Origin of the sequence: Microbacterium galbum (assembly GCF_032464915.1) — a bacterium.
GTDB classification, from domain to species: Bacteria; Actinomycetota; Actinomycetes; order Actinomycetales; family Microbacteriaceae; genus Microbacterium; species Microbacterium galbum.
Map to the genome: position 1 here is coordinate 451,205 of NZ_JAWDIS010000003.1, position 56,741 is coordinate 507,945.

Consider the following 56,741-nt stretch of genomic DNA (forward strand, 5'->3'; position numbering starts at 1 on the left):
TTCGGGCCCGTCCAGGTCGGCACGCACGAGGGTGTCGGCGGCCGCCCGGATGCCGGCGACGGGCGTGCGCAGCTCGTGAGCGGCATCCGAGAGGAACGCCCGCAGCCGCTGCTCGGCCTCGCGGGCCGTCTTCTCCGCGCCCACGACATCGTCGAGCATGTCGTCGAGCGCCGTCGCCACTCGACCGATCTCGGTGTCGGTGCGCGTCGGGTGCAGTCTCCGCTCCCGTTCGCCCGCGCCGATCGCTCGGGCGACCTCCGAGACCCGGTCGAGGGGGCGCAGGCTCCGCCGGACGACGAGTGTCACGGCGCCCGCCGCGAGGACGAGCACCCCGATCGACGACACGGCCATGATCCATCGCACTTGCCCCAGGGTCTCGCCGACACCGACGGCCGAAGCGGTGAGGGTTAAAGTCGATCCGTCGCTGAGCGTCGAGCGCAGGGTGATCAGTTGATCGTCGCCCGACACCTCGGATGCCACGACATCCACGCCGCTGGAGGGCGTGGGCTGCGGTACCGAACGCTCTCCGGGCGCCCCGCCCCCCGGTCCTGCCGGCCCGCCCGGCGCCTCGCGCAGCTGCTCGGGGCTCGGGCCCGCCACCACCGACCCGCCCCCGGCGGAGTCGATGCGGACGGCGAGGCCCTGGTCCGACAGACGCTCCGCCAGGTCGGAGTCGTCGACGATGCCGACCAGCGACGCTGTGGCGGCGGCGCGATCACGTAGGCGCTCTTCGATCTGTCCGCGCAGTCGCGCGCCGAGCGCCAGGTCCACCACGACCGCCAGCACCACGAGCAGCAGCGCAACGAGAGCCACGACGGCGACGATCGTGCGACGTCGCAGCGACCCCGAGCGCAGGACCGCGGAGCTCACGCGGCCGCGCTCAAGCGGTAGCCCAACCCGCGCACGGTGTGGATCAGCCGGGGCCCGTGCTGCTCCATCTTGCGACGCAGGGCGCTGAGGTGCACCTCGACGAGGTTGGGGTCGTAATCGTCGTAGCCCCACACCTGGGTGAGGATCTGCGCCTTCGACAGCGTGCGTCCGCGACTCTCCGCGAACAGCTGCAGCAGGCGGAACTCCGTCGCCGTCAGTTCGAGCGGCGCTCCCGCGCGGTGGGCGGTCGCGGCATCGGGATCCACCAGCAGGTCGCCGACCGCGATGGTCTGCGGAAGGCGCCCGCGCCGACGGAGCACGACACCGGCGCGCGCGACGAGCTCGGCCATCGTGAACGGCTTGACGACGTAGTCGTCGGCGCCCTCCGCGAAGCCGCGCAGACGGTCGTCGACCTCATCGCGCGCGGTCAGCATGATCACCGGGATGTCGCCCGTCGCGCGGACGAGGGGCAGCAACCGGATGCCGCTCGGTCCCGGCATCATCCAGTCCAGGATGACGAGGTCGGGACGGAATCGATCGAGGCGGGCGCTCAGGTCGCTCCCGTCGGGGGCGGCCTCGGTGACGAAGCCCTCCGCCCGCAGCGCGGTCTGCACGGACACGCGGATCGTCTCGTCGTCGTCGAGGACGAGCACACGGGCGGTAGCGGACATCCGAGTGACGATAGGGCCGCCCCCTGAACGCGAGATATGGCTTGCGTATGCGCTCGCCTCTCGGGCACCGGCTTCAGGTTCGCTTCAGTCCCGGCTCGAAGTCTGGTCTCAGAGCCGGTGACAGCCACCGGCGCAGGAGGACATCATGAACGACGACGAATACCCCACCCAGCCGCTCCCGCGTCTGGAGGAGACCACCGAGCAGCGCCGCCGCTCCTGGCGGCGACCCGCCCTCATCGCGGGGGCCGTGATCGTGGCGGCGGGGCTCACCGGCGGCAGCGCCGCCCTGGCCGCGCAGACCGGGGGAGCGACGCTCACCGCGGCGACCTCGGCTCCGAGCGCCGACGGGGGCGCGACCGGCCCCGGCACCGCTCCCACGCCGGGCTCCACGCCGAGCGGAGCCCCCGCCGAGGGCACCGCGCCCACGCCCGCACCGGCTCCGACCGACGGTACCGCGCCCGCCGGCCCCGCCGCTCCCGACGGCACCGGCCCCGGTGAATGCGGCCCCGGCGACGGCTCGGGCGCGAACGTTCCCGGAGCCCACGGCCCCGAGGCCGGCGGAGAGAAGCCCGCCCCGCCGACCGACGGCTCCGCCCTGACGCCGCCCGCTCCTCCCGCCGAGGGATCCGCTCCCACCCCTCCCACCGACGGCAGCGCGCCCACCCCGCCCGCACCGCCCGCAGAGGGCTCGGCTCCCACGCCGTCGGCTCCGTCCGGCAGCTGAGTCGGGATCGCTCAGCACCCCTCACCGCGCTGACCGCCTCGCCACGCCATCCCCGTGCGTGCAGCGAGCGGTCAGCGCGGTGCGGCACGATCGAGGGGTGGCGAAGAGACGCAGGCGACGGCCTTCCGCGGCCCGCGCGCGCGTGCTCCGCCGTCGCCGGATCACCGTCGGCGTCACGGCCGTCGTGCTCGTCGCTCTGATCGTGGTCGCCCTCGTGCCGCTGGTGTCGCTCACGCGGGCGTGGAACGCCGCGTGGAACGCCGAGACCCGACGCGACGCGGTCGACCTGGCGTCCTTCGACCCCGGCACCCTGATCGGCGACGACGACTTCTACGACGGTGACGCACTGACCGCCGATCAGATCCAGGCGTTCCTCGACGACCAGGTGGGCGCGTGCACGGGCGACACGTGCCTCGCCGATCTGCGCGTGGACTTCCCCGCGCGTGAACCGATCGTCTCGGATGCCACGGGCGAGACGGTCTGCGACGGGTGGGAAGGGGGAGAGCTATCCGCCGCGCAGGTGATCGACCGCGTGCAGCGCGCGTGCGGTATCTCGGCGAAGGTCATCCTGGTGACCCTGCAGAAGGAGCAGAGCCTCGTCGCCGGTCGCTCGGCCCGCGCCCCCCGCGCCGAGCAGCTGGGGGCCGCGATGGGGGCGCGCTGCCCCGACGACGCCGCGTGCGACCCGGGCGCGGCCGGCTTCGCCGAGCAGGTCGCCCAGGGAACGACCGATCTGAAGTCGTACAGCGCCTCGGGCTTCATGCGCCAGCCCGGAACGCACTACATCGCCTACTCGCCCGACCCGGCCTGCGGCGGCACCGACGTGACGATCACGAACCGCGCCACCGCGGCGCTGTACAACTACACGCCCTACCAGCCGAACCCGGCGGCCCTCGCCGCGCGGTGGGGCACGGGCGACGCCTGCTCGGCCTACGGCAACCGCAACTTCGCGTTGTACTGGGCACTCTGGTTCGCCTGACAGCGCCTCCGTGACGGGCGGCTGAATCACAGTGTTGTGATTTCGTTATGCACGGGCGATAATTGCCGGGACAAACGAACAGCCGCCGTGCTCCATCACAGGTCGTAGGGGAAGACGTACCTGACGAAGGAGAGACCATGGCGATCACGTCTTCGCGCGGAGTGATCCTGATCCACTCCGCGCCCCGCGCGTTGTGCCCCCATCTCGAGTGGGCGGTAGGACGCGCTCTCGGCCGTGCCGTCAACTTCGACTGGGCCGACCAGCCCGTGCTGATGGGCAGCCGCCGCGCGGAGTTCTACTGGGAGGGCCCGGTCGGCTCCGGCGCGGCGCTCGCGAGCGCGATCCGCGGATGGGAGCACCTGCGCTTCGAGGTGAGTGAAGACCCCACGCCGCGCAGCGACGGCGGTCGCTGGATGCACACGCCGGGGCTCGGCATCCACTACGCGCAGACCGACGCCTCGGGCAACGTCGTCATCGGCGAGGACCGCGTGCGCTACGCCATGGAGGTCGCCGCGGGCGATCCCTTCGAGTTGCAGCGCGAACTCGACGTCGCCCTCGGCTCCGCGTGGGACGAAGAGCTCGAGCCGTTCCGCCACGCGGGCGACGATCAGCAGATCGTCTGGCTGCACAAGGTCGGCTGAGACCCCCGGGCGGGGAGGCGCCACTACCGGAGGCCGGTGTCCATACCCGGCACCGGGACCGCGTATCCCCACCCGGATGAAAAAGAACGCCCCCTGGCATCCCCGATCGCAGTCGGGGGGATGCCAGGGGGCGTTCTTCTGCGGTCAGACCGAGGCGATCGCGACGACGGCGTTGTGCCCGCCGAAGCCGAACGAGTTGCTGATGGCGAGCTGGTCGCCCGCCCCCAGCTCGACGGGAGAGCCGGAGAGGGCGAACGGGACCTCGGGGTCCTGCTCGGTGAGGTTGATCGTCGGCGGCGCGACGCGGTTCTGCAGAGCCAGCACGGTGAAGATCGCCTCGAGGGCACCCGTGCCACCGAGCAGGTGGCCGGTGGAGGCCTTGGTCGCCGAGACGGGGATCTCGTCGACGCGGTCGCCGAAGACGGAGCGCAGTGCCTTGTACTCGTTCGGGTCGCCGACGGGCGTCGAGGTGGCGTGCGCGTTGATGTGGGTCACGTCGTCGACCGACGCTCCGGCCATCTCCAGCGCCATGTGCACCGCGCGGGCGGCTCCGTGGCCCTCGGGGTCGTTGGCGGTGATGTGGTACGAGTCCGCGGTCACGCCGCCGCCCACGATCGAGGCGTAGATCTTGGCGCCGCGGGCCTTGGCGTGCTCCTCTGTCTCGAGGATGAGGACGCCGGCGCCCTCGCCCATGACGAAGCCGTCGCGGTCGATGCTCGCCGGGCGCGAGGCGGTCTCGGGGGAGTCGTTGCGCTTGGACAGCGCCTGCATCGACGCGAACGAGGCGATCGTGATCGGGTGGATGGCCGATTCGGTCCCGCCCGCGATCACCACATCGGCGAGGCCGTCGCGGATGTGCTGCACGGCGTTGACGATCGACTCCGTGCTCGAGGCGCAGGCGGACGCGACCGTGCGTGCGAAGGCGCGCGCGTTGAAGTGCAGCGAAAGGTTGCCCGCCGCGGCGTTGGGCATGAGCATGGGTACCGTCATCGGCATGACGCGACGCGGGCCCTTCTCGCGCAGGGTGTCCCAGGCGTCGAGCAGCGTCCAGACACCGCCGATGCCGGTGGCGAAGTCGACGCCGAGACGGTCGGGGTCGATGTCGGGGCTGCCGGCGTCTTCCCATGCTTCCTTGGCCGCGACCATGGCGAGCTGCGACGAGGGGTCGAGCCGCTTGGCGACGGGTCGCTCGAGCACGGTCTCGGGACGCACGAGCGCCTCGGCGGCGAAGGTGACGGGCAGGTTGTACTGCTCGACCCATTCGTGCTCGAGGGATCGGGCGCCGGAGGTTCCGGCGAGCAGGGCGGACCAGCTCTCGGGTGCCGTTCCGCCGATGGGCGAGGTGGCTCCGATGCCGGTGACGACGATGCGGGGTGTGCTCATGAGCGAGAGATCCTTGGTGCGGCCGACAGGTCGTGACCGGTGGGGGCCGAAGCCCCCACCGGGAGGTGTCAGGACTGGTTCGACGTGATGAACGTCACGGCGTCGCCGACGGTCTTGAGGTTCTTGACCTCGTCGTCGGGGATGGTGACGCCGAACTTCTCCTCGGCGTTGACGACGATCGTCATCATCGAGATGGAGTCGATGTCGAGGTCGTCGGTGAACGACTTCTCGAGGGCGACCTCGTCGGCCGAGATACCGGTCTCGTCGGTGATGAGCTCGGCAAGGCCGGCGAGAACCTCGTCGTTGGTGAATGCCATGATGTCTCCTGTTTCTTGGGGGCGGGCCTGACAGGCCCCGATCAGTCTAGGGTTCGACGCTCTCGCGTCAGGGAAGCACGACGACCTGCGCGCCGAACACGAGCCCGGCGCCGAAGCCGATCTGCAGCGCGAGACCGCCGCTGAGCTCGGGGTGCTCCTCGAGCAGACGGTGGGTGGCGAGCGGGATGGATGCCGCGGAGGTGTTGCCCGTAGTCTCGATGTCGCGGCCGATGACGACGGTCTCGGGCAGGCCCAGCTGCTTGGCGAACTCGTCGATGATGCGCATGTTGGCCTGGTGCGGCACGAACGCCGCGAGGTCGCCGGGCTCGATGCCCGCGGCCTCGATCGCCTGACGCGCGACCTTCACCATCTCCCACACGGCCCAGCGGAAGACCGTGGGGCCCTCCTGGCGGAGGGTGGGCCACGGCGCCGTGCCGTCGCGGAACTCGTTGAGCGTGGCGTTCATGCCCACGGCATCCGCCTTCGAGCCGTCGGACCCCCAGACGGTCGGGCCGATGCCGGGGGTGTCGCTCGGTCCGACGACCACGGCGCCCGCGCCGTCGCCGAGGAGGAACGAGATGCTGCGGTCGGTGGGGTCGACGATGTCGCTGAGCTTCTCGGCTCCCACGACGACGACGTGCGTCGCGAGACCCGCGCGCACGAGAGCGTCGGCCTGGCCGACGCCGTAGGCGAAGCCCGCGCACGCGGCGTTGACGTCGTAGGCGGCGGCGGGGTTCGCGCCGATCCGGTCGGCGACGATCGCGGAGGCCGAGGGCGTCTGCTTCGGGTTGCTGATGGTGGCGACGATCACGGCGTCGATGTCGGCGGGGGAGACGCCGGACTTCTCCACGGCTTCGCGTGCGGCCTCGGCGGCCAGGTCGATGGCATCCGTCTCTTTGTTGGCGCGGACGCGCGTGACGATGCCGGTGCGCTGGCGGATCCACTCGTCGCTCGAGTCGATGGGACCCACGAGGTCGTCGTTGGGGACGAAGTTCTCGCCGCGGGCCGCGCCGTACGAGTAGATGCGGGTGTGGGCCGCGCCCTGGGTCTGGCGGAGGGTGGGGGTGCTCATGCCTGGTCTTCCTTCAGCAGTGAGACGGCCGCGTCGAGGTCGTCGGGGGTCTTGACCGCCACGGTCGGGGTGCCGCGCAGGGCGCGCTTCGCGAGCCCGGTGAGCGCCCCCGCGGGCGAGAGTTCGATGATGCCGGTGACGCCGCGCTCCGCGAACGAGGCCATGCAACGATCCCAGCGGACGGGCGAGGCCACCTGCGCGACGACGAGGTCGAGCGCGCGGCGGCCGTCGGAGACGACGGAGCCATCGGAGTTGGTCCACAGCGTCAAGTTCGGGTCGGCGACCTCGACGTCGGCCGCGGCGGATCGCAGCGTCTCGACCGCGGGCTCCATGAAGCGGGTGTGGAAGGCACCGGCGACCTGCAGCGGGATGACCCGCGCACCGCGGGGAGCCTCCGCGGTGAGCTCGGCCAGGGCCGGCAGCTCCCCGGCGGCGACGATCTGCCCGCCGCCGTTGTAGTTGGCGGGGGTGAGGTCCAGCGCCGCGAGGCGTTCGAGAACGGCCTGTTCGTCTCCGCCGACGACGGCGCTCATTCCGGTGTCGACCGCGGAGGCCGCCTCGGCCATCGCGCGGCCGCGCAGACCGACCAGGCGCAGCGCGTCCGCGTCGCTCAGGACCCCGGATGCCGCCAGAGCGGCGATCTCACCGACGGAGTGCCCCGCGACACCGGCGACGGGTGTGCCCGTGCGCTCGTTCAGTGCCGCCCACGACAGCAGGGACGCGGCGACGATGAGCGGCTGGGCGACCGCGGTGTCGCGGATCCGGTCGGCATCCCATTCGGTACCGGCGGCGATGAGGTCGACTCCGGCCTGATCGGAGAAGGCGGCGAGGCGCTCACGCGCCTCGTCGATCTCGAGCCACGGCGAGAGGAACCCAGGGGTCTGCGAGCCCTGTCCGGGGAAGACGGCGATGATCACCGTCCCATCCTGCCAAGGATCGGGCCGGTGCTTATGGAGATATCGGCACAGATATGCGGCGTGTCTTTGTGCGCGCCGTGCATCAGCACGGCCGCCACCCCTCCGTCGAGTGTCCACGACACGCCGCCCGCCGGTGCTCGGAACGGCGTGTCGGGGACACTCGACGAGAGGAAGCCGAGGGGCGCGTCAACGGGACGCGAGCGGTCGCCGACTGGCGAGACCGCGCCGGCGGGTGGCATCCGTGCCGATCGAGCCCAGGATGAGCGCCGTCTGCAGGATCAGCGCCTCGCGGGGGCCCGTGGCATCCCAGCCGATCACCTCGGAGACGCGCTTCAGGCGATAGCGCACCGTGTTGGGGTGCACGTAGAGCTCGCGGGCTGTCGCCTCGAGCGACCGGCCGTTGTCGAGGTAGCTCCACAGGGTCGCGACGAGATCGGCGCTGTGCGCCTGCAGGGGGCGGTAGACGCGGTCGACGAGGGTCTGCTTGGCCACCGCGTCTCCCGCGAGGGCTCGCTCCGGGAGCAGGTCGTCGGCCTCGACCGGACGCGGGGCGTGGCGCCATGCCCGGGCGACGGCGAAACCCGCCAGAGCGGCGCGGGCGCTCTGTCCTGCGTCGACCAGAGCCGGAACGGCCGGGCCCAGCACGAGGTGCCCCGACCCGAAGCCGGGCTCGAGGCGCTTCGCGATCTCGGGGAAGGGCAGTTCAGCGGTGTCCTCTCCGCTCGAGCGTGCGGGCAGATCCGCACGGCCGACCACCAGCACGAGCCTCGACCCCTGCACGCCGATGAGCACATCCACGCCGAGCTTGCGCGCCGTGCGCCGCACCTGATCGACGTCGAGCTGCGGGGGAGTGGTGCCCACGAGCACCGCGACCTCGCCATGACCGTGCCACCCGAGGGCGGCGATGCGGCTGGGGAGTTCGTCGTCGGCCTCGCCCGTGAGGATCGAGTCCACCACGAGCGCCTCGAGACGCGCGTCCCACAGGCCCCGGGCCTCGGCCGCCCGGGCATAGACGTCGGCGGCGGCGAAAGCGACCTCGCGCGAATACGACAGCATCGCCTCGCGCACCTTCTCGCTCCGCCCGGCGACGCGTTCCTCCATGACCTCGACGGTCACGCGTACCAGCTGCAGCGTCTGCGTCAGGCTCACACTGCGCAGCAGTTCGCGCGGGGCCGCGGCGAAGATGTCGGCCGCGATCGCGGGGGTGGATGCCGGTTCCTCGAACCACTGCAGGAACGAGGTGATGCCGGCCTGCGCGACCAGCCCCACCGCCGATCGCCGCGCGGGGGGCATCTCGGCGTACCACGGGAGCGTCTCTTCGAGGCGCTGGATCGTCGCGGTGGCGAGATCGCCGGAGATGCGCCGCAGCCACGCGAGGGTCTCGGCCTTCTCGACCGCGGCGTCGCCCGCCGAAGACCGGTCGGACCCGGCCCCGCCCGCGGTGCGGGGGGAACCGGGTCCGACGGTGGAGTCCGTCACCGGACTCAGGCCTCGCCGCCCGCGTTGCCGCTGGTGCCGGCGTTGACGTCGTGCAGGCGGTACTTCTCGATCGCCTGACCGACGACGGCGCGGTCGACCTTGCCCTCTTCGGCCAGGGCCTGCAGGGCGCGCACGGCGAGCGAGGGGCCGTCGATCTTGAAGAAGCGACGGGCCGCGGCACGCGTGTCGGAGAAGCCGAAACCGTCGGCGCCGAGCGTCCAGTAGTTCTGCGGAACCCACTGGCGGATCTGGTCCTGCACCGCGTGCATCCAGTCGCTGACGGCCACGACGGGACCCTCGGCCTCCTTCAGCTTGTCGGTGAGGTAGGCCACGCGGGGCTCCTCATCGGGGTGCAGGAAGTTGTGCTCGTCCGCGGCGAGACCGTCGCGACGCAGCTCCGACCACGAGGTCACCGACCACACATCGGCCTTCACACCCCAGTCGTCCTTCAGCAGACGCTGCGCCTCGAGGGCCCACGGCACACCGACGCCCGACGCGAGCAGCTGGGTGCGGGGACCGTCGCCCTCACCGGTGGAGATGTGGTGGATGCCGCGGACGATGCCGTCCACGTCGACGCCCTCGGGCTCGGCGGGCTGCACGTACGGCTCGTTGTAGACCGTCATGTAGTACATGACGTTCGGGTCGGAGTGCTCGCCGCCGTACATGCGCTCGATACCGCTGCGCACGATGTGGGCGATCTCGTAGCCGTAGGCCGGGTCGTACGACACGGTGGCGGGGTTGGTCGAGGCCAGCAGCTGCGAGTGACCGTCGGCGTGCTGCAGACCCTCACCCGTCAGCGTGGTGCGGCCGGCGGTGGCGCCGATGATGAAGCCGCGCGCCATCTGGTCGCCCGCGGCCCACTGGGCGTCGCCCGTGCGCTGGAAGCCGAACATCGAGTAGAAGACGTAGACCGGGATGAGCGGCTCGCCGTGGGTCGCGTACGCCGTGCCGGCCGCGGTGAACGCCGCGAGGGCGCCCGCCTCGTTGATGCCGACGTGGATGATCTGGCCCTCGGGGCTCTCCTTGTACGCCAGCAGCAGCTCGCGGTCGACGGAGGTGTAGTGCTGGCCCTTGGGGTTGTAGATCTTCGCCGTCGGGAAGTACGCGTCCATACCGAACGTGCGCGCCTCGTCGGGGATGATCGGCACGATGCGGTGGCCGAAGCCCTTGACGCGCAGCAGGTCCTTCAGCAGACGCACGAACGCCATCGTGGTCGCCACGTCCTGGGTGCCGGAGCCCTTCTTGGGCAGCGCGTACGCGGCATCCCCGGGCAGTTCCAGACCCACGTGGGTCGTGCGACGCTCGGGCAGGAAGCCGCCGAGCGAGCGACGACGCTCCAGCATGTACTGGATGGTCTCGTCCTTCTCACCGGGGTTGTAGTACGGCGGCTGGTAGGGGTTCTCTTCGAGCTGCGCGTCGGTGACGGGGATGTCCATGGCGTCGCGGAACGACTTGAGGTCGTCCAGCGTCAGCTTCTTCATCTGGTGCGTGGCGTTGCGGCCCTCGAAGTGGGGACCGAGGCCGTAGCCCTTGATGGTCTTGGCGAGGATGACGGTGGGCTGTCCCTTGTGCTCGGCCGCCGCCTTGAACGCCGCGTAGACCTTGCGGTAGTCGTGGCCGCCGCGCTTGAGGCCCCAGACCTGCTCGTCGGTGTAGTCCTTGACGAGTTCGAGCGCACGAGGGTCGCGACCGAAGAAGTTCTCGCGGACGTACGCGCCGTTCTCGGCCTTGTAGGTCTGGTAGTCGCCGTCGGGCGTGGTGTTCATGAGGTTGAGCAGGGCGCCCTCGGTGTCGCGGGCGAGCAGGTCGTCCCACTCGCGACCCCAGACGACCTTGATGACGTTCCAGCCGGCGCCGCGGAAGAAGCTCTCGAGCTCCTGGATGATCTTGCCGTTGCCGCGGACGGGGCCGTCGAGGCGCTGCAGGTTGCAGTTGATGATGAAGTTGAGGTTGTCGAGGCCCTCGTTCGCCGCGACCTGCAGCTGGCCGCGGCTCTCGACCTCGTCCATCTCGCCGTCGCCGAGGTAGGCCCACACCTGCGAGCCGCCGACGTCCTTGATGCCGCGGTTGGCGAGGTACTTGTTCGACATCGCCTGGTAGATGGCGTTGATCGGACCGAGACCCATCGACACCGTCGGGAACTGCCAGAACTCCGGCATGAGACGGGGGTGGGGGTAGGAGGGGATGCCGTTCGGCGCCGCCGACTTCTCCTGACGGAAGCCGTCGAGCTGCGCCTCCGTCAGGCGACCCTCGAGGAAGGCGCGCGCGTACGCGCCGGGCGAGGCGTGGCCCTGGATGAAGATCTGGTCGCCACCGGACGGGTCGTCGAGGCCGCGGAAGAAGTGGTTGAAGCCCACTTCGTACAGGGCCGCCGACGACGCGTAGGTCGAGATGTGGCCGCCGACGCCGATGCCGGGACGCTGCGCGCGGTGCACGGTGACCGCCGCGTTCCAGCGGATCCACTTGCGGTAACGACGCTCGAGCTCTTCATCGCCCGGGAACTCGGGCTCGTTCTTCTGAGCGATCGTGTTGATGTAATCGGTGGTCGGAACCATCGGCACGTTGAGGTGCAGTTCCTTCGAGCCCTTGAGCAGGCTCAGCATGATCTCGCGAGCGCGAGCCGGACCCTTCGCCTGGACCAGCTGTCGCAGGGATTCCTGCCACTCCCCGGTCTCTTCCGGGTCGCTGTCCTGCGGCCCCTGCGAATACGGATCCTGGTCGTGAACAGTCACGGAAGACCTTTCGTCGTCTGGCAGGTCATGCCAGAGAATCGCCATACGAGTGCGGCAACCCTTGTTCGCTCCGCACAATCAACCAGCGTCCAGCCTAGCGAGTCGGCGCGCCATCGGGTGCGCGGGGAGCCCGCGGTCCTGCTCCGACCGTCACGACCCTTCGACGTCGAGGAGTCCCGTCCCGGCTGTGGAGAAGCGATGAAGGACGTCCGAGCCCGGGACCGAGGGCGGGACGGGTCTAGCCTGAGCGCGTGAGCCCGCAGGATCCCTCCGCGTTCCGCACGCGGCCCGAGCACCGCTGGCCGGTGCTGATCGCCCTCGCCGTGGGGGCGGGACTGTACGCCTTCCTGCCCACGGAGGCCGCCGGCATCCTGAGGTACGTCGTCGTGGGCGCCGGCGTGCTGTGCGCCGTCCCCATGGTGGTGACGAATCCATCGCGACTCACGCGCGAGTCGCGATGGGGGCGCGGCTTCGCGCTGGCGTTCACCGCCGTGCTGCTGCTCGCGAACCAGGTGGCGCTGGTGCTGCTCGTCCACCAGCTGTTGCAAGGACAGGGCGACGGGGCCGGAACGCTGCTCGGCGCCGCACAGGTGTGGGCGATCAACGTGATCGGCTACGCCGTCGTCTACTGGGAGATGGACCGGGGCGGGCCGATCGCCCGCCGTCGGGACCCCCGAGACGAGCTCCCGGCCGCCGATTTCCAGTTCCCGCAGGACAGCGACCGCGACGCCGTCAGCGAAGTGCGGCGACGCTCGTCCGACGTCGAGGACTGGGCGCCCGGGTACGTCGACTACCTGTACTTCTCGGCATCCAACGCCATGGCCTTCAGCCCCACCGACGTCATGCCGCTGTCGAGTCGGGCGAAGCTGTTCATGATGGTGCAGGCGGTGTCGGGGTTCATCCTGCTGGCGCTGGTGATCGCGCGGAGCGTGAACATCCTGAATTAGCGCTCGGCGGCCGCGGGGGCCGTCACCCACGAACCGTCGGCCAGAAGCTCGCGCAGTTCGTTCACGAAGCGGGCGGCGTGGAAGCCGTCGGCCGCGGCGTGGTGGATCTGCAGGGCGACGGGCAGCAGCACGCGGCCGTCGCGGTCGACGTACCGGCCGAGCGTGACGATCGGCGCGAGATGCGCCCAGCCCTTCTGGATGTTCAGCGTGAAGCCGGTGAAGTCCGTCCACGGCAGGCTCGAGACGTCGAAGGTGTTGCGCGGCGGTTCGCCCTGCGGGAAGAACTCCTCGGATGCCGCGTGCTCGGCGATCGTGCGCACGGCGGCATCGTGGAACGCGGGGAAGTCCGGGTCGAAGGGAACCCAGAGGCACGAGAAGGTCTCGCTCACGGCGTGGAAGACCGTGAAGGCCGGGTGCACGCGATCCCACACGGCCGGCGCGCCCGTCTCGTCGAGGCTGAGGCGGAACTCGGGATGCCGATCGACGATCGCCGAGAGGGCCCAGATCTGCGCGACGTACGTGCGACGCTCCGACGCCCGCACGGCCGCGACGAAGTCGGTGACGTCGACCTCGACGGTCAGCGCGTACGTGCACGGCGACGCGTGCAGGTAGTGATCGAAGTGCTGCCGACGCGGCCACGAGTCGAGGTCGATGGGGGTGCGGTGCTCCATCGCTCCATGATGCGCGACGTGAGCGGACGGTGTACGGCACCGCGGAGGTGGTGGGCCCTGCCGGGATCGAACCGACGACATCCACGGTGTAAACGTGGCGCTCTACCAGCTGAGCTAAAGGCCCGGGATGCCCCGAGTCTAGCCGCGGGCCCCCGCCGCGTGCGCACCCGCCCCTTCGATCGCCGGCCGACGCGCGCGAGATGACACGTCCGGCGCGAGGTCGCACCGAAGAGCGCGGCCGCACGCAGTGATCTCGCGCCGAAGGTGTGATCTCGGCGCCGGGCGCGCGCGGGCCGCGCTGTCGGCGCGTACCGCCGATGTCCGACCCCCGGGGTAGCGTTGCATGCGTGAATGCCGATCCCGCCGACCAGCGCAAACTGCTCGATCTCGCCGACCTCGACGCCCGCATCCGTCGTGATGAGCGCGTCGCGGCGAACCCGCCGCAGGCCGAGCGCGTGCGCGAGCTCATCGCCCAGCGGGCGACGCTCGCGCAAGAGCTCGGTACCCGGGCCAACGTGCGCGACGACATCACCGCCGAACTGAAGCGCCTCGAATCCGACGTCGCCGTCGTCGACGCCCGCATCGCACGCGACACCGAGCGTCTCGCCGCCTCGTCCAACCCCAAGCAGGCGCAGGGCTTCGAGAACGAGCTCGTGTCGTTGAAGCGCCGCAAGGGCGACCTCGAAGACATGGAGATCGCGCTCATGGAGCGCCTCGAGGCCGCCGACGCCGCGGTCGCCGAGCAAGAGGCGCTGATCGCCGACACCAACGCGCAGGGCGCGCAGCTCAGCGCCGAGGCCAAGACCACCGTGTCCGACGCGACGACGCGCCTCGACGGTGCGCGCCGCGATCGTGACGCCGTGGCCGCGTCCGTCCCCGCCGACCTGCTGGGGCTCTACGAGCGTCTCGCCTCCCGCGGCAACGGTGCGGGTCTGCTGCGCGCCGGCGCCTGCGAGGCCTGCCGCATGGTGCTGCCGCCGAGCGACCTGGCCACGGTCCGCCGGGCACAGACCGACGAGGTCGTGTTCTGCCCCGAGTGCGGCGCGATCCTCGTCCGCACCGAAGAATCGCGATGACCCCTCCCGGCGCCCGTGCCGTCTGACACGGTCGTCGTCGGGCGCACCGGCCCCGGCCGCTTCGCCCTCCAGTCGCTCGACGTCGACGCAGCCCCCACCGACGTCCCCGCCGACCGGCTCGCCGAAGCCGTTTCCGATCGTGAAGAGCGCGGAGACGTCCGGTGGGTGTGGGCCGATACGGCGAGCACGTATCCCGCTCTGCTGTCGGCGGGGGTGCGTCTGGCCCGCGCCTGGGATCTGCGACTGGTGCACGGCATCCTGCGCGACGCCGAGGGCGTGGTCGACGATCACGGACTCCGTTCCCATCGGGAGTGGGATGCCGGCAGCGCCGCGCCCGCGGCGGGCGACACGCTCTTCGACCTCGGCGATCCCTCGACCGTCCTGCCCGACTCGCTCGACGACGCTGTCGCCGAGTTTCGACGGCAGCTCGCCGCCATCGACTCGGCGGCGGCCCCCGGCGCCCTGCGCCTGCTGTGCGCCGCCGAATCGGCCGGCGGATTGATCGCCGTCGAACTCCACGCGGCCGGTGTGCCGTGGAGCCGGCGCGCGCACGAGGAGATGCTCGAACGCGAGCTCGGCTCGCGTCGCGGCGGAGGTCTGCCGGAGCGCATCGAGCGCACCGCGGCGATCGTCCGGGCCGCTCTCGAGGATCCGACGGCCTCCCTGGACTCGCAGCCTCGCCTGCTGCGCTCCCTGCACCGGGCGGGGCTCCAGGTGACCTCCACGAGCCGGTGGGAGCTCGCCGAGCACGACCACCCCGTCGTCGCCCCGCTGATCGCCTACAAGAAGCTCATGCGCCTGTACACGGCCAACGGGTGGGCCTGGATGCAGGAGTGGGTGCACGACGACCGCTTCCGCCCCGTGTACGTTCCCGCCGGAGTCGTGACGGGCCGATGGGCGTCGTCGGGCGGCGGAGCGCTGCAGATCCCGCGCTCGCTCCGCACCGCCGTCCGCGCCGATCCGGGCTGGACCCTCGTCACCGCCGACGTGGCCCAGCTCGAACCGCGGGTGCTCGCGGCGATGGCGCGTGACACGGCGCTGGCGGAAGCGGCATCCGGTCGCGACCTCTACGCCGGCATCGTCGAACGCGGGGCCGTCGCCAGCCGCGCCGAGGCGAAGCTCGCCATGCTGGGCGCGATGTACGGCGCCACCACCGGGGAGAGCGGGCGCCTGCTCCCGCGTCTGCGCCGCACCTTCCCGCGGGCGATGCAGCTCGTCGACGACGCCGCGCGCACGGGTGAGAACGGGGGAGTGGTCCGCACGTGGCTCGGGCGCACCTCACCCGCCGCGGGAGAGGCGTGGCAGCACCTGCAGTCGCGCGCGAGCGACGCCGCGGCATCCGGAGTCGACGAGAGCCGCGCGCGTCGATCCGCTCGCGACCGGGGCCGCTTCACCCGCAACTTCATCGTGCAGGGCACGGCCGCCGAGTGGGCCCTCGCGTGGCTCGCCGACCTGCGCGCGCGTCTCGCCGTCCTCCCCGCGGTGGATGCCGCCCACGCGGCGCCCGCCTCGTGTCCGGTGTTCGCGCGGGTGCCCCACCTGGCGTTCTTCCTGCACGACGAGATCGTCGTGCACACCCCGCTCGAACACGCCGACGCCGTCGCGGATGCGGTGCGGGAGTCCGCGGCATCCGCGGGCCGTCTGCTGTTCGGGACGTTCCCCATCGACTTCCCCCTCGACCTGCGGATCGGCGAGACGGCCGAGAAGGGCTGAGCGGCCCGCGTAGACTCGACCCTGCGAATGGGTCGGCTGGACGGTCGCGTCACGGGTTCTCCCGTGCCGAGGAACGTCCGGGCTCCACAGGGCAGGACGGTGGGTAACGCCCACCCGGAGCAATCCGCGAGACAGTGCCACAGAGAGCAGACCGCCGCGGTCCGTCAGGACCGGGGTAAGGGTGAAAGGGTGGTGTAAGAGACCACCGGGGTCGTGGTGACACGACCCGCGAGGTAAACCTCGTCCGGAGCAAGGCCAGACAGGGGATGACGACGCGGCTCGCCGAGTCCCCGGGTAGGCCGCTGGAGCGGCACGGCAACGTGTCGCCGAGAGAGATGACCGTCCACGGGGTCCCCCGGGACCCCCGGACAGAACCCGGCGTACAGGCCGGCCCATTCGCATCCCGGTCCCGATCGAGTCGAAGCCGCGCTCTCGGACTCCGGATGCCACCACCCGCGACGGACGAAACCAGTAGTCGCACGAGGGATCTGTCCGCCTCCACGCTCCGAAGAGGAGTCGTGACCCAGCGCGATGCCCGCGATTTCCTGATCAACCTCATCGACCGTGCGGATGCGACCGGCCGACCGTTCTGGGACGCATCGCCGGAGGAACGCGCGCTCGTCCGCGCGCGCTTCGGAACACCGACTGCAGCGCTGCAGACAACGGCGACCGCCGACGGCGACACGCGGACGATCGGTGCTGCCGACCTCTTCCTCGGCACCGCGATCCTCGTCGAGATCGCGGCCGAGCTGCTGCAGGGTCCGAGCACCGGGCGCACGCGGGAGGAGGCGGTGGACGTTCTCCGGAACCGCGTGCATCTGCTCCTCGGGTGAGGCACCGCGCATCCTCACCCGGTCGAGTGTCGGACATATGTTCTAGAATCGATCACGGCCGGGGAAGGGGTCCGGTGCATGGGGTCGACGAGAGTCAGCGACGAGATGGTCGCGCGGGTGCTGGCATCCATCGCCCCCTGCACGCTGCAGCCCGAGACCTGGGGCGTCCGTCCCATCGAGTGGTACGCGCAGAAGCGCCCGGTGTGGGCGTGGGTCACCTGGCCCAACCGGGCTTCGACGCGCGAGGCGGCCTGGGCGACCGGGGGCAACGACCGCGTCGTCATGCTCGAGGTGCCCTGCGAGGGCGGCCACTGGGCGCCCGTGGTGTGGCGCAATGCCGTCAGCGTCCGCGACGCGGCTCCGTGAGCGGGCTCAACAGAGCGATGTGCGGGCGGCCCGCACGACGGCACCGATCTCTTCGCCGTCCGTCAGCAGCCGACCTCCGACGGTGATGACGATCGGCTCGCCCGGGTTCAGGTCCGTGTGATCCACGCAGTACTGCCAGGCCCCGGCGAGGACGTCCTCATCTCTCGACATCGCCACCACTCCTCCGTGCGGGGCGGCCGCGCGCACCGCGTCGAGGAAACCATCGGGATCGGCCGCGCGCGTGGCCAGGCGATACCGAGGGGCGGCCACCGTTTCCGTGTACTCGACGCCGGCGGAGACGACGGCCGCGACGACGACCAGGGCGACCAGAAGCCGCCGCCGACTCACCCGCACAGCGACACGGACGCGACCTCGATGATGGTGAGGGCATCGTCGCCGCCGCGGGGCAGGGCCGACCCGGCGAGATTCAGCGCCATGCCGGCCGGGACGAGGGAACGCTTCACGCGTGCAACCCTACCGAGCCTGTGAGCCGGCTGAGTGCCGTCTCAGTCGGAGGGGCAGAGGATGCTCCGTGCTGCGCTCGCGATCACGACAGCGTCATCGGCTTCGACGCGCATGCCGCCGACGACCTCCGGAAGCGGCGGCCTGTCATCGACCTCCGCCGCGAGGAAGCAGAATTCCTCCCCGGCCTCCGCGAGCGCGTCATCCGAGGACGCGCGCAACCGACTCGAATCCGACAACGCCGCGCGGACGGCGTCCACGAAGTCGCCCGGCGCCTCGTCGACCTCAGGGCTCGGCCGCTCCGTCTCCTCGACGAGAGGGGCTGCGTCGCTCCACCACCCGTGCTCGGTCACGATCGACCCCGTCTCCGACGGAGCGGCGTTAGCGGTGGACGCGCAGCCCGTCAGAGTCGCGACCCCGAGTCCGACGAGCGACAGGATGCCACCCGCCCGGCGCCTCACTTGACGGCGGGCAGCGCCTCGGGAACCGGCACGGCGAGGGAGGCGGCACCGATGATGCCGGCGTTGTTGCGGTGCTTCGCCGGGACGATCGGCGCCCGCAGCTTCAGCAGCGGCAGGAAGTTCTCGGAGTGCTTCGACACGCCGCCGCCGACGACGATGAGGTCGGGGCTGAAGAGGAACTCGACGTAGTCGTAGTACCACTGCAGGCGCTTGGCCCACTTGTCCCACGACAGTTCCTCGCGCTCCATCGCGGAGTAGGCGGCGAAGTGCTCGGCATCCTTCTTGTGCCCGGCGCGCTGGAGGTGACCGAGCTCGCTGTTGGGGACGAGGACGCCGTCGTAGATCATGGCCGACCCGATGCCGGTGCCGAGCGTGGTGAGGATGACGAGACCGTCGACACCCTTCGCTGCGCCGTACCGCACCTCGGCGATACCCGCCACGTCGGCGTCGTTGGCGAAGTGGATGTCGCGCGAGAGCCCGTGCTCGAAGAACTTCTCGGCCTCGAATCCGATCCACGACTTCGACACGTTCGCCGCCGACAGCGTGCGCCCGCCTTTCACGATCGCCGGGAACGCCACGCCGAGGGGCAGGTCGGCAGGAGCTTCGAGCGTTTCGAGGACCTGTCTCACCGCCGCCAGCACGTCGGCGGGCTCCGCGCCTTCGGGGGTGGCGACCTTCACCCGGTCGCTGACGAGCTCGCCGGCATCCAGGTCGACGATTCCCGCCTTGATGCCGGTTCCGCCGATGTCCACTCCGACCGCACGAGACGCATTCGTTGCCATGCCCCTCAGCCTATCCAGCCGCGGGGTCGGCATCAGTAGGATCGGGAGAGCACCGGCGGGACCGCGCCGATCCGCGAGACCCACGTGAGGAGCCATCGTGAGCGACGACAACGAGAAGTACTGGTACAACCTCGAGACCGGCCAGGTCGAGAAGGGGTACGAGTCGCCCGCGATCGACCGCGCCGGTCCCTTCGACACCGCCGAAGAGGCGGCGAACGCGCCGCAGCTGCTGAAGCAGCGCGCCAAGCAGTGGGCCGACGAAGAGGCCGAGAACGACTGAGGCTCGGATCCGACGGACCGACGGCCCCCGAAACGAAGGATGACGATGGACAAGCAGCGTGATTTCGTCCTGCGCACGATCGAGGAGCGCGGCGTCAAGTTCGTGCGCCTGTGGTTCACCGACGTGGTCGGCACGCTCAAGTCGGTGGCGATCGCGCCCGCCGAGGTCGAGGGCGCCTTCACCGAGGGCCTCGGCTTCGACGGATCGGCGATCGAGGGCCTCACCCGCTCCTACGAGTCCGACCTGCTCGCCCACCCCGACCCCACGACGTTCCAGATCCTGCCGTGGCGCGGTGAGATCGACCCGACGGCGCGCATGTTCTGCGACATCACCACGCCCGACGGTCAGCCGGCGGTCGCCGACCCCCGCCACGTGCTCAAGCGCACCCTCGCCAAGGCGGCCGACGCGGGCTTCACGTTCTACACGCACCCCGAGATCGAGTTCTACCTGCTGAAGTCGTCGCAGCTCGGCGCCGACGGACGCCCCCAGCCGGTCGACTCGGCCGGCTACTTCGACAATGTCCCGGGCGGCACGGCCCACGACTTCCGTCGACGCTCGGTGCGCATGCTCGAAGACCTCGGCATCTCGGTCGAGTTCAGCCACCACGAGGGCGGCCCGGGTCAGAACGAGATCGACCTGCGGTACGCCGACGCGCTGACCACCGCCGACAACATCATGACGTTCCGCACGGTGGTGAAGGAGGTCGCGATCGAACAGGGCGTCTACGCCACCTTCATGCCGAAGCCCATCAGCGGGCAGCCCGGCAGCGGCATGCACACGCACCTGTCGCTCTTCGAGGGCGACATGAATGCGTTCTACGAAGAGGGCGCGCAGTACCAGCTGTCCAAGGTCGGCCGTCACTTCATCGCGGGTCTGCTGCGCCACGCGAACGAGATCTCGGCGGTCACCAACCAGTTCGTCAACTCGTACAAGCGCCTGTGGGGCGGCGACGAGGCCCCCAGCTTCATCTGCTGGGGCCACAACAACCGCTCGGCGCTCGTGCGCGTGCCGCTGTACAAGCCGAACAAGGGCCAGTCGACGCGCGTCGAATACCGCGCCCTCGACTCAGCGGCGAACCCCTACCTGTCGTACGCGCTCATGCTCGCGGCCGGCCTCAAGGGCATCGAGGAGGAGTACGAACTCCCCGCCGAAGCCGAGGACAACGTGTGGTCGCTCAGCGACACCGAGCGCCGTGCCCTCGGCTACGCACCGCTCCCGTCGAGTCTCGACCACGCCCTCGAATACCTCGAGGAGTCCGAGCTCGTCGCCGAGACGCTGGGCGAGACCGTTTTCAAGTACGTCCTGCTCAACAAGCGTCGCGAGTGGAACCAGTACCGCGCGCAGGTGACGCCGTTCGAGCTCGCGAGCAACCTCGAAGCGCTCTGACGGACCGCCGATGACCTCGGGCGATCGCACCACCGCGCTCACCGCCCTCGCCCGCACCGGCTTCTCGCAGCTCACCGAAGCAGACACCCTGCTCGGCGAGCTCGAGGAGTCGGTGGGCGTTGACCGGGCGGATGCCATGCGGCTCGCGCAGCGCGTGGCCGACCCCGACCGCGCGCTGCGGGCGATCCTCCAGGTGGCGCGGCGCGACGTCGCCGCGGTTCGCGCCGCGGCCGCCGACGCCGGCGCCTGGCGTGCCCTGTGGGACATCGTCGGGGCGTCCGACGGCTTCGCCGAGTTCTACCTTCGGCATCCCGATGAGCTCGTGCACCTCTCGGGCGCCGGCCTCACCCTGCCCGACGAGCCCACGATGCGCAGTGAACTGCTGACATCCGTGGGGGACGACGAGGGTTTCGCGGCGGACGCGACGGATGCCGCCTGGGTCTCCCTGCGCGTCAGGTATCGGCGGCTGCTCGCCCGCATCGCCGCCTACGACCTGGGTCAGGACGACCCGGCGGGGGCGATCGACGTCGTCTCGTCGTCACTCGCCGACCTCGCGGGTGCAGCGCTCGAAGCCTCGCTGAGCGTCGCACGCTCGCGGGTCTCGGGAGCCGGACCCGGCGCTTTCCCCCGCGCGCAGGTCGAGGCGACCCGGTTCGCCATCATCGCCATGGGCAAGACCGGCGCGCGCGAGCTCAACTACGTCAGCGACGTCGACGTCATCTTCGTGGGCGGCTCGGCGGACGAGGAGGTCGTGAGCGAGGCGCGTGCGATCGACATCGGCACACGACTCGCGGTGCAGACGATGCGAGGCATCGCCGGGCCCGAGATCGAACCGCCGCTCTGGGAGGTCGACCCCAACCTGCGCCCGGAAGGCAAGCAGGGCGCGCTGGTGCGCAGTCTCGCCTCGCACCAGCAGTACTACGCGCGCTGGGCGAAGAGCTGGGAGTTCCAGGCGCTGCTCAAGGCGCGCGCGATCGCGGGTGACGCCTCGCTCGGCGCGGAGTACGTCGCCGCGGTGCAGCCCCTGGTGTGGCACAGTGCGGCGCGCGAGAACTTCGTCGAGGGCGTGCAGCGCATGCGCGAGCGCGTGACCGACCACATCCCCGCCGCGGAGGTGAACCGGCAGCTGAAGCTCGGCCCCGGCGGCATCCGCGATGTGGAGTTCACCGTGCAGCTGCTGCAGCTCGTGCACGGCCTCACCGACGAACGCATCCGGCAGCGCGGGACGCTCGAGGCGCTCGACGCCCTGGTGGCCGAGGGCTACATCGGCCGGAGCGAAGCCGAGGCCTTCGGTCGCGACTACCGGCTCCTTCGTCTGCTCGAGCACCGTCTGCAGTTGCGCGGGCTCCGTCGCACGGCGCTGCTGCCCGAGAAGGACGACGATCTGCGGGTGCTCGCGCGCGCGTCGCGGCTGGCCGAGTCGGCATCCGGGGTGCAGGCGGTGTGGGAGGGCATCAAGCGCGAGGTGCGCGACATCCACGTGCGCCTGTTCTACCGCCCGCTGCTCTCCGCCGTCGCGGCGCTGCCCGAGGGCGAGCGCACGCTGTCGACCGAACAGGCGCGCGATCGCTTGGCGGCCATCGGATTCCGCGACCCCGCCGGAGCACTCCGGCACATCGCCGCGCTCACGAGCGGCCTGAGCCGGAAGGCGACCATCCAGCGGCACCTCATGCCGATCATGATCCGGTGGTTCGCCGACGGCGTCGACCCCGACTACGGCCTGCTGGTCTTCCGTCGCATCAGCGAGCGGCTGGGCAACACGCCGTGGTTCCTGCGGATGCTCCGCGATTCCGCCGGCGCCGCCGAGAGCCTCACACGCGTGCTCTCGGGTTCGCGATACATCGGCGAATTGATGGAGTGGATCCCGGAGTCGGTGGCGTGGCTCGACGACGACGCTCTCCTGCGCCCGCGCTCGGGCAAAGCCCTCGAAGACGAGGCGCGCGCCATCCAGACCCGCTGGCAGAACATCGACGATGCGATGCGCTCGGTGCGCGCGCTGCGCCGTCGGGAGATGCTGCGTGTGGCGATGGCCGCGGTCCTGGGCACCGTTTCGCTCGAGGAGCTCTCCGACGCCCTCACCACGATCACCGAGGTGACGATACAGGCGACCCTGCGTGCGGTGCGTCGCGTCGTGGTGCCGCCCGAGGACGACGACCTCGACTTCGCCGTCATCGCCATGGGGCGCTTCGGCGGACGCGAGCTCGGTTTCGGGTCGGATGCCGACGTGATGTACGTCTACCGCGCGAACGGCGTCGATCCGCAACGAGCGAGTCAGCTGGCGCTGAAGATCGTCGCGGGGCTGCGCGAGCAGTCGGAGGACCACCGTCTCCCGCTCGACCTCGACGCGGAGCTGCGCCCGGAGGGACGCAGCGGCCCGCTGGCCCGCTCGATCGAGGCCTACACGGAGTATTACCGTCGGTGGTCGCTGTCGTGGGAGGCGCAAGCGCTGCTGCGGGCGCGCGGCGTCGCCGGCAGCGTCAAGCTGATCGCGGCGTTCATAGAGCTCGCCGACGAGGTGCGGTACCCGGTCTCAGCCGATCAGAACGGTCTGCGCGAGATCCGCCGCATCAAGGCGCGCGTCGAGAACGAACGCCTCCCGCAGGGCGCCGACCCCGCGCGGCACCTCAAGCTCGGTCCGGGCTCGCTGAGCGACGTCGAGTGGCTCGTGCAGTTGTTGCAGCTGCAGCATGCGCGTGCCGTGCCCGACATGCGCACGACCTCGACGCTCGGAGCCCTCGAAGCGGCGACCGTCGCCGGACTGGTCGAGCGCGACGCGAGCGACAAGCTCGCCGCCGCCTGGCACCTGGCATCCCGCCTGCGATCCGCCAACACCCTGCTGTCGGGTCAGACCAGTGACATCCTCCCGGTGGACCGTGGCCGCCTCGACGGCATCGGACGCATCCTCGAGTACGCGCCCCGCTCCGCGACGCAGGTCGAGGAGGATTACCTCGGCGCGACGCGACGGGCCCGGCGGGTCTTCGACAAGCTCTTCTACGGCTGATCACCCGTCGGCGGCAGCGGCGGGGCGGCCGGCCCGACCGGGGCGTCCCTTCACCCGAACGCTCGAGGCATCGAGCGCCCCGCCCCCGGCGCAGCAGCGATGGATGCCGTTCCGGCCGGCGGTCGGCATCCGTTGCTGCCGTCGTGCTCAGGACATGAGACGCTCGCGCACCTCGCGCCGCTGGACCTTGCCGATGAGCGAACGCGGGAGGTCGTCGACGATGACGACGCGCCGCGGCACCTTGTACGCCGCGAGCCTCTGCTTGCAGAAGTCGCGGATCGCGTCGGGTTCGACCTGGACGTCCTCGCGCAGCACGATCGCCGCGGCGACGTCTTCGCCCCCGCTCGACTTCGGCAGCGCGACCACGGCCGCCCCGGCGATGTCGGGGTGGGAGGTGAGAACGTCTTCGACCTCGCTCGGCGAGACGTTGAAGCCACCGGTGATGATGATCTCCTTCAAGCGGTCGACGATGGTGACGAACCCGTCGGGGGATACCGACGCGATGTCTCCGGTTCGCAGCCACCCGCCGTCGAGGAGGGTGGCCGCGGTGTCGGACGGCCGGTTCCAATAGCCCTGGAACACCTGCGGACCGCGGAGGAGGAGCTCGCCGGGCTCGCCGAGGGGAAGATCGACGGTCGGGTCGTCGGGATCGACCACCCGGATCTCCGTGCTCGGGAACGGCACGCCCACCGTGCCGGGGCGTCGGGAGGGGCCGATCGGGTTGCCGAGCGCGACCGGCGACGACTCGGTCATCCCGTAGCCCTCGACGAGCAGCCCGCCGGTGGCAGCCTCCCAGCGGTCGACCGTGGCCACGGGCAGACTCATGGCGCCCGAGATCGCGAAGCGCACGCTCTTCAGATCGATCGTGCCGCGTGCCGCCGCGCGGGCGAGCTGGTCGTAGATGGGCGGCACGGCCGGGAGGAAGGTCGGAGGGCTCTTCTTCGCGGCGGACGCGACGAGGTCGAGGTCGTACTTCGGGAACAGCACGAGCTTCGCGCCGATGCTCATCGCGAACGTCAGGCACAGGGTCAGGCCGTAGGCGTGGAAGAGCGGGAGGACCCCGTAGAAGGTCTCCTCGCCGTCGTGCAGCCCGGGCACCCAGGCGCGGCCTTGCATCGCGTTGGCGCGCAGGTTCGCGTGCGTGAGCACCGCACCCTTCGGACTCCCGGTGGTGCCGCTGGTGTACTGCAGGAGCGCGATGTCGTCGAGCGCGGGACCGCCGTGCCGGCGCGAGAGCGAGCCGTGGGTCAGGAGCTTCTTCCACGCGACCGGCCGCTTCGACGTGGGCGCGGATGTGAGCTGGGCGCGGGCCGCCCGCGCCTTCGCCACCGGCAGACGCAGCGCGAGCCTCTTGCCGAGGGGGAGCGCCTCGGTGATGTCGACGCTCACCACGTGCTCGAGCGCCAGGTCGGAGGGGAACTCCGCGACGGTGTCGGCCAGCTTGTCCCACACGATCGCGAAGCGCGCGCCGTGGTCTTCGAATTGGTGCCGCAGCTCGCGGGGCGTGTAGAGCGGGTTGTGCTCGATGACGATGGCCCCGAGCCGCAGCGCGGCGTAGAAGGCGACGACGTGCTGCGGCGAGTTCGGCAGCACGAGGGCCACTCGGTCGCCCGCTCGCACGCCGAGCCGGCGCAGTCCCTCAGCCGCACGGGCGACCTGCTGACCGAGCTCCGCGTAGGAGGTCGATGCGCCGAAGAACTCGAGCGCCGTCTTCTTCCCGTAGCGGGCCACCGAGGCGGACAGCATCTCGGGAAGCGTCTGCGAGGGCTCGTCTATCTCCAAGGGAACGCCCTCGGCATACGAGGTCGACCACGGACGCGAGGCGTAAGGGGAGTCCGGCATCCCTCCATCCTGGCGTGCCCCCGTGACATCGCGGCGGAAGGGCACCTGTGCGGATGCCGGGAAGCGGATGCCGGCAAGCCGACGCCTCGGGGACCGGCCTGTGCCGGAGACCGCCGCAGGCGTGCTTCGATGGAGCGATGCCGCCGCCTCCGTGCCTCACCCGCCCCGACCGGACCCTGTACGTCCCCGACGAGTGCATGCGACGGGCCGCGGGGGAGTCGTCGTGACACCGTTTCGGAAGCGCTGGACCGACAGCCTCGACGCGAGCCTGCTGCGCCTCGGGCGCGGGCGGGCGCTGCTCCTGGTCGCCACGGCTCTCGTGATGGGTGCGATCATCGCCGCGTTCGCCCTCTCCACTCTCGCGCAGATCGCCGCCGGTGACCTGCAGTGGACCGACGCCGTGGGATCCGGCCGACGCCGCATGCCCGCGGTGCTCGTGGTCGGCATCGGCGGCCCCGTGGCCGTGCTGTTCGTCGTCTACGGCGTCGGCCTGGCGGGGCGTCTCGTTCGCCGGTGGCCCGACATCCCCGCTCGCCGCACGCGGTGACCTCGCGCGTCGCGCGCGAGGGGCCTAGCGTGTCGGGCATGTGCCGAAACATCGTTCCCCTGCAGAACTTCACGCCCCCGGCGACGGATGCCGAGTGCCACGACGCCGCGCTGCAGTTCGTCCGTAAGATCGTGGGCACGACGACGCCGTCGCGGGCCAATCAGGACGTCTTCGATCGCGCGGTCGCCGAGATCACGGCATCCGTCCGGCATCTCCTCGACGACCTCGTCACGAGCGCACCACCGAAGGTGCGCGAGGTCGAGGCCGCCAAGCGGCAGGCCCGCTCCGCCGAGCGATACGAGGCGATCCGGGTGTTCCAGGAGCAGAAACGCGCGGCTCGAACCACCGGCTGACGTGCCGGGCCACCGCATCCATCTCGTCCCCGGGGAGGAATGACGGCGCCCGCCCCCGCGAAACGGCGGGGACGGGCGTCGTCGTGAAGATCGGGCGATCAGACCCCGAAGTACAGCTCGTACTCGAAGGGGTGCGGACGCTGGGCGATCGGCTGGATCTCGTTCTCGATCTTGTACTCGATCCAGGTGTCGATGAGCTCCTGCGTGAACACGCCACCGGCGAGCAGGAACTCGTGGTCGGCGCGCAGGGCCTCGAGCGAGTCGAGGAGCGAGTTGGGAACCTGCGGGATGTTCTTGGCCTCTTCGGCGGGGAGCTCGTAGAGGTCCTTGTCGACGGGCTCGTGCGGCTCGATGCGGTTCTTGATGCCGTCGATGCCGGCCATCAGCTGAGCCGCGAACGCGAGGTACGGGTTGCCCGAGGCGTCGGGCGCACGGAACTCGATGCGCTTGGCCTTGGGGTTCGTGCCCGTGATCGGGATGCGGATGGCGGCGGAGCGGTTGCCGGCCGAGTACACCAGGTTGACCGGCGCCTCGAAGCCCTTCACCAGGCGGTGGTAGCTGTTGAGGGTCGGGTTGGTGAAGGCGAGCACGGCGGGCGCGTGCGCCAGCAGACCGCCGATGTACCAGCGGGCGATGTCGGAGAGTCCGCCGTAGCCGGTCTCGTCGTAGAAGAGCGGCTTGCCGTCGTTCCACAGCGACTGGTGGGTGTGCATACCCGAGCCGTTGTCACCGAAGAGCGGCTTGGGCATGAAGGTCGCGACCTTGCCCCACTGCTCGCAGGTGTTCTTGACGATGTACTTGAACTTCAGGATGTCGTCGGCCGCGTGCAGCATCGTGTCGAAGCGGTAGTTGATCTCCTGCTGACCACCGGTGCCGACCTCGTGGTGCGAGCGCTCGAGCGCGAAGCCCGCCTCGATCAGCTTGAGGGTGATGTCGTCGCGGAGGTCCGCCGTCTTGTCGACGGGGGAGACGGGGAAGTAGCCGCCCTTGTAGGGGGTCTTGTTGGCGAGGTTCCCGCCCTCTTCCTCGCGGCCGGTGTTCCAGGCGCCTTCCTCGGAGTCGACCGAGTAGAAGCTCGAGTTCTGCTTCACTTCGTAACGCACGTCGTCGAAGATGTAGAACTCGGCCTCGGGGGCGAAGAACGCGGTGTCGGCGATGCCGGTAGAGGCGAGGTACTTCTCGGCCTTCTTGGCAACCTGGCGCGGGTCCTTGCCGTAGATCTCACCGTTGCGCGGGTTGTAGATGTCGAAGACCATGACGAGGGTCTTCGCCTCGCGGAACTGGTCGACGTACGCGGTCGTCACGTCGGGGATCAGCTGCATGTCCGACTCGTGGATGTTCGCGAACCCGCGGATCGACGAGCCATCGAACAGCTGTCCGACGGTGAAGAACTCCTCGTCGACGGTCGAGGCGGGGATGTTGAAGTGCTGCTGCACACCAGGAAGGTCCGTGAAACGGATGTCGAGGAACTTGACGTCCTCGTCCTGGATGAACTTCAGCACCTCGGACGAATCTTTGAACATGAAGACTCCAGAGGTAGAACATTCGGGATCATGCCGGCCTCGGCCAGCCTCCTCGACCCTACCCAGAACCGGTGTCCCGGTCATATCTCGCATGTTTCCGGGATGTTACGACGGCCCGATTACGCTGGATGCCGTGAGCGTCCCCGCCGAGAACGAATACCCGGGCCAGCGGCTCGGCCTTCCCCGCGAGGGTCGCGGCTCCATCGCCCGTCCGGGACGCCGCATCGCGGCCCTCCTGATCGACGTCGCGAGCGCCGGATTGATCGGCTTCGCATTCTTCTCCACCCCCGACCCGGTGACGGGCGTGCCGTTCGCCAACCCCATCGCGACGAACCTCATCTTCTTCGCGGTGCAGATCCTCTTCATCCCGCTCATCGGCGGAAGTCCCGGGCACCGGCTGATGGGCATGCGCCTCGAATTGGCATCCGGGGGCTGGGTGGGGCTCTGGCGCCCCATCGTGCGGACGCTCCTGCTCGCCGTCATCATCCCCGCGGTAGTGTGGGACGCCGATCAGCGCGGTCTGCACGACAAGGCGGTCGGGACGGTCCTGGTCCGCAGCTGACGCAACCCCGCGCCGACGAGGAAGGCCCCCGCTGAGCGGGGGCCTTCCTCGTGTGATCAGCGCGGGCGCGGAGCGCGCATCTTCGTCGGGTCGACGCCCTTCGGGATGGGCAGCGACGACAGGCCCTGCGAGACCGACGAGACGCGTTTGATGACGGCGGCCATCGTGGCGCGATCGACCTTCTTGGGCAGCGCCTTGATGGTCGAGGCGAGCTTGGCGATCGGCACCTCGTCGTCGCCGTGACCGACGTAGAGGACGGTGACCGGCACGCCCGCCGCGACGCGGAGCACACGGGAGCGCTCCTCGCCGACCAGACGGGTGAGGCGGCTGCGGTTGCCCTCGCCGATCAGCACGACGCCTCCGCGACCGATCGCGCGGTACAGCGCCTCCTGGGTGCGCGGGTTCACGCCGACCGGGGCCTCGGAGGCCTGCCAGTTGCGGCCGAGCGACGACGAGAGCACGTGGCCGGTGGCGCCGGGCATGCCGTCGATCTTCTTGTACATCGCCGTCGTCGACAGCCGCGTCATCGTGATCATCCCGGCCAGGATGCCGGCGAGAAGACCCGTGACACCCCACAGGATGATGCTCCACACCGCCAGCGGCGGGATGAGGAAGCCGACGAGCACACCGAGGGCGATGCCCACCAGGACGATGCCCGCGAGCAGGAAGGGCAGCCAGCGGTACTCCTTCTGCGTGAAGGTGTAGAGCGTTTTGAGCTGCGAGAAGAAGCCCGGACGCTTCTCGGGCGTGGTGGTGCGAGCGGCCATGAAGACGATTCTATCTTCGCCGCGAACGGTTCCTCCCCAGGGGCGCCGTCGCAGCGGTCATCCCCATCCGGCCCCGGCCGTCCCGCGCGCACCTCCCTCGCCGGCGCACGATCGGGGAATGAGCACCTCCCTCTCATCGACCCCCGTCGAGCCGTTCATCGTCTACCTGCGTCGCCGGGGCGCCAGCGCGACCGCGTTGACCCCCGGCGAGGTCGTCACCGCCGCCGTCGGTCTCCTGCGCGGATGCCGGAGCGCGGCCGTCCGAGGCGGGGGAGCCGCGTGGTGGTTGACGGCGGAGGGGCGACCCGTCGTCGTCGAAGATCACGGCGCTCCGGACGTCGTCGCGTCGACCGCCGACGGCCTTCGACGGCTCGCCGTGCTCGTCCCCGATCCGACGACGCGCGGCCTGATCGACCGAGCGGGAGAGGTGGTGGCGACCCGCCCGCCGCGGGAGTGGGATGCCGTCGAGAGGCGGCTCTTCGCACACGCCGACCCGGCACCGCTCGTGCTGGGACCCCTGACACCGGTGGTCATCGAGGAACGGGCGGAAGATCGCGACGACGCGCTGACGGGCGGTCCGCTCGGACTCCTCGACGACGACTTGTTCCGCACGATACGGAACGGCACGGCGGGCCTCCGCGAGCGATGGGCATCATCGCCTCGTTTCCGCGCGGCCGTCATCGGGGTGGGCGTCCTCGCGGTCGCCGCCGTCGTGTCATCCGTCTTCCTCCCCGAGGTGCGAGAACCCGCGCCGGTGGCATCCTCGACGCCCTACGTGTCCCGTATCGCGCCGCCGACCATGTCGATCACTCCCCGACCCTCGGCCACGTCGCCCTGGCCGGCGGACGATCGCGTTCCGCTCTCCGACGACATCGTCGAGGTCGCACGACGCGTCTTCGGCGAGATCTCCCGGTGCGGAGACGATCCCGAGTGCCGCAGCGCATTCGACGAGGGGTCGACGTTCACACGGGAGCCGCTGCTTCCCGATGCCGAGCACGCCGATATCGCGCTCCTCGAGGACTTCGGGGGTGTCGCCGTCGTCCGCGTCGCGGATGCGGACAGGGCGCAGTACGTCACGCTCGTCCGGCACGACGACAAATGGCTGGTCCGCGCCGTCGAAACGGTCGCGGACCAGCCATCATGAGCCGGCGGTCGGCGGTGTCAGATGCCGAGGTCGCCCTCGAACTGCGCCGCCTCGAGGCGGGCCTTGACGGCACCGAGGAAGCGGGCCGCGTCGGCACCGTCGATGATGCGGTGATCGTACGACAGGGCCAGGTAGACGTAGGAGCGCACCGAGATGGCATCCTTACCGTCGACCGACACGACGCCCGGCTTCTTCACCACGGCACCGAGTCCGAGGATCGCGGACTGGGGCAGGAACACGATCGGCGTGTCGAAGAGCGCGCCGCGCGAACCGGTGTTGGTCAGCGTGAACGTGCCCCCCGCGAGCTCGTCCGGCTTCAGCTTGTTGTCACGCGTGCGAGCGGCCAGGTCGGCGATCTCGCGCGCCAGCTGAGCGATGTTCTTCTCGCCCGCGTCCTTGACGACGGGGGTGAGGAGGCCACGCTCGGTGTCGACCGCGATCGCGACGTTCTCCTGGGCCGGGTAGACGATCTCGTCGCCCTCGACCGTGGAGTTGATGATCGGGTACGTCTTGAGGGCTTCGATGGCGGCGATCGCGAAGAAGGGGAGGAACGACAGCTTGTCGCCCGTCTTCTGCTGGAACTCGCCCTTGAAGCGGTCCCGCAGCGCCGCGACCTTGGTCACGTCGACCTCGACCACGGTGGTCAGCTGAGCGGTCGCCTGCATCGACGCGACGGCACGCTCGGCGATGACCTTGCGCAGACGCGACATCTTCTGCGTCGTTCCGCGCAGCGGCGAGACCTCGACCGGGGCGGAGGGCGCTGCGGCCGGGGCTGCCTGCGCGGCGGGGGCTGCGGAGGCGGACTTCGCGGCTTCGGCCGCCTTGAGCACGTCTTCCTTGCGGATGCGACCGCCGACGCCGCTGCCCTTGACCGTCGTCAGGTCGACGCCCTGCTGCTGCGCCAGGCGACGCACCAGGGGGGTGACGTAGGTGACGTCGTCGTTCGACGAAGCGGCGGGTGCCGGAGCGGCGGGTGCCGGAGCGGCGGGCTTCTCCGCGGCGGGCTGCTCTGCGGGCTTCTCCTCCGCGGCGGGCGCGGGCTGCTCGGCCGGCTTCTCCTCCGCAGCGGGCGCGGGCTGCTCGGCCGGCTTCTCCTCGGCGGCGGGAGCGGCGGGGGCCTCCTCCTGCGCGGGGGCGGCCGCACCGCTGCCGATGCGGGCGAGGGCGGCTCCGACGTTGACCGTCTCGTCCTCCTGGACGAGGATCTCCTGCAGCGTGCCGGCGACCGGCGAGGGGATCTCGGTGTCGACCTTGTCGGTGGAGATCTCGAGCAGCGGCTCGTCGACCGCGACGTCGTCGCCGACGGCCTTCAGCCAGCGCGTGACGGTTCCCTCGGTCACGCTCTCGCCGAGCTCGGGAAGGACGACCTCGGTGGAGTCGCCGGAGGCAGCGGGAGCCGACGCGGCCGGAGCGGGCTGCTCGGCGGGGGCCGACTCGGCCGGAGCGGCGGGAGCGGACTGCTGCTCGGCGGGAGCGGACTCCTGCTCGGCAGGGGCGGCCTGAGGGGCGTCGTCGCTGGACGAGGCGCCGGAGCCATCACCGATCTTGGCGAGGACGGCACCGACCTCGACGGTCTCGTCCTCCTGGACGAGGATCTCTTCGATCACGCCCGCGACGGGGGAGGGGATCTCGGTGTCGACCTTGTCGGTCGAGATCTCCAACAGCCCCTCGTCCTCCTGGACGGTGTCACCGACCTGCTTCAGCCAGCGGGTGACCGTTCCCTCGGTGACGCTCTCGCCGAGAGCGGGGAGGACGACGGATGTGCTCATGGATATGTCTCCTTCGTACCGGATGCGGTATCTAGCTTAGTGACCGGTTGTCGGTCAGAGTGCGTGCAGCGGCTTGCCCGCGAGCGCCAGGAAGGCCTCGCCGAGCGCCTCGCTCTGGGTGGGGTGCGCGTGGACGAACGGCGCGATGTCTTCGGGATGCGCTTCCCAGCCGACGGCGAGCTGGGCTTCGGAGATCAGCTCTCCCACGCGATCGCCCACGAGGTGGGCCCCGACGACGGGTCCGTCGACACGACGCACGATCTTGACGATCCCCGAGGTCCCGATGATCTCGCTACGGCCGTTACCGGCCAGGTTGTACTCGTATGCGCGGACGGCCTCGGATCCGTAACGATCCTGAGCCTGGGCCTCGGTGAGTCCGACCGACGCCACCTCGGGGTGCGAGTAGGCGACCCGCGGCACGTCGACGTCGGGGACGAGCACGGGCGAGAGCCCCGCGATCTCCTCGGCGACGAAGATGCCCTGCTGGAAGCCGCGATGCGCGAGCTGCAGACCGGGCACGATGTCGCCCACGGCCCACACGTGCGCCGCAGCGGTGCGCAGGCGGGAATCGGTCTGCACGAAGCCGCGCTCGAGCACCACCCCGGCCTCCTCGAAGCCGAGACCGGAGGTTGCGGGACCGCGGCCCACGGCCACCAGGACGTAGTCGGCGACCAGCTCGCTGCCGTCGTCGAGGGACACCGTGACGCCGCGGTCGTCCGAGGTGAGCGACGTGAATCGCCGGCCCAGCTGGAAGGCGATGCCGCGTTTGCGGAAGGCGCGCTCAAGAGCCTTGCTCGACGAGACGTCCTCGGCGGGGAGGAGGTGGGGGAGGGCTTCGACGATCGTGACCTCGACGCCGAACGAGCGCCACACGCTGGCGAACTCGACGCCGATGACCCCGCCGCCGAGCACGACGACGCGCTCGGGGATGACGTCGAGACCGAGAGCCTGCTCGCTGGTCAGGACGCGCCCGCCGATCTCCAGGCCCGGAAGGCTGCGACTGTACGAACCCGTCGCGAGGATGACGTCCGTTCCGCGGTACAGGTCGTCTCCGACGCGCACAGCGGGCCCTGCCTCGAGCGTCCCCTCGCCCGAGACGACGCGGATGCCGCGGGCCGAGATGAGACCCTCGAGACCCTTGTACTTCTTGGCGACGATCCCCTCGCGATACGCGCGCACCCGGGCCGGGTCGATTCCGCTGAACGTCACGTCCACACCGATGTCCGACGCACCGCGGGCGGCATCGGCGACCTCACCGGCGTGCAGCAGGGCCTTCGTCGGGATACAACCTCGGTGCAGGCAGGTGCCGCCGAGCTTGTCCTTCTCGATCAGGACGACATCCTTGCCGAGCTCGGCGAGGCGCAGCGCGGCGGCGTATCCGCCGCTGCCGCCACCGAGGACGACGACGTCCGCGGTGTACTCGGTCACCGCGCGCCGTCCGAGACGAGCAGTTCCACCAGCGAACGGACGGTCGCACCGGTCACGCCCTTGTCGGTGTATCCGAACGGGGCGGACTTGTTCATACCGACCCCCGCGATGTCGAGGTGCACCCACGGGATGCGAGGCGCGTCGGCCTCGTCAGACACCCTGCCCACGAAGTGGCGCAGGAACAGGCCGGCGAAGAGCGAACCGCCTGCGGGGTCGCCGATCTTCGCGTTCTGCAGGTCGGCGATGGGGGAGTCGAGGTCGTCGACCATGTGGTCGGGCAGCGGCAGCTGCCACGCCAGCTCCGCGACGCGACCCGCCGCTTCGAGGTACGACGCGACCGCGGCGTCGTCTCCCATGACCCCGGTGTGGCGGTTGCCGAGGGCGACGGTGATCGCTCCGGTGAGAGTGGCGACGTCGACGATCAGGTCGGGGTTCTCGCGGCTCGCCGCGGCGAGACCGTCGGCGAGCACGAGGCGACCCTCGGCGTCGGTGTTCAGCACCTCGACGGTCGTGCCGTCGAGGGTGCGCAGCACGTCTCCGGGGCGGGTGGCCCGACCCGACGGCATGTTGTCCGCGATGCAGAGCCACGCGCTGACCTTGACGGGCAGGGCCATCTCGGCGGCGGCCTTCAGCACGGCGAGGACCGTGGCGGCGCCGCACATGTCGTACTTCATCCCGACCATGGATGCGGGCGGCTTCAGCGACAGACCACCGGTGTCGAAGGTGATGCCCTTACCGACGAGGGCCACGTGGCGCTCGGCCCCGGCGGGCGAGTACTCGAGGCGGACCATGCGGGGCGGGCGATCCGAACCCTGGCCGACGCCGAGGATTCCGCCGTAGCCACCCTGGCGCAGCGCAGCCTCGTCGAGCACCTCGACCTCGACAGGCAGATCCTTCACGGCCGCGACGGCGGCATCGGCGAAGTCCGCGGGTCCGAGCCACTCGGCGGGCGTGGTCACGAGGTCCTTGACGAGCGCGACGGCTCCCGAGATCGCGGCGACCGCGGTGACGTCGGTCTCGGCCGGCGCTTCGCTCGTCGACACACTCACGCGCTCGGCTCGCGCCTTCGCGGCCTTCTTCTTGTAGTCGGCGAAGCGGTATCCGCCGAGTGCGGCACCCTCGGCGATCGGACGCCACGGCGCCGCCACCAGCGACTGGATCGCGACATGCGCGAAACCGGTGAGTTGGCGCAGGCCGACGCCGGCGGCATCCCGGACGGACGCGTCGGTCGCGTCGGAGCCCGCACCGACCACGGCGACGGGCTTGTCGACACCGGGCACGTGCACGCGCTGGTAGGACCCGACGGCCCCGGTGAATCCGACCGCGGACAGCGCCGCCCCCAGTCCGTCCCAGCCATCGGGGTCGGACGCTCCCTCCGCAGTGGTGGGGACGATCAGCAGGATCGCGTCGGCATCGGATTCGAGGACGGGGGCGTCGGTGTACGCCACGGAGGGGAACGGCATGACATCCATCCTAGGTTCGTGCGTGTTCGCTAGCAGCGGGACGCACCGCGACCGGGCATCCGGGAGCGCTCGTAGAGTGGATGCATGCCCTCCTCCGCCCCGCTGTACGACCGCGCCCCCGCGGCGCCGCCCGTGCCGTCGGGCCTGCCGCTCGTGATCGCCCTCACGGGGTTCACCGACGCCGGCGGGGCCGTCACCCGACTGGTCGAGTACTTCCGCGACGACCTGGAGCCGAACCCCGTCGTCGTGTTCGACAACGACGTGCTGCTCGACTACCGCGCGCGGCGTCCGGTCATCACCTTCGTCGAGGACCACCTCACCGACTACCGACCGGCCCGGCTCGAACTCTCGCTCGCGCACGACTCGCTCGGGCACCCGTTCCTGCTGCTGGCCGGCTACGAGCCCGACTTCCTGTGGGAGGCCTTCGCCGAGACCGTTCTCGAGCTCTCCGCCGGCATGCAGGTGTCGTCGGTCACGTGGGTGCACGCGATCCCCATGCCGGTGCCGCACACGCGGCCCATCGGCACCACGGTCAGCGGCACGCGACCCGACCTCGCCGAAGCGCACTCGGTCTGGCGCCCGCACACGCAGGTCCCCTCCACGGCGGGTCATCTGCTCGAATACCGCTTCGCGGAGGCCGGCGCCAAAGTGGCCGGCTTCGCGCTGCTCGTTCCGCACTACCTCGGCGACACGGAATACCCGGCCGCCGCCCTGGCCGCTCTGGACAGCCTCACCGTCGCGACGGGACTCGTGTTCTCCGGAGAGGTGCTGCGCGAGGAGAACCGCGAGTTCATCGGCAAGGTCGCCGAGCAGGTCGAGGGAAGCGAAGAGCTCACCCGCATGCTCGAGGGGCTGGAGGAGCGCTACGACTCCTATATGGCCGGCTCCACGCACGCGACCCCCATCATCCACACGGGCGACCTGCCCAGCGCCGACGAGCTCGCGGCGGAACTCGAGCGGTTCCTCGCCACCCGCCCCGGCGACGACGACCGGCGCGGCAAGCTCGGCTGAGTCCGGCGGAGTACGGCGACGCGCCCAAGACGCGGCGACCGCGCGGCGACCCCGTCACCGGATGCCGCAAGGTACGGCGTCCGGAGGGAATGCGGATGGCCGGAAGGGCGTTGTCTACGCATAGATCCCCGGTCCGCGTCAAGTCCCGGTCGGGGGATGTGAGACAATGAAGAACCTGACCCGTTGTCATCCGGTCAAGGAGCCACGCTCCTCGGCTCGGTACTTGACAAGGGTCTTACTAGTGTCCGAGAACGACCGGTGGCCGTGCAACGTACGTTCCCGGTGAAAGGCGAAACGTGGCAGGCACGACAACCAAGACCCGCTCCCGGGGTGCGAAGGACACCGAGCTCGAGAACTCCGAGGAGACCGTGACGGCGTCGACGACGACGACCGCGAAGAAGGCTCCCGCCAAGAAGGCCCCCGCCAAGGCCAAGGCGACGCCCGCCAAGGCCAAGACCAAGGCGAAGAAGGACGACGACCTCGAAGACGAAGAGGACGTCGAGGACGAGGGCGACGTCGAGATCGACGTCGAAGACAGCGACGACGCGGAGGAGTCCGACGACGCGGCCAAGCCCGGCGCCAAGAAGTCCGACGACGATGAGGACGACGAGACCCCGGCCGCGCCCGCCGAGGCCCTGCCGTCCGGCGCGATCGTCATCTCGTCGAGCGATGAGGACGACGTCCCCGTCTACTCGGCGCAGATCACCGGCGCGACCGCCGACCCGGTCAAGGACTACCTCAAGCAGATCGGTAAAGTCCCGCTGCTGAACGCCGCCGAAGAGGTCGAGCTCGCGATGCGCATCGAGGCGGGCCTGTTCGCCGAAGAGAAGCTGTCGAACATGTCGGCCGCCGAGAAGACCGGTCAGCTGGGTCTCGACCTGCAGTGGGTCGCCCGCGACGGCCAGCGCGCGAAGAGCCACCTGCTCGGCGCCAACCTCCGCCTCGTCGTCTCGCTCGCCAAGCGCTACACAGGTCGCGGCATGCAGTTCCTGGATCTCATCCAGGAGGGCAACCTGGGTCTGATTCGTGCAGTCGAGAAGTTCGACTACACCAAGGGCTTCAAGTTCTCGACGTACGCCACCTGGTGGATCCGTCAGGCGATCACCCGCGCCATGGCCGACCAGGCCCGGACCATCCGCATCCCGGTGCACATGGTCGAGGTCATCAACAAGCTTGCACGTGTCCAGCGTCAGATGCTGCAGGACCTCGGTCGCGAACCCACCCCGGAAGAGCTCAGCCGCGAGCTCGACATGACCCCCGAGAAGGTCATCGAGGTGCAGAAGTACGGCCGCGAGCCCATCTCGCTGCACACGCCCCTCGGTGAAGACGGCGACAGCGAATTCGGTGACCTCATCGAGGACACCGAGGCCGTGGTCCCCGCCGACGCGGTCGGCTTCACCATGCTGCAGCGTCAGCTGGAGTCGCTCCTCGACTCGCTGAGCGAGCGCGAGGCGGGCGTGATCCGCATGCGCTTCGGCCTGGGCGACGGTCAGCCCAAGACCCTCGACCAGATCGGCGACACGTTCGGCGTCACGCGCGAGCGCATCCGCCAGATCGAGTCGAAGACCATGGCGAAGCTGCGTCACCCCAGCCGCTCGCAGTCGCTCCGGGACTACCTCGAATGAGCGCGGAGGCCAACGCCGGCAAGGCGCTCACCCGTACCGTCGACGGCACATCGTACGCCCGCATCCCGATCCGCACGCGGGTCGTCATGCCGGGCGACGACCTCGACGCCTTCATCCTCGAGTACGCGAAGGAAGCCGTTCAGCCGGGCGACCTGCTGTTCGTCACCGAGAAGATCGTCGCGATCACGCAGGGACGCTCGTTCAAGCTCGACTCGATCACGCCGCGCAAGCTCGCTCTGTTCCTGTCGAAGTACGTCACGCGCACTCCCTACGGCATCGGTCTCGGGATGCCCGAGACCATGGAGATGGCGCTGCGCGAGTGCGGCACGCCCCGCATCCTGTTCGCCGCGGCGGTCTCCGCCGTGACCAAAGCGTTCGGGCGCAAGGGCGACTTCTACCGCATCGCCGGCGACAAGGCCCGCGCGATCGACGGTCCGACCAAGGGCACGATCCCGCCGTACAACCAGGCCGTCGTCCTCGGCCCGGAGCGCCCCCGAGAGGTTGCGGCCCGTCTGAAGTCGCTGCTCGGCATCGACCTCGACGTCGCCGTCGTCGACATCAACGATCTGGGCGGTAACATCCTCGGCTCCACCATGGACAAGGCCGGTGAGAAGCGACTCGTCGCGATCCTGAAGGACAACCCGCTCGGTCAGGGTCACGAGTCGACTCCGCTGGGTATCGTCCGCCACAGCTGACACGTGTTGCACGGAAGGCCCGTCCCGTTCGCGGGGCGGGCCTTTGCTGTGTCCGGATGCCGAGGGGCGTCGTGCCGTGCCATGACCCTTCGTCGAGCTCAGGGTCCTCCCCACCCAGGTGGCTGAGCCCGTCGAAGCCACCGAAGCCACCGGAACCCCTGACGACCCCAGCGCCCTCCGGGCACGCGTGAGGCCCGCCCCCGCGCGGGGAACGGGCCTCTCGGCATCCGGGATCAGAACCCGATGGCTGCCTGGTAGCGCGGCTTGTGCCCGGTACGGATCCCCGTCACGCTCGGCTTGTTCTCGTAGACGCCCGCGCCCCAGTTGCCCTCGACGAGCACGGGACCCTCGGGTCCGACGACGATGTCCCAGCCGACGTACTGCACCTGCGGCACGACACGGGCGACCTGGTCGACGAACGCCTTGACCTCGTCGATCATCGGCAGCTGGAAGTCGGCGATGCGCACGCGCGAGTCGGGGTGCAGCTCGTGCACGTGGCCGTGCGAGTCGTACCCGGCGCCGAGGGCGTGGCCGTTCTCGTCGAGCATCGTGTAGAAACCGCCGAACGTCATCTGGTCGCTCACCGCGCCGCGGCCGAACTTCTGCGCCATCGCCAGGATGTGGGTCTTCTCCCCGTCGAAGAACGCCGTGACGCGCGTGGTGTTGACGGTTCCGGGGCAGACCGCCGCGAGGTCGTCGTGCTGGCGGATGACCTCTTCGACGAGGATCTCTCCGCGCTCGAGGAGCCCGCGGTGGAACTGCGTCCAGTCCTCGACCTCGGCCGCGTGGTAGCGGTGCACACCGGTTCCGGCCTGGCCCACCGGCTCCTTCGTGACGATGGTGCCCAGCCGCTCGGTGAAGGCGCGCAACTCGTCGGCGTTGCCGGCATCCACCACCATCCAGTCGCGGCGGAGGAAGTCGCTGAACTTCCGGTCGAACTCCACCTTGTCCTGGAACAGACCGCGGTAGTCGGGATGGTCGTACTTCTGCGAGATCTGGTTCGAGACCGGGTGCGTCATGTACGTCGCGCGCTCGGCGGGCGTGAGGATCGCGAAGTCGTAGTCGATGTAGTCCTGGAAGCCGACGTTCTTCACGCCGGCCTGGAAGAGCATGTCGGCGACGACCAGCGGCAGGGACTTGCCGTGCTGGGCGGAGGCCTCCTTGGCGCGCTCCACGACGGATCCGACGTCGATGCGACGGGCGCGTCCGGCGAGGTAGCGCAGACGGGTGACGGGGGAGAAGCCCTGGCTAGGCATGCACGCTCCGGGGTCGGGGACGAAGGACCCCGTTAGTCTAAAGGGGTGACCTCCACGCTCCCTGCCCGCACGCCCGGGGCCGGGGGAGTCGCTCCCGTCGCGGCTCTGTCCACCGCTGCTCTGCGCGCCAACGCCCCGCTCTCCCTGGCGCCGAACGGCGCCGACGCCCTCGCCGCCGACGCATGGGGCCACGGTGCCGCATGGGTGGCATCCGTCCTCGCCGACCTCGGAATGGATGCCGCGGCCCTCGACCCGGTGGCGCTGTACGGCCTCCCGGGGGCGCACACGCGCCCGGTGATGTCGCTGCGCGGGCGCGCTCTCGGCACCAAGCCGCTGCTGCGCGGGGAGGGGGTGTCGTACGGCTACACGCACCGTGCCCCGCACGACACGACCGTCGCCCTGGTCACCGGGGGCTATGCACAGGGCGTCGTGCGCGCCCTCGGCAATGCCGCGACGGTGTCGATCGACGGGCGGCGTCATCGGATCGTCGGGCGCGTGGCGATGGACGTCAGCGTCGTCGATGTCGGCGACACGGCGATCACCCGCGGAGCAGAGGTCGTGTTCTTCGGCGATCCCGCCGACGGGCACCCCTCCCTCGAGGAGTGGGCGGATGCCACGGGCCTCACCGCAGCCGAGATCGTCGCCATGGTCGGCGCGCGTGCCGAACGCGAAGTGATCGCGTGACCGCCTCGTACCGCGTCGACCTCGACGCCTTCTCCCGCAACCTCCACCGCGTGCGCGAGGCCGTCGCCCCCGCCGCCCACATGCTGGTGGTCAAGGACGACGCCTACGCGCATGGACTCGAACGCCTCGTCGCCCACGCGTTCGCGCAGGGCGTGCGCTGGTTCGGCGCGTTCGACGTCGTCACCGGCGCGGCCGTCCGGGCGGTGGTCGGTCCCGAGGCCCGCATCTTCGTCTGGCTCATCGGCGGGGCCGATGACCTCGCCGCCGGCATCGCGGCCGATCTCGACCTCGGCGTCGGCGACGAGGCCCTGCTCGACGACCTCGCCGGCCTGACCGTGGACGGCGTGGCGCGCATCCACCTCAAGATCGACACGGGCCTGCACCGCAACGGCATCCGTCCCGAACGGTGGGGCGAGGCGCTCGATCACACCGCCGCGCTCGTCGCGCGGGGGCGCGCGGAGCTCGAGGGCATCTGGTCGCACATCTCCGAGGCATCCGACGCCGACGACGATGAGGCCCGAGCGGTGTTCCTCGCCGCGCGCGAGTCCGCCCGCGTCGCCGGTCTCGATCCTCGCTTCTCGCACCTCGCCGCCAGCGCGGCCGGGTTCGCCCGCGGGGAGTTCCGAGAAGACCTCGTGCGCGTGGGGGCGTTCTCGTACGGCATCCGCCCCGCCGGCGGCCCCGACGAGGCCTCACTGGGGATCGAACCGATCGCGGCTCTCGTGGCGACGGTGACCGACGTGGACGCCGCGGGGGTCCGCCTCGATGTCGGCAGTCTGCACGGGCTGCCGAGCACCCTCGCGGGGCGCTTCGACGTCGACACCCCGGCGGGTCCCCGGCGGGTCGAGGCGATCACCCCCGTCTCCGTGTCCGTCGCGCCCTGGCCCGGGGCGGCCCCGGGAGACGAGGTCATCGTGTTCGGACGGGGATCACGCAACAGCGCCACCGATCTCGCCGAACTCATCGACACGATCGGCGAGGAGATCGCCCTCCGCGTGTCTCCCGCCGTATCGCGCCGCTACGTCTCGAGCTGACCGGACGGTCGAGCGGGCGCGAGTCGGACAGGCATGCCGTCGCGCGGGGGTCGGACGGCCGGCCGCCGGTGCGCGTGAGATCGCCGTGCCGGAACGCGGAACGGGCCCCGGACCGACTCCCGGGGGAGACGGCACGAGGCCCGTTCGGACGGTGTGTCAGTCGGCGGCGTTGAGGCGCGCCGTCTCGTCGTGCCAGGAGGTGGCGACGCTGCGGAGCTTCTCTTCGTACTTGCGGCCGTGGTGCGCGCAGAACAACAGTTCGCTGCCGTTCACCTCGGCGGCGATGTAGGCCTGAGCGCCGCAGGAGTCGCAGCGATCCGCCGCCGTCAGGCGGTGGTCGAGAACAGACGCGTCGGGTGCGGTCGTGGTGGTCATCTCGGGTGCCCTCCTCAGGTGATCGTGGGCGAGTCCACACATATAACCACGCGGATGTTTCCCCTATGCCGCGGCTTGATCACATTTCGCTGTGCGCGTACGGTGGCCCGACCCCGCTGTGTGTCTGGCAGGCGATGTCGGTGGCCCCGATTACGCTGAAAACCGTGACGTCCGAGTACTCCGCCCACCACCTGCAGGTCCTCGAGGGCCTCGAAGCCGTGCGCAAGCGCCCCGGAATGTATATCGGCTCGACCGACTCCCGCGGCCTCATGCACTGCCTGTGGGAGATCATCGACAACTCCGTCGACGAGGCCCTCGCCGGCCACGGGACGCGCATCGACATCGTGCTGCACGCGGACGGCAGTGTCGAGGTGCGCGACCGCGCGCGCGGCATCCCCGTCGACGTCGAACCGCGCACGGGACTCACCGGTGTCGAGGTCGTCTTCACGAAGCTGCACGCGGGCGGCAAGTTCGGCGGCGGTTCGTACGCGGCATCCGGTGGTCTGCACGGCGTGGGCGCGTCGGTCGTCAACGCCCTCTCCGAGCGCCTCGACGTCGAGGTCGACCGCTCGGGCAAGACCTACGCCATGTCGTTCCATCGCGGCGAGCCCGGCCTGTTCGCGGGCGACAGACCCGACGCGCCCTTCACGCCCTTCGAGCGCAGCAGCGAGCTGCGCGTGGTCGGCAAGGCCGCCCGGGGCGTCACCGGCACGCGCATCCGCTACTGGGCGGATCGGCAGATCTTCACGAAGGATGCCGCCTTCGGCCACGACGAGCTCGTCCAGCGCGTGCGTCAGACGGCGTTCCTCGTGCCGGGGCTCGAGATCGTCGTCCTCGACGACCGCGGCGAGGAGCGCGTCGAGACGAGCTACCGCTTCGACGGCGGCATCTCCGAGTTCGCCGACTTCCTCGCCACCGACGCGGCAGTGACCGACACCTGGCGCCTCACGGGAACGGGGACGTTCACCGAGACCGTACCCGTTCTGCAGCCGGGCGGGTCGATGATCCCCACCGAGGTGCAGCGCGAGTGCGAGGTCGATATCGCCGTGCGGTGGGGGACCGGGTACGACACGACGGTCCGGTCGTTCGTCAACATCATCGCCACGCCCAAGGGCGGCACGCATCAGCAGGGCTTCGAGCAGGGTCTGATGAAGGTCCTGCGCTCGCAGGTCGAACAGAACGCGCGCAAGCTCAAGGTCGGAAACGACAAGATCGAGAAAGACGACATCCTCGCCGGACTCTCCGCGGTCCTCACCGTTCGCCTGCCGGAGCCGCAATTCGAAGGCCAGACCAAAGAGGTCCTCGGCACTCCTGCCGTGCGCCAGATCGTGGCATCGGTCGTGCAGAAGGAGCTGGCGGCGTTGTTCGCCTCGACCAAGCGCGACGACAAGGCGCAGACCGCGCAGCTGCTCGAGAAGATCGTCTCCGAGATGAAGGCGCGCATCTCGGCGCGCACCCACAAAGAGACCCAGCGGCGCAAGAACGCCCTCGAGTCCTCGTCGCTGCCGGCCAAACTGGTGGACTGCCGTTCCAACGACGTCACCGATTCGGAACTGTTCATCGTCGAGGGCGATTCCGCGCTCGGGACCGCCAAGCTCGCCCGCAACAGCGAATACCAGGCGCTGCTGCCGATCCGCGGCAAGATCCTCAACACGCAGAAGGCGTCGATCAGCGACATGCTGTCCAACGCCGAGTGCGCCTCGATCATCCAGGTGATCGGTGCGGGCTCCGGCCGTTCCTTCGACCTCGACGCCGCCCGCTACGGCAAGATCATCCTGATGAGCGACGCCGACGTCGACGGGGCCCACATCCGCACCCTGCTGCTGACGCTGTTCTTCCGCTACATGCGACCGCTCGTCGAAGAGGGGCGGGTCTTCGCCGCCGTCCCGCCGCTGCACCGCGTCGTGGTGATGAATCCCGGGACCAAGCCCAACGAGACCATCTACACCTACAGCGAGCAAGAGCTGCACGCCCTGCTCACGAAGCTCAAGCGCTCCAACAAGCGCTGGCAGGAGCCCGTGCAGCGCTACAAGGGTCTTGGCGAGATGGATGCCGACCAGCTCGCCACGACCACCATGGACCGCGGCGGGCGCACCCTCCGTCGCGTGCGCGTGCAGGACATGGAGGCCGCGGCCTCCGTGTTCGATCTGCTCATGGGCAGCGACGTCGCGCCGCGTCGCGAGTTCATCATCGACTCCAGCGACCGGTTGGCGCGGGAACGCATCGACGTCTGAGTCCGTGGCGGGTCGACCCGCTGTACCGGCCCGCGTCGAGACCGACTCGCGGAGCTGAGCCCACGGTCCCGGTACCTCCGGTGAGAGGCCGGCCGCGGCTCTCGAGGCGGCGCGGCGCTGACGCGCGAGGTGTGCACACCAGCGGGCGCCGGCCCGCGAGGCGTGCACAACGGCGGGCACCCAGGACGCCGCGCCGGGGATCCGACGGCGCACCCGGCGTTTCTTCGGAGACCCTCGCGATCGTGCACGCCGGTGCCGGCACGGGCGACCCGCGCCCGGCCCGACTCAGCGGACCATGGTGCCGATCGCGCCGACGGCGGCCTCGAGAGGCTGACCCGACGCGTCGCGCTTGGCTCCGGACTCCGGCAACGCCCGGACGGAGCCGTCCGCGCCCACGGCCCGGGGGTCCGTCCCGACCCAGGCCAGGGTGAGGGCGTCTTCTCCGCGCAGCAGGCGTTGCGCGCGCACGCCGCCCGTGGCCCGACCCTTCGCGGGGAACTCCGTGAACGCCGACACCTTGGCCGTCCCGGCGTCCGTTCCGGGCAGGGCCGACGACGATCCCGCGACCGTCACGACGACCGCGTCGAAGGCCGAGGCGCCGACGACCGCGAACGCGATCACGCGCGCGCCGTCGGAGAGACGGATGCCGGCCATCCCGCCTGCGGATCGCCCCTGCGGTCGTACGGAGGAGGCATCGAAGCGCAGGAGCTGCGCATCGCTGGCGACGAACACCAGCTCGGCGTTGTCCCCCGCCGGTGCGGCCCCCACCACCTCGTCGCCGTCGCGCAGCGAGATGATCTCGATCTCGTCTTTGGTGCCGAGCTCGGTCGCGGCGACGCGCTTGACCACGCCCTGCGCGGTGCCGAGCGCGATCGTCGGTGCGTCGACGAGGGGGACGAGGGCGACGAGGGTCTCGCCCTTGGCGAGGGCGAGGTACTGCTCGACCTTCGTGCCCGCGCTGAGGTGCACCGAGTTGGCCGGAACGGAGGGCAGATCGACGGGGGAGAACCGCACGAGGCGGCCGGCCGAGGTGACGGCACCGATGTCACCGCGTGTCGTGGTGTCGACGGCCGAGCGGACGGCGTCGTGCTTCGACCGTCGCGTCGGAGCGATCACCCCTCCGCCCGGCGCGTCGGCGACGAGCTCGGCGCGCACCATGCGCCCGGTGGCCGACAGGTACACCCGGCAGGGGGCGTCGGCGATCTGCAGGTCGGCGGCGGCCGCGGCCCGCGCGGATCGGGGCTGCATCGGTCCACCGTTGAGCAGCATGGTGCGGCGAGGGGTTCCGTACGCCTCGGCCGCGGCATCCAGTTCCTTCGCGACCTGCTGGCGCAGGAGCGTCTCGCTTCCGAGCAGTTCGACGAGCTGGGCGATCTCGGCGTGCAACTGGTCGCGCTCCGCCTCGAGTTCGATGCGCGAGAACTTCGTGAGGCGCCGCAGGCGCAGCTCGAGGATGTACTCGGCCTGCGGATGCGAGAGGTCGAAGACCTCCTGCAGCTTGGTACGGGCCTGCTCGCCGTCGTCGGAGGAGCGGATGACCTGGATGACCTCGTCGATGTCGAGGATCGCGATGAGCAGTCCCTCGACGAGGTGCAGGCGTTCGCGCTTGCGCGCGAGGCGGTACTCGCTGCGACGCGTGACGACGCGGATGCGGTGGTCGATGTAGACGCGCAGCATGTCGCGCAGGCCGAGCGTCTGCGGTTGCCCGTCGACGAGCGCGACGTTGTTGATGCCGAACGAGTCCTCGAGGGGGGTGAGCCGGTAGAGCTGCTCGAGGACGGCCTTGGGGTCGAAGCCGGTCTTGATGCCGATGACGAGCCGGAGCCCGTTGTTGCGGTCGGTCAGGTCGGTGACGTCGGCGATGCCGGCGAGCTTCTTCGCCTGCACGGCGTCTTTGATCTTCTCGATCACGCGCTCGGGGCCGACGAGGTACGGCAGCTCCGTGATGACGATTCCCGTGCGGCGCGGCCCCAGCGACTCGATCGACGCTTTCGCCCGCGTGCGGAACGTGCCGCGGCCGTTCGTGTAGGCGTCCTTGATCCCGTCGAGACCGACGATGATGCCGCCCGAGGGGAGGTCGGGTCCCGGGACGAACTCCATGAGCTCCTCGACCGTGGCATCCGGATTCTGCAGCAGGTGGGTCGCCGCGGCGACCACCTCGATGAGGTTGTGCGGCGCCATGTTGGTCGCCATGCCGACCGCGATGCCCGTCGCACCGTTCACGAGCAGATTGGGGAAGGCCGCCGGGAGCACCTCGGGCTGCTGGAACTGTCCGTCGTAGTTGGGGATGAAATCGACGACGTCTTCGTCGAGATTCTCGGTGAGGGCGAGGGCCGGGGGAGCGAGGCGCGCCTCGGTGTAGCGGGGTGCCGCCGGGCCGTCGTCGAGCGAGCCGAAGTTGCCGTGCCCGTCGACCAGGGGGACGCGCAGCGAGAAGTACTGCGCGAGGCGCACGAGGGCGTCGTAGATGGGCGCGTCACCGTGCGGGTGGAGCTTTCCCATCACCTCGCCGACGACGCGCGCGCTCTTGACGTGGCCGCGGTCGGGGCGCAGCCCCATCTCGGCCATCTGGTAGAGGATGCGACGCTGCACGGGCTTCAGCCCGTCGCGGGCGTCGGGCAGCGCGCGCGAGTAGATGACCGAGTAGGCGTACTCGAGGAACGAGCCCTGCATCTCGGTCGAGACATCGACGTCTTCGATGCGCTCGGTCACGGGGGAGCCCGTCGCGGGCGAGGAAGAACGGGAAACGGGCATATCAACGGCCTCGGGTCGGGCGGGCGTCCGGTCGGGACGGGGTCGGGAGCCGTGTGGAAGACTTGCTCCGATGTCACTCAGCCTACCGGCGGACCCGCCGCGCTCCCGGAGCCTCACCGGTGTGGTGGAGCAGTCGATCGCCGCACTGTCCGGCTCGTCGGAGTGGTTCGCGCCCGCCCAGAGCGCGATCGTCTTCGTGATCGACGGCCTCGGCGCCCATAACCTCGCGGCGCGACGCGGTCACGCGCGGTTCCTCGGTTCGGTGGGCGGGCGCCGCGACGTCGCCCGCACCGTCTTCCCGTCGACCACCGCCGCCGCGCTGACGAGCCTGCTGACCGGAACCGCCCCCGGCGCCCACGGGATCGTGGGCTATCGCGTCCGCATCCCCGGGACCGACCTGGCGCCGAATCAATTGCACGGCTGGGAGACCGACGGCCTCGACCCGCGTCTGTGGCAGCGTCGGACGCCGTTGTTCGAGACGCACGCGGCGGCCGGCCGGGAGGCCTTCGTCGTGTCGCGCACGAGCTACACGGGTACCGGCTTCACCGAAGCCACCCTCCGCGGCGCGTCCTTCTTCCCCTCCGACGACCTCGACGAGCGCGTGCGGCTGGCGGCCGATCTGGCCGCGCGGCATCCGGGGTCCATCACGTACCTGTACGCGCCCGAGCTCGACACCGCCGGTCACCGCGACGGCTGGGAGTCCGACCGGTGGACCGACGCGCTCGAACGCGTCGACGCGGCGGCCCGCCGCCTCGCGGAGTCGATCGGCCCCCGCACCGGTGTCATCGTCACGGCGGATCACGGCATGGTCGACGTGCCCGCTCACAAGCACGTCCTGCTGCACGACGGAGATCCCCTCCTCGACGACGTCGCCCTGCTCGGCGGTGAGCCGCGAATGCTCCATCTCTACGCCCACGATGGACGGGCGGATGCCATGGCCTCGCGCTGGAAGAGCGACGAGGCCGCGCGGGCGTGGGTGCTGACGCGCGACGAGGCGATCGCGGCCGGTCTCTTCGGCCCCGTCGACGACGAGGTGCGCGAGCGCATCGGCGACGTCGTCGTGGCGGCGCGCGGGCGCTTCGCGTATTACGACGACCGCGAGGTCGACAAGCGACCGCAGCGCATGATCGGCCAGCACGGCTCCCTCACCGACGAGGAGCGCACGGTGCCGCTGCTCCGCCTGGGCGCTTTCGCCTGAGGCCCGGCGCCCTCAGCTCTCGTCGGTGCGTGCGCCGAAGACGATCTCGTCCCACGACGGCATCGACGGGCGACCCTTGGCGCGTCGTACCGTGTCGGGCTGCGGGCGTTCCGGTTCGACGGTGTCGTCGACGGAGTCCTCGACGTAGCCCGGCTCGACGGCGTCGAAGAGGGCGACCGGCGGCGACGCGGGCCGCGGCTCGGGCTCGACATCCGACGTCCCGGGCAGAGGCTCGCGCTGTCCGCGGCGTCGACGGAGGGCCTCGAGCAGATCGGCGGTCTCGGACGAGGCCACCGGGGCGTCGGGGGCGCGTTTGATGGCGGCCGCCTGAACCGCCGGGGCCACCGGTCCGGTCGCTTCGACGCCGGGTTCGTCGTCGATGTCGAGACGCCGGGGACCGAATGCGCCGCTGTCGAAGCGGGAGTCGTCCTTCGCCACGTTGTCGAGGGCGCGCAGACGCGGGATGAGGCCTTCCGGCAGCGATCCCTGGCGGGACAGCTGGATCGCATCGGCGTTCTGCGGGGAGAGGCTGCTGCGGCGCGGCTCGAAGCCCCACCGCGCGTCGTGCTCGATCCCGTTGGCGGTGAACTCCAGCTTGACCATCCAGCCGGAGCCCTCCTTCCAGCTGGTCCATCGCTCGGCCGAAGCCCCGGCCTCCGCGAGCTTGGCCCGCACCGCTGCTCCGAAGGTGATGGGGGCGTCGTGCTCGAGGGTGCCGCCCAGCAGGACGGGGACCGCGAGGGCCTGCGCCACGACATGCTCGCGCTCGGCGAGCACCGGCCCCTCGAAGCGCTCCACGTCCTCGACGCGGGCGTTCAGAAGCGTCGCCACCTCGCGCGCCGACAGACCCGCCCGGATGTGCGCCTGGATCTCGCGGGGGCTGGGACGCGGGGCGCGGTCGTCGTCTTCACGGTCCCGGCGCGCGCGGCGAGCCTCGGCGCGCAGCACCTCGTCGAGCGCCAAAGCGAAGCGTTCACCCGATTGCGTCGCCACGACGAGGACGTCATCTTCGGTTCCGATGACTTTGAGCTGTTCCATGCGAAACACCCCTCCGATCTGCGGTCAGCGCCCATGCTGACATGCGCGTCGCCCGGTTCCGGGAATATCCGGGGCGCGCCGCGAGTTTCCCGTCTCGCCCGACACGCAGGCGCGCCCGCGAGCATTTGCTAATCGCAGACGTGTCATGCAAACTATGGCCGCCCGATCGGGCACCCGATGGGGCACAGCACCACGAAAACCGGAAGTAGAGACCCGCACGCATGGCAACCGATTACGACGCACCGCGCAAGACCGAGGACGACAGCGAGTCGATCGAGGCCCTCAAGGAGCGCGTGCCCGACAAGGCGTCGGGGTCGATCGACAACGAGGATGCCGACAACCCCTCGGGCTTCGAACTGCCCGGCGCCGACCTCTCCGACATCGAGCTGGATGTCGTCGTCCTGCCCCCGCAGGAGGACGAGTTCACCTGCATGAACTGCTTCCTCGTGAAGCACCGCTCTCAGATCGCAGAGGAGAGCGGCCCCGGCTTCATCTGCCTGGAGTGCGCAGCCTGAGCTGAGCACGCTGGATCGCCGCGACGAGGCGATCCGGCGTGCGGGTGGACACCACCCACGACGGGGTCGGGTCGTCGGGATCGGTCACGGGAATCGTGACGATGCCGTCGATCCCGCCCCGGATGACATGCCAGGCCCGATGGTCGAGACCACTTCCACGGGCCGTGCGGGCCTCCTCGGCGACGACGCCGGCGGGAACGCCCAGGAACTCCACCGGGATGTGCGCGCGACCGGCGCGCAACTCGCCGTCGCGCACCTCGACGACGGGTGAGATCGCGAGGAGACCGACCACGATCGCCACCGACACGATGAGGCCGATGAACAGCGCCAGAGTCGTATCGAGGGGCGAGAAGACGACGGCGGCCATGGGACCGCACACGGCGGCGGCGACGAGCGCCCACAGCGACGGGCTCAGACGCTCTCGATACTCGACTGCGGTGCGGATGCCGCACCCCCTCTTCTGCATTACCCTCGTGGGGTGACCGAAACGGTGGACGTCCCAATTGTCGCATCCGAGCCCCCGGTCTTCGCCCACCCCGGCGACGCCGGCGCCGACCTGACCGCCGCCGAGGCGGTTCGTCTCGAGCCCGGACGCCGCGCCCTCGTGGGCACCGGTGTTCGCATAGCCCTTCCCGAGGGCCACGCCGCCTTCGTGGTTCCGCGCAGCGGTCTGGCCGCCAAGCACGGCATCACCATCGTCAACGCGCCCGGAACGATCGACGCCGGATACCGCGGCGAGATCAAGGTCGCGCTGCTGAACACCGACCTCGACGAGGCCTACGACATCGCGGTCGGAGACCGCATCGCCCAGCTCATCGTGATGCCCGTCCCGCCCGTGCGCTTCGTCCCCGTCGACGAATTCCCCGAGAGCGTGCGCGGCGAAGGCGGTTTCGGATCGAGCGGATACCAGAGCCTGCAAGGGAGCACCCGATGACCGACGAGTCGCAGACCACCCCCACGCCCGAAGGGTCCGAGACCACGGAGCCCGGGACCGAGCTGGCTCCGCCCGCGAAGAGCGCCCCGGTCGACCGCGACAGCGCGGGACCCTTCGACGAAGCCGAAGCGAACCCCGTCCGCCCCTACATCGACCTCGGCGGTATCAAGATCCTTCCGCGCGAGGGCCTGAACCTGCGTCTCGAGGTGGAGGAGCAGACCAAGCGCATCGTCGCCGTGGGGCTCGACTACGCCGACTCGACCCTGCAGGTGCAGCCCTTCGCCGCTCCGCGCTCGAGCGGGCTGTGGGAGGAGACGCGCGAGCAGATCCGCCAGCAGGTCAAGCAGCAGGGCGGACGCGTCGAGGAGCGCGAAGGCCCCCTGGGTCCCGAACTGCTCGCCGAGGTCCCGGTCATGGCGGGAGCGGACGGCGCGGGGAAGCGTCTCGCGCGCTTCGTCGGCGTCGACGGCCCGCGCTGGTTCCTGCGCGGAGTGGTCGGGGGAGCAGCGACGAGCGACGTCGAAGCCGCCGCCGCGGTCGAAGACCTCTTCCGCTCGATCGTCGTCGTCCGGGGAACGTCGCCGATGCCGCCGCGCGACCTGATCCCCCTGCGGATGCCGTCGAGCCCCGCGACCGCATGAGCGAGGAGTCCTCGCGCTCGACGTCGGACTCCGACCGCGTGCCGTTGCAGCCACCGTCCGCCGCCGACAGCATGGGAGCAGCCCTCGGCAACGCCGCGCGGCGCGCCGGCCTCGACCCCGCGGCGCACGCCAGTACGGGAGCGGCGGTGTGGTCCGCGATGGGCGGGTGGCGCGGCATCCTGGAGTCGGTGCTGCCGTCGCTGGCGTTCGTCGTCCTCTTCACCGTCACGATCGACCCCGAGACGCGACAGGGCAACCTGTGGCTGAGCCTCGGCGTCTCCGTCGGGCTCGCCGTGGTCTTCACCCTCGCCCGGCTGATCGCGAAGTCGCCCCCGAGCGCCGCGATCGGCGGACTGCTCGCCACCGTCGGAGCCGCCGTCCTGGCCCTCGTCACCGGTCGCGGGCAGGACAACTTCGTGCTGGGCTTCTTCACCAACGGCGCCTACGGCACGGCGTTCCTCGTCTCGGCGCTCGTCGGATGGCCGCTCATCGGCCTCGCCGCGGGATACCTGCTGGGCGAGGGGACGCGCTGGCGCTCCGACCGGCGCAAAAAGCGCGCCTACACGTGGCTCTCGCTGGCGTGGGCGGCCCTCTTCGCCGCGCGCCTCGCGGTTCAGCTCCCGCTCTACTTCGCGGGCGACGTGACCGCGCTCGGGACGCTGAAGATCGTCATGGGCCTGCCGCTCTTCGCGCCGATGCTGGCCGTGACGTGGCTCGTGGTCCGATCTCTCTCGCCACGCCGCGAGTCCTGATATTATCTTGACATCAAGATAAATCCGTCCCCCCGATCGGTTAGGCCGACCTTCCTGGAATCGGCTGCGCAGCGCGGGGAAGATGGAGAAATGCGGGCCGACGCCTGCGCATTCGCCGACGAAGGAGACGATCGTGTCCACGGTTGACAGCTTCGGTGCAAAGAGCACCCTGACGGTCGGCAGCACCGACTACGAGATCTTCCGGATCGACACGGTCGCCGGTCACGAGAAGCTCCCCTTCAGCTTGAAGGTGCTGCTGGAGAACCTGCTCCGCACGGAGGACGGCGCCAACGTCACCAAGGAGCAGATCGAGGCGCTCGGCTCGTGGGTGCCCACGGCCGACCCCGACACCGAGATCCAGTTCACGCCCGCCCGCGTCGTGATGCAGGACTTCACCGGCGTCCCGTGCATCGTCGACCTCGCCACCATGCGCGAGGCCGTCACCGCTCTCGGCGGCGACCCGAACAAGATCAACCCGCTCTCGCCCGCCGAGATGGTCATCGACCACTCGGTCATCGCCGACCTCTTCGGCAGCGAGAACGCCCTCGAGCGCAACGTCGAGATCGAGTACGAGCGCAACGGCGAGCGGTACCAGTTCCTCCGCTGGGGCCAGACGGCCTTCGACGACTTCAAGGTCGTCCCCCCGGGAACGGGCATCGTCCACCAGGTCAACATCGAGCACCTGGCCAAGGTCATCTACGACCGCTCGGTCGACGGCGTGCTGCGCGCCTACCCCGACACCTGCGTCGGCACCGACTCGCACACCACGATGGTCAATGGCCTGGGCGTGCTCGGCTGGGGCGTCGGCGGCATCGAGGCCGAGGCGGCCATGCTCGGCCAGCCCGTCTCCATGCTCATCCCACGCGTCGTCGGCTTCAAGCTCAGCGGCGAGATCCCCGCGGGCGTCACCGCGACCGACGTCGTGCTGACGATCACCGACATGCTGCGCCAGCACGGCGTGGTCGGCAAGTTCGTCGAGTTCTACGGCGAGGGCGTCGCTTCGGTACCGCTCGCCAACCGCGCCACCATCGGCAACATGAGCCCCGAGTTCGGCTCGACCGCGGCGATGTTCCCCATCGACGACGTCACGCTCGACTACCTGCGCCTCACCGGTCGCGACGAGCAGACCGTCGCCCTCGTCGAGGCGTACGCCAAGGAGCAGAAGCTCTGGCACGACCCGGCCCGCGAGCTCGTCTTCAGCGAGTACATGGAGCTCGACCTCGGGACCGTCGTCCCCTCGATCGCCGGACCCAAGCGTCCCCAGGACCGCATTCTGCTCTCCGAGGCCAAGAACCAGTTCGAGAAGGACATCCTCAACTACGCCGGCACGTCGGTCTCCGACTCGATCGTCGACCTCGAGGTTGACGGCACGTTCCCGGCATCCGACCCGGGCTCGGTCCCCGGTGAGGAGCACGAGGAGGTCACCGAGAGCGAGGTGCTCATCTCGTCGGGTCACCCCGCGAACGCGTCGAACCCCGTCAAGGTCACCACGCCCGACGGGCAGTCGTACCTGCTCGACAACGGTGCCGTCACACTCGCGGCCATCACCTCGTGCACGAACACCTCGAACCCCTCGGTCATGATCGCGGCGGGTCTGCTCGCCAAGAACGCCGTCGACAAGGGTCTGAAGCGCAAGCCGTGGGTCAAGACGACGCTCGGCCCCGGCTCGAAGGTCGTCACCGACTACTACGAGAAGTCCGGTCTCAACAAGGCGCTCGAGGGTCTCGACTTCTACACCGTCGGCTACGGCTGCACGATCTGCATCGGCAACTCGGGCCCCCTCATCGAGGAGGTCTCCGAGGCGATCAACGAGAACGACCTCGCCGTCACGGCCGTCCTCTCGGGTAACCGCAACTTCGAGGGTCGCATCAGCCCCGACGTGAAGATGAACTACCTGGCCTCTCCGCCGCTGGTCGTTGCCTACGCCCTCGCCGGCTCGATGAACTTCGACTTCGAGACCGACGCCCTCGGCAAGGACCAGAACGGCGACGACGTCTTCCTGAAGGACATCTGGCCCGCGCCCGACCAGGTGCAGACCATCATCGACGCGTCGATCTCGCGCGAACAGTTCATCCAGCAGTACGCCACCGTCTTCGAGGGCGACGAGCGCTGGAAGAACCTGCCCACGCCCACCGGCCCCGTCTTCGAATGGGATGCCGACTCCACCTACGTGCGCAAGGCCCCGTACTTCGACGGCATGTCGATGGAGCCCTCGCCGGTCGCCGACATCACCGGTGCGCGGGTCATGGCGACCCTCGGTGACTCGGTGACGACCGACCACATCAGCCCGGCCGGCAACATCAAGGCGGGCACGCCCGCCGCGCAGTACCTGACCGAGCACGGCGTCGCGCAGAAGGACTTCAACTCCTACGGCTCGCGCCGCGGGAACCACGAGGTCATGATCCGCGGCACGTTCGCGAACATCCGCTTGAAGAACGAGCTGACGGCGGCGGTCAACGACGGCGCCGTCGTCGAGGGCGGCTACACCCGTGACTTCACGCAGCCCGGCGGCCCGCAGTCGTTCATCTACGACGCGAGCCAGAACTACCAGGCGCAGGGCACCCCGCTGGTGATCTTCGGCGGCAAGGAGTACGGCTCGGGCTCGTCGCGCGACTGGGCGGCCAAGGGCACGAACCTGCTCGGCGTCAAGGCCGTCATCACCGAGAGCTTCGAGCGGATCCACCGGTCGAACCTCATCGGCATGGGCGTCGTGCCGCTGCAGTTCCCCGCGGGCGAGAGCTGGAAGTCGCTGGGCCTCGACGGCACCGAGATCGTCTCGATCGAGGGCATCGAGCAGCTCAACGAGGGCGTCACGCCCAAGACGGTGAAGGTCACCGCCGAACCGAGCGAGTTCTCGCCCGAGGGCAAGCAGACCGTCACGTTCGACGCCGTGGTCCGCATCGACACCCCCGGTGAGGCCGACTACTACCGCAACGGCGGCATCCTGCAGTACGTGCTGCGCTCGCTCGTCTGAGCGACACCCGTCAGGTGCCCCGGGAGCCTCGCGCTCCCGGGGCACCTTCGTTTTCCCCTCGGGTAGATTCGACGGATGACGATCTGCCCACGCCAGCCCCGCCCGGGGCCGGCGACGAACGAAGGGACACCTCTGTGCGCAGATCATTCGCCAATGCCGTCTTCCGCCTGACGGGTCACCGTCTCTGCTGCGGCCGCATCCCGGAGTGGGCCGCTCACGTCGGTCAGCCCTGGCGGCCCATCGACGAAGCCCCGCTGAATCTGTACAACGTGATCTGGCGCCTTCAGACCACGCTGCGGGGGTGGATGGACTGACCAGCGGGGCGACACCGCGGCTCTCGCGGTGTCGTCCCTGCGCCCGCGAAGGCGGACACTACCGGAGCGCGATCGGCAAGCCGTTGCCGGGCCCTCCGCACCCCCCGAGACTAGAATCGACAGACGCGCAGACCCCTGCGCGCCCCGCACGAGAGGAGTCACATGGCTCTCCTACCCGGCATCCACGGCCCCCGTGACCTCGACAGCCTGAACCCCGACGAGCTGCGTCAGCTCGCCGCCGAGGTCCGATCCTTCCTCGTCGAGAACGTCGCCCGCACCGGCGGGCACCTGGGTCCGAACCTCGGCGTCGTCGAGCTCACGATCGCCCTGCACAAGGTGTTCGACTCGCCCGCGGATCCCATCATCTTCGACACCGGACACCAGTCCTATGTGCACAAGATCCTCACCGGGCGCCAGGACTTCGAGAACCTCCGCTCGCGCGGTGGACTCGCCGGCTACCCCCAGCGCTCCGAGAGCGAGCACGACGTGGTGGAGTCATCGCACGCCTCCAGTTCGCTCAGCTGGGCTGACGGCGTCTCCCGGGCGTTCAGCCGCACCGGCCGCCGCGATCGCCACGTCATCGCCGTCGTGGGCGACGGTGCCCTCACCGGCGGCATGACGTGGGAGGCGCTGAACAACATCAGCGACGACAACGACCGCAACCTCGTCATCGTCGTCAATGACAACGGACGCTCGTACGCCCCCACCATCGGCGGCATGGCGCGCTACCTCAACCGTGTCCGCACGAACGAGGCGTACCGCACCCTGCACCGCGGCTCCGACACGCTCTTCCGCCGACTGGGCCCGGCGGCCCGCGCCGTCTATCGCGGCGTCCGTGGAGGCACCCACGGCTTCCTCTCGCGCTTCACCAACAACGAAGCGCTCTACAGCAACCTCGACATCAAATACCTCGGCCCGATCGACGGGCACGACTTCGAGTCGCTCATCGAGACGCTCGAACTGGCGAAGTCGTACGGTGCCCCCGTCATCGTCCACGCCATCACCGACAAGGGCAGCGGCTACGCGCCGGCCATGAGCGACGAGGCCGACCAGTTCCACGCGGTGGGCAAGATCGATCCGATCACGGGCGAAGCACTCGGTTCCGGTGGCGGGGTGCAGTGGACCGATGTCTTCGCGGAGGAGCTCGTCACGGTCGGCGCCGAACGCGATGACGTGATCGCGATGACGGCTGCGATGCTGCGCCCCACCGGCCTGCAGAAGTTCGCCGAGCGCTTCCCCGAGCGGGTGTACGACGTCGGCATCGCCGAACAGCACGCCGTGGCATCCGCCGCCGGCCTCGCCTTCGGCGGGCTGCACCCCGTCGTCGCCATCTACGCCACCTTCATGAACCGCGCGTTCGACCAGGTGATGATGGATGTCGCGCTGCACAAGGCCGGCGTCACCTTCGTCCTGGACCGCGCCGGTGTGACCGGCCCCGACGGCCCCAGCCATCACGGCATCTGGGACCTGGCGATGCTGCAGCTGGTTCCCGGTATCCGGATCGCGGCCCCGCGCGACGCCGCCCGTCTGCGCGAGGTGTTTCGCG

52 protein-coding genes, 1 tRNA gene and 1 other RNA gene (2 of these 54 running past the window's edge) are annotated in these 56,741 nt (G+C 70.2%); 30 read left to right on the top strand and 24 right to left on the bottom strand.

What is annotated here, in order from left to right; all coding sequences use genetic code 11:
* Both RWH45_RS14940 and RWH45_RS14945 read right to left on the bottom strand, forming a co-directional pair.
* Positions 1–870 carry the 5' portion of a sensor histidine kinase gene (locus RWH45_RS14940; RefSeq protein WP_315995668.1) on the bottom strand. Its footprint begins 558 nt before the window's first position, so only the first 870 of its 1,428 coding nucleotides appear in the window; its start codon is at positions 868–870; its stop codon lies off the left edge, out of view.
* On the bottom strand, positions 867–1,541 hold the full coding sequence (locus RWH45_RS14945; protein WP_315995669.1) for a response regulator transcription factor: 675 nt from the start codon (positions 1,539–1,541) through the stop codon (positions 867–869). The genes RWH45_RS14940 and RWH45_RS14945 overlap by 4 nt, the downstream gene beginning before the upstream one ends.
* A 145-nt stretch (positions 1,542–1,686) precedes the next feature.
* Between RWH45_RS14945 and RWH45_RS14950 the strand changes: the two genes are divergently transcribed.
* The 3 genes from RWH45_RS14950 (at position 1,687) to RWH45_RS14960 (ending at position 3,885) form a co-directional block, all read left to right on the top strand.
* Positions 1,687–2,265, top strand: a complete 579-nt coding sequence (locus RWH45_RS14950; protein WP_315995670.1) for a hypothetical protein — start codon at positions 1,687–1,689, stop codon at positions 2,263–2,265.
* Positions 2,266–2,362: 97 nt separating this feature from the next.
* Complete coding sequence (locus tag RWH45_RS14955; RefSeq protein ID WP_315995671.1) at positions 2,363–3,244, top strand: hypothetical protein; 882 nt, start codon at positions 2,363–2,365, stop codon at positions 3,242–3,244.
* Between the two features lie 137 nt (positions 3,245–3,381).
* The gene (locus tag RWH45_RS14960) at positions 3,382–3,885 is read left to right on the top strand and encodes a DUF3145 domain-containing protein (RefSeq protein WP_076675660.1); all 504 of its coding nucleotides are present in this window, start codon (positions 3,382–3,384) and stop codon (positions 3,883–3,885) included.
* 144 nt (positions 3,886–4,029) lie between these two features.
* Here RWH45_RS14960 and RWH45_RS14965 read toward each other — a convergent pair whose 3' ends face one another.
* From RWH45_RS14965 to aceE, 6 genes are all read right to left on the bottom strand, one after another.
* On the bottom strand, positions 4,030–5,268 hold the full coding sequence (locus tag RWH45_RS14965; protein WP_315995672.1) for a beta-ketoacyl-[acyl-carrier-protein] synthase family protein: 1,239 nt from the start codon (positions 5,266–5,268) through the stop codon (positions 4,030–4,032).
* Between the two features lie 68 nt (positions 5,269–5,336).
* Positions 5,337–5,585 (bottom strand): acyl carrier protein, encoded by a 249-nt coding sequence (locus tag RWH45_RS14970; RefSeq protein ID WP_022880558.1) that lies wholly within the window; start codon positions 5,583–5,585, stop codon positions 5,337–5,339.
* A 67-nt stretch (positions 5,586–5,652) separates the two neighbouring features.
* On the bottom strand, positions 5,653–6,657 hold the full coding sequence (locus RWH45_RS14975) for a beta-ketoacyl-ACP synthase III (RefSeq protein ID WP_315995673.1): 1,005 nt from the start codon (positions 6,655–6,657) through the stop codon (positions 5,653–5,655).
* The gene (locus tag RWH45_RS14980; RefSeq protein WP_315995674.1) at positions 6,654–7,574 is read right to left on the bottom strand and encodes an ACP S-malonyltransferase; all 921 of its coding nucleotides are present in this window, start codon (positions 7,572–7,574) and stop codon (positions 6,654–6,656) included. Before RWH45_RS14980 ends, RWH45_RS14975 begins: the two co-directional genes overlap by 4 nt.
* Positions 7,575–7,760: 186 nt before the next feature.
* Complete coding sequence (locus RWH45_RS14985) at positions 7,761–8,942, bottom strand: PucR family transcriptional regulator (RefSeq protein ID WP_315995902.1); 1,182 nt, start codon at positions 8,940–8,942, stop codon at positions 7,761–7,763.
* A gap of 116 nt (positions 8,943–9,058) precedes the next feature.
* Positions 9,059–11,785: a pyruvate dehydrogenase (acetyl-transferring), homodimeric type gene (aceE, locus tag RWH45_RS14990; protein WP_315995675.1), complete on the bottom strand. Its 2,727-nt coding sequence runs from the start codon at positions 11,783–11,785 to the stop codon at positions 9,059–9,061.
* Positions 11,786–12,036: 251 nt separating this feature from the next.
* Between aceE and RWH45_RS14995 the strand changes: the two genes are divergently transcribed.
* Positions 12,037–12,732, top strand: coding sequence for a DUF1345 domain-containing protein (locus RWH45_RS14995; protein ID WP_315995676.1), 696 nt, complete (start codon positions 12,037–12,039; stop codon positions 12,730–12,732).
* On the opposite strand, the gene RWH45_RS15000 is transcribed toward RWH45_RS14995, so the two are convergent.
* On the bottom strand, positions 12,729–13,403 hold the full coding sequence (locus RWH45_RS15000; protein WP_315995677.1) for a CatA-like O-acetyltransferase: 675 nt from the start codon (positions 13,401–13,403) through the stop codon (positions 12,729–12,731). The two genes, RWH45_RS14995 and RWH45_RS15000, sit on opposite strands and share 4 nt — an antisense overlap.
* Positions 13,404–13,451: 48 nt before the next feature.
* A tRNA-Val gene (locus RWH45_RS15005) sits at positions 13,452–13,527 on the bottom strand.
* 223 nt (positions 13,528–13,750) lie between these two features.
* Between RWH45_RS15005 and RWH45_RS15010 the strand changes: the two genes are divergently transcribed.
* The 5 genes from RWH45_RS15010 to RWH45_RS15030 all read left to right on the top strand — a co-directional run bounded on the left by RWH45_RS15010 (position 13,751) and on the right by RWH45_RS15030 (position 17,391).
* Positions 13,751–14,479, top strand: a complete 729-nt coding sequence (locus RWH45_RS15010) for a zinc ribbon domain-containing protein (RefSeq protein ID WP_315995678.1) — start codon at positions 13,751–13,753, stop codon at positions 14,477–14,479.
* A 15-nt stretch (positions 14,480–14,494) separates the two neighbouring features.
* A complete protein-coding gene (locus RWH45_RS15015) occupies positions 14,495–16,192 on the top strand; it encodes a bifunctional 3'-5' exonuclease/DNA polymerase (RefSeq protein ID WP_437127351.1) in 1,698 nt (565 codons plus the stop codon).
* Positions 16,193–16,220: 28 nt separating this feature from the next.
* Positions 16,221–16,591, top strand: an RNA gene (gene rnpB, locus RWH45_RS15020) — RNase P RNA component class A.
* A 119-nt stretch (positions 16,592–16,710) separates the two neighbouring features.
* Positions 16,711–17,025, top strand: coding sequence for a hypothetical protein (locus RWH45_RS15025; protein WP_315995679.1), 315 nt, complete (start codon positions 16,711–16,713; stop codon positions 17,023–17,025).
* Positions 17,026–17,103: 78 nt separating this feature from the next.
* On the top strand, positions 17,104–17,391 hold the full coding sequence (locus RWH45_RS15030; RefSeq protein ID WP_315995680.1) for a hypothetical protein: 288 nt from the start codon (positions 17,104–17,106) through the stop codon (positions 17,389–17,391).
* 6 nt (positions 17,392–17,397) lie between these two features.
* Here RWH45_RS15030 and RWH45_RS15035 read toward each other — a convergent pair whose 3' ends face one another.
* The 3 genes from RWH45_RS15035 to ppgK form a co-directional block, all read right to left on the bottom strand.
* Positions 17,398–17,739, bottom strand: a complete 342-nt coding sequence (locus RWH45_RS15035; protein ID WP_315995681.1) for a hypothetical protein — start codon at positions 17,737–17,739, stop codon at positions 17,398–17,400.
* A 158-nt stretch (positions 17,740–17,897) separates the two neighbouring features.
* A complete protein-coding gene (locus RWH45_RS15040; RefSeq protein ID WP_315995682.1) occupies positions 17,898–18,206 on the bottom strand; it encodes a hypothetical protein in 309 nt (102 codons plus the stop codon).
* A gap of 104 nt (positions 18,207–18,310) precedes the next feature.
* On the bottom strand, positions 18,311–19,096 hold the full coding sequence (ppgK, locus tag RWH45_RS15045; protein ID WP_315995683.1) for a polyphosphate--glucose phosphotransferase: 786 nt from the start codon (positions 19,094–19,096) through the stop codon (positions 18,311–18,313).
* A 97-nt stretch (positions 19,097–19,193) separates the two neighbouring features.
* On the opposite strand from ppgK, the gene RWH45_RS15050 reads away from it, so the two are divergent.
* The 3 genes from RWH45_RS15050 to RWH45_RS15060 are packed head-to-tail and all read left to right on the top strand — an operon-like array spanning position 19,194 to position 23,763.
* The gene (locus RWH45_RS15050) at positions 19,194–19,376 is read left to right on the top strand and encodes an SPOR domain-containing protein (protein ID WP_315995684.1); all 183 of its coding nucleotides are present in this window, start codon (positions 19,194–19,196) and stop codon (positions 19,374–19,376) included.
* Between the two features lie 45 nt (positions 19,377–19,421).
* On the top strand, positions 19,422–20,762 hold the full coding sequence (gene glnA / locus RWH45_RS15055; protein WP_076675636.1) for a type I glutamate--ammonia ligase: 1,341 nt from the start codon (positions 19,422–19,424) through the stop codon (positions 20,760–20,762).
* A 10-nt stretch (positions 20,763–20,772) separates the two neighbouring features.
* Positions 20,773–23,763, top strand: a complete 2,991-nt coding sequence (locus tag RWH45_RS15060; RefSeq protein ID WP_315995685.1) for a bifunctional [glutamine synthetase] adenylyltransferase/[glutamine synthetase]-adenylyl-L-tyrosine phosphorylase — start codon at positions 20,773–20,775, stop codon at positions 23,761–23,763.
* A gap of 147 nt (positions 23,764–23,910) precedes the next feature.
* Here RWH45_RS15060 and RWH45_RS15065 read toward each other — a convergent pair whose 3' ends face one another.
* Positions 23,911–25,605, bottom strand: a complete 1,695-nt coding sequence (locus tag RWH45_RS15065; RefSeq protein WP_315995686.1) for a long-chain-fatty-acid--CoA ligase — start codon at positions 25,603–25,605, stop codon at positions 23,911–23,913.
* 223 nt (positions 25,606–25,828) lie between these two features.
* Between RWH45_RS15065 and RWH45_RS15070 the strand changes: the two genes are divergently transcribed.
* Both RWH45_RS15070 and RWH45_RS15075 read left to right on the top strand, forming a co-directional pair.
* Positions 25,829–26,152, top strand: a complete 324-nt coding sequence (locus RWH45_RS15070) for a hypothetical protein (protein ID WP_315995687.1) — start codon at positions 25,829–25,831, stop codon at positions 26,150–26,152.
* Positions 26,153–26,190: 38 nt separating this feature from the next.
* Positions 26,191–26,505: a DUF2277 domain-containing protein gene (locus RWH45_RS15075; RefSeq protein ID WP_315995688.1), complete on the top strand. Its 315-nt coding sequence runs from the start codon at positions 26,191–26,193 to the stop codon at positions 26,503–26,505.
* A gap of 98 nt (positions 26,506–26,603) precedes the next feature.
* Here the strand turns inward: RWH45_RS15075 and glnA (RWH45_RS15080) are convergent, their stop codons facing one another.
* Positions 26,604–28,028: a type I glutamate--ammonia ligase gene (gene glnA / locus RWH45_RS15080; protein ID WP_094734498.1), complete on the bottom strand. Its 1,425-nt coding sequence runs from the start codon at positions 28,026–28,028 to the stop codon at positions 26,604–26,606.
* Between the two features lie 133 nt (positions 28,029–28,161).
* On the opposite strand from glnA (RWH45_RS15080), the gene RWH45_RS15085 reads away from it, so the two are divergent.
* Positions 28,162–28,590: an RDD family protein gene (locus RWH45_RS15085; protein ID WP_315995689.1), complete on the top strand. Its 429-nt coding sequence runs from the start codon at positions 28,162–28,164 to the stop codon at positions 28,588–28,590.
* 56 nt (positions 28,591–28,646) lie between these two features.
* On the opposite strand, the gene RWH45_RS15090 is transcribed toward RWH45_RS15085, so the two are convergent.
* A complete protein-coding gene (locus RWH45_RS15090) occupies positions 28,647–29,357 on the bottom strand; it encodes a DUF4191 domain-containing protein (RefSeq protein WP_315995690.1) in 711 nt (236 codons plus the stop codon).
* Between the two features lie 118 nt (positions 29,358–29,475).
* Between RWH45_RS15090 and RWH45_RS15095 the strand changes: the two genes are divergently transcribed.
* On the top strand, positions 29,476–30,501 hold the full coding sequence (locus tag RWH45_RS15095; protein ID WP_315995691.1) for a hypothetical protein: 1,026 nt from the start codon (positions 29,476–29,478) through the stop codon (positions 30,499–30,501).
* Between the two features lie 17 nt (positions 30,502–30,518).
* On the opposite strand, the gene sucB is transcribed toward RWH45_RS15095, so the two are convergent.
* The 3 genes from sucB to RWH45_RS15110 are packed head-to-tail and all read right to left on the bottom strand — an operon-like array spanning position 30,519 to position 35,161.
* Positions 30,519–32,270: a 2-oxoglutarate dehydrogenase, E2 component, dihydrolipoamide succinyltransferase gene (gene sucB / locus RWH45_RS15100; RefSeq protein ID WP_315995692.1), complete on the bottom strand. Its 1,752-nt coding sequence runs from the start codon at positions 32,268–32,270 to the stop codon at positions 30,519–30,521.
* 54 nt (positions 32,271–32,324) lie between these two features.
* Positions 32,325–33,698, bottom strand: coding sequence for a dihydrolipoyl dehydrogenase (gene lpdA / locus RWH45_RS15105; RefSeq protein ID WP_315995693.1), 1,374 nt, complete (start codon positions 33,696–33,698; stop codon positions 32,325–32,327).
* A complete protein-coding gene (locus tag RWH45_RS15110) occupies positions 33,695–35,161 on the bottom strand; it encodes a leucyl aminopeptidase (RefSeq protein ID WP_315995694.1) in 1,467 nt (488 codons plus the stop codon). Before RWH45_RS15110 ends, lpdA begins: the two co-directional genes overlap by 4 nt.
* 84 nt (positions 35,162–35,245) lie before the next feature.
* On the opposite strand from RWH45_RS15110, the gene RWH45_RS15115 reads away from it, so the two are divergent.
* The 3 genes from RWH45_RS15115 (at position 35,246) to RWH45_RS15125 (ending at position 38,492) form a co-directional block, all read left to right on the top strand.
* Positions 35,246–36,172, top strand: a complete 927-nt coding sequence (locus RWH45_RS15115; RefSeq protein WP_315995695.1) for a proteasome assembly chaperone family protein — start codon at positions 35,246–35,248, stop codon at positions 36,170–36,172.
* Positions 36,173–36,468: 296 nt separating this feature from the next.
* Positions 36,469–37,797: an RNA polymerase sigma factor gene (locus RWH45_RS15120; RefSeq protein ID WP_315995696.1), complete on the top strand. Its 1,329-nt coding sequence runs from the start codon at positions 36,469–36,471 to the stop codon at positions 37,795–37,797.
* The gene (locus RWH45_RS15125; protein WP_315995697.1) at positions 37,794–38,492 is read left to right on the top strand and encodes a coenzyme F420-0:L-glutamate ligase; all 699 of its coding nucleotides are present in this window, start codon (positions 37,794–37,796) and stop codon (positions 38,490–38,492) included. The genes RWH45_RS15120 and RWH45_RS15125 overlap by 4 nt, the downstream gene beginning before the upstream one ends.
* Before the next feature lie 233 nt (positions 38,493–38,725).
* Here RWH45_RS15125 and RWH45_RS15130 read toward each other — a convergent pair whose 3' ends face one another.
* Positions 38,726–39,748: a sugar-transfer associated ATP-grasp domain-containing protein gene (locus RWH45_RS15130; protein WP_315995698.1), complete on the bottom strand. Its 1,023-nt coding sequence runs from the start codon at positions 39,746–39,748 to the stop codon at positions 38,726–38,728.
* Positions 39,749–39,793: 45 nt separating this feature from the next.
* Between RWH45_RS15130 and RWH45_RS15135 the strand changes: the two genes are divergently transcribed.
* On the top strand, positions 39,794–40,432 hold the full coding sequence (locus tag RWH45_RS15135) for an alanine racemase C-terminal domain-containing protein (RefSeq protein WP_315995699.1): 639 nt from the start codon (positions 39,794–39,796) through the stop codon (positions 40,430–40,432).
* Positions 40,429–41,466 carry an alanine racemase gene (locus RWH45_RS15140; protein WP_315995700.1) on the top strand — a complete coding sequence of 346 codons (1,038 nt, stop codon included), beginning with the start codon at positions 40,429–40,431 and terminating at the stop codon, positions 41,464–41,466. Before RWH45_RS15135 ends, RWH45_RS15140 begins: the two co-directional genes overlap by 4 nt.
* Positions 41,467–41,622: 156 nt before the next feature.
* Here RWH45_RS15140 and RWH45_RS15145 read toward each other — a convergent pair whose 3' ends face one another.
* Positions 41,623–41,841: a DUF7455 domain-containing protein gene (locus RWH45_RS15145; protein WP_076675603.1), complete on the bottom strand. Its 219-nt coding sequence runs from the start codon at positions 41,839–41,841 to the stop codon at positions 41,623–41,625.
* Positions 41,842–42,005: 164 nt separating this feature from the next.
* Between RWH45_RS15145 and RWH45_RS15150 the strand changes: the two genes are divergently transcribed.
* Positions 42,006–44,075: a DNA gyrase/topoisomerase IV subunit B gene (locus RWH45_RS15150; protein ID WP_496196596.1), complete on the top strand. Its 2,070-nt coding sequence runs from the start codon at positions 42,006–42,008 to the stop codon at positions 44,073–44,075.
* Between the two features lie 285 nt (positions 44,076–44,360).
* Here RWH45_RS15150 and RWH45_RS15155 read toward each other — a convergent pair whose 3' ends face one another.
* Positions 44,361–46,829 carry a DNA gyrase/topoisomerase IV subunit A gene (locus tag RWH45_RS15155; RefSeq protein ID WP_315995702.1) on the bottom strand — a complete coding sequence of 823 codons (2,469 nt, stop codon included), beginning with the start codon at positions 46,827–46,829 and terminating at the stop codon, positions 44,361–44,363.
* Between the two features lie 70 nt (positions 46,830–46,899).
* Between RWH45_RS15155 and RWH45_RS15160 the strand changes: the two genes are divergently transcribed.
* Entirely contained in the window at positions 46,900–48,027 is a 1,128-nt protein-coding gene (locus RWH45_RS15160) for an alkaline phosphatase family protein (protein ID WP_315995703.1), read from the top strand.
* A gap of 12 nt (positions 48,028–48,039) precedes the next feature.
* On the opposite strand, the gene sepH is transcribed toward RWH45_RS15160, so the two are convergent.
* Entirely contained in the window at positions 48,040–49,065 is a 1,026-nt protein-coding gene (sepH, locus tag RWH45_RS15165; protein WP_315995704.1) for a septation protein SepH, read from the bottom strand.
* Positions 49,066–49,286: 221 nt separating this feature from the next.
* Here sepH and RWH45_RS15170 point away from each other — a divergent pair, with 221 nt between their 5' ends.
* Positions 49,287–49,580: a DUF4193 domain-containing protein gene (locus RWH45_RS15170; protein ID WP_056231545.1), complete on the top strand. Its 294-nt coding sequence runs from the start codon at positions 49,287–49,289 to the stop codon at positions 49,578–49,580.
* On the opposite strand, the gene RWH45_RS15175 is transcribed toward RWH45_RS15170, so the two are convergent.
* Positions 49,555–50,046, bottom strand: coding sequence for a DUF3093 domain-containing protein (locus RWH45_RS15175; protein WP_315995705.1), 492 nt, complete (start codon positions 50,044–50,046; stop codon positions 49,555–49,557). The two genes, RWH45_RS15170 and RWH45_RS15175, sit on opposite strands and share 26 nt — an antisense overlap.
* A 12-nt stretch (positions 50,047–50,058) precedes the next feature.
* Between RWH45_RS15175 and dut the strand changes: the two genes are divergently transcribed.
* From dut to dxs, 6 genes are all read left to right on the top strand, one after another.
* On the top strand, positions 50,059–50,514 hold the full coding sequence (gene dut, locus RWH45_RS15180) for a dUTP diphosphatase (protein ID WP_315995706.1): 456 nt from the start codon (positions 50,059–50,061) through the stop codon (positions 50,512–50,514).
* Positions 50,511–51,155: a DUF3710 domain-containing protein gene (locus RWH45_RS15185; protein ID WP_315995707.1), complete on the top strand. Its 645-nt coding sequence runs from the start codon at positions 50,511–50,513 to the stop codon at positions 51,153–51,155. The genes dut and RWH45_RS15185 overlap by 4 nt, the downstream gene beginning before the upstream one ends.
* Entirely contained in the window at positions 51,152–51,907 is a 756-nt protein-coding gene (locus RWH45_RS15190) for a DUF3159 domain-containing protein (RefSeq protein WP_315995708.1), read from the top strand. Before RWH45_RS15185 ends, RWH45_RS15190 begins: the two co-directional genes overlap by 4 nt.
* Positions 51,908–52,040: 133 nt before the next feature.
* Positions 52,041–54,881: an aconitate hydratase AcnA gene (acnA, locus tag RWH45_RS15195; RefSeq protein ID WP_315995709.1), complete on the top strand. Its 2,841-nt coding sequence runs from the start codon at positions 52,041–52,043 to the stop codon at positions 54,879–54,881.
* A 134-nt stretch (positions 54,882–55,015) separates the two neighbouring features.
* Positions 55,016–55,195: a hypothetical protein gene (locus RWH45_RS15200; protein WP_315995710.1), complete on the top strand. Its 180-nt coding sequence runs from the start codon at positions 55,016–55,018 to the stop codon at positions 55,193–55,195.
* Between the two features lie 162 nt (positions 55,196–55,357).
* Positions 55,358–56,741, top strand: partial view of a 1-deoxy-D-xylulose-5-phosphate synthase gene (gene dxs, locus RWH45_RS15205; RefSeq protein ID WP_315995711.1) — the 5' portion only. The gene runs 566 nt beyond the window's last position; only the first 1,384 of its 1,950 coding nucleotides appear in the window; the start codon lies at positions 55,358–55,360; its stop codon lies beyond the right edge, outside the window.

Bases quoted from the DNA above. Each gene is read 5' to 3' on its own strand.
- RWH45_RS15095 (WP_315995691.1), top strand. From the start codon at position 29,476: ATGAGCACCTCCCTCTCATCGACCCCCGTCGAGCCGTTCATCGTCTAC.
- RWH45_RS15125 (WP_315995697.1), top strand. From the start codon at position 37,794: ATGAGCGCGGAGGCCAACGCCGGCAAGGCGCTCACCCGTACCGTCGAC.
- RWH45_RS15060 (WP_315995685.1), top strand. From the start codon at position 20,773: ATGACCTCGGGCGATCGCACCACCGCGCTCACCGCCCTCGCCCGCACC.
- RWH45_RS15090 (WP_315995690.1), bottom strand. From the start codon at position 29,357: ATGGCCGCTCGCACCACCACGCCCGAGAAGCGTCCGGGCTTCTTCTCG.
- RWH45_RS15185 (WP_315995707.1), top strand. From the start codon at position 50,511: ATGACCGACGAGTCGCAGACCACCCCCACGCCCGAAGGGTCCGAGACC.
- glnA (WP_076675636.1), top strand. From the start codon at position 19,422: ATGGACAAGCAGCGTGATTTCGTCCTGCGCACGATCGAGGAGCGCGGC.
- ppgK (WP_315995683.1), bottom strand. From the start codon at position 19,096: ATGGCAACGAATGCGTCTCGTGCGGTCGGAGTGGACATCGGCGGAACC.
- RWH45_RS15155 (WP_315995702.1), bottom strand. From the start codon at position 46,829: ATGCCCGTTTCCCGTTCTTCCTCGCCCGCGACGGGCTCCCCCGTGACC.
- sepH (WP_315995704.1), bottom strand. From the start codon at position 49,065: ATGGAACAGCTCAAAGTCATCGGAACCGAAGATGACGTCCTCGTCGTG.
- RWH45_RS15115 (WP_315995695.1), top strand. From the start codon at position 35,246: ATGCCCTCCTCCGCCCCGCTGTACGACCGCGCCCCCGCGGCGCCGCCC.
- RWH45_RS15160 (WP_315995703.1), top strand. From the start codon at position 46,900: ATGTCACTCAGCCTACCGGCGGACCCGCCGCGCTCCCGGAGCCTCACC.
- RWH45_RS14975 (WP_315995673.1), bottom strand. From the start codon at position 6,657: ATGAGCACCCCCACCCTCCGCCAGACCCAGGGCGCGGCCCACACCCGC.
- RWH45_RS14950 (WP_315995670.1), top strand. From the start codon at position 1,687: ATGAACGACGACGAATACCCCACCCAGCCGCTCCCGCGTCTGGAGGAG.
- RWH45_RS15110 (WP_315995694.1), bottom strand. From the start codon at position 35,161: ATGCCGTTCCCCTCCGTGGCGTACACCGACGCCCCCGTCCTCGAATCC.
- RWH45_RS15190 (WP_315995708.1), top strand. From the start codon at position 51,152: ATGAGCGAGGAGTCCTCGCGCTCGACGTCGGACTCCGACCGCGTGCCG.
- RWH45_RS15170 (WP_056231545.1), top strand. From the start codon at position 49,287: ATGGCAACCGATTACGACGCACCGCGCAAGACCGAGGACGACAGCGAG.
- RWH45_RS15175 (WP_315995705.1), bottom strand. From the start codon at position 50,046: ATGCAGAAGAGGGGGTGCGGCATCCGCACCGCAGTCGAGTATCGAGAG.
- RWH45_RS14965 (WP_315995672.1), bottom strand. From the start codon at position 5,268: ATGAGCACACCCCGCATCGTCGTCACCGGCATCGGAGCCACCTCGCCC.
- RWH45_RS15030 (WP_315995680.1), top strand. From the start codon at position 17,104: ATGGGGTCGACGAGAGTCAGCGACGAGATGGTCGCGCGGGTGCTGGCA.
- sucB (WP_315995692.1), bottom strand. From the start codon at position 32,270: ATGAGCACATCCGTCGTCCTCCCCGCTCTCGGCGAGAGCGTCACCGAG.
- RWH45_RS15075 (WP_315995688.1), top strand. From the start codon at position 26,191: ATGTGCCGAAACATCGTTCCCCTGCAGAACTTCACGCCCCCGGCGACG.
- glnA (WP_094734498.1), bottom strand. From the start codon at position 28,028: ATGTTCAAAGATTCGTCCGAGGTGCTGAAGTTCATCCAGGACGAGGAC.
- RWH45_RS15145 (WP_076675603.1), bottom strand. From the start codon at position 41,841: ATGACCACCACGACCGCACCCGACGCGTCTGTTCTCGACCACCGCCTG.
- RWH45_RS15130 (WP_315995698.1), bottom strand. From the start codon at position 39,748: ATGCCTAGCCAGGGCTTCTCCCCCGTCACCCGTCTGCGCTACCTCGCC.
- RWH45_RS14970 (WP_022880558.1), bottom strand. From the start codon at position 5,585: ATGGCATTCACCAACGACGAGGTTCTCGCCGGCCTTGCCGAGCTCATC.
- RWH45_RS14945 (WP_315995669.1), bottom strand. From the start codon at position 1,541: ATGTCCGCTACCGCCCGTGTGCTCGTCCTCGACGACGACGAGACGATC.
- RWH45_RS14960 (WP_076675660.1), top strand. From the start codon at position 3,382: ATGGCGATCACGTCTTCGCGCGGAGTGATCCTGATCCACTCCGCGCCC.
- RWH45_RS15065 (WP_315995686.1), bottom strand. From the start codon at position 25,605: ATGCCGGACTCCCCTTACGCCTCGCGTCCGTGGTCGACCTCGTATGCC.
- RWH45_RS15000 (WP_315995677.1), bottom strand. From the start codon at position 13,403: ATGGAGCACCGCACCCCCATCGACCTCGACTCGTGGCCGCGTCGGCAG.